The sequence below is a fragment of the Bifidobacterium colobi genome (assembly GCF_018555455.1).
Taxonomy (GTDB): Bacteria; Actinomycetota; Actinomycetes; order Actinomycetales; family Bifidobacteriaceae; genus Bifidobacterium; species Bifidobacterium colobi.
On sequence record NZ_JAFEJU010000004.1, the window covers coordinates 288,358 to 345,154 of the forward strand.

Consider the following 56,797-nt stretch of genomic DNA (forward strand, 5'->3'; position numbering starts at 1 on the left):
CCGATGAGCTGGGCTGTGCTCGGCCATGACCTTGATATTGATACCTTCGATGGCAAGCAGACGATCTCCATCCCCGCTGGATGCCAGCCGGAAGATACGGTGACGCTGAAGGGACTTGGCGTTACCAATATTCGCGACAACAGCCAGCGCGGCGATTTGATCGCGCATGTCAATGTGCTGATCCCCACCAAGCTGAACGATAGCGAACGCAGCCTTATCGAACAGTTCGCCGATTCGCATGATGCCAATGCCACTCATGTGGCTCAGGCGTCTCGCCCCCAGTCCAGCCAGAAGAAGAGCGGATTCTTCTCGAAGCTCAAGGATGCCTTGAGCTGAGCCATAGCTTCGAGGCGTTGAAAAGCAACCCTCATCTTATAACGAAGGTGCGGATGTCTTACTTCATCAAGACATCCGCACCTTCGTTATTGTCAGTCAATAATGGCTCAGGGCTGAAAGCAACCGGAAATAATCAGCCAAGCAGCGAACGGCACATCGAGCGGTATTCGCTCACGTATCCGCCGCCGAAGAACACGCAATGGCCGGCGATGGGGTAGAGCTGCCACAGCGTCAGGCGCTCCTGCCATCCGGCCTTCAACGGATGCACCGACTGGTAGCCTTCCATGATCTGTGTCAGATAACTCATGCCGAACAGATGCAGCATGGCAAGATCCTCCTCACGGTGGCCGCCGTGCGCGGCAGGATCGATCAGCACGGCTTCGCTGTGGCCACGGTCCGCGGTCCACATCACATTGCCGCTCCACAGGTCACCGTGCACGCGGGCGGGCTTGTCATTGGCCGCACGACCCATCAAATCAGGCAGCGCTTCAATCACCTTTTCGGTCAGGTCAACGTCGCGCTTATCCAATTCACCGCGCTTGACGCCAAGTTCCACCATCGGGCGCAAACGACCATCGGCGAAGTAGCTGATGGGGTCACTCCAGGTTCCGGTATCCATCTTCACCGGATCCTGCAACGGTCCGAAGTAGCAGGTTCCGGTGTAGCCGTCGGGTGCGGAACCGAAGTATTCGGCGCCGGCATCATGCATGTGTGCGAGCGCCGCACCGAAATCGTAAGCGGCTTTGGCAGTGGGGGAGGAGCTGTTTACTCGTTCGATGTCCAGGTAATCCTTGCCCCAACCGTACACGTCCACCACGCGTGGGCCGCCCTGCTCTTGGGCTGCGCCGAGCCATTCGAGTCCGCGGCCTTCGCATTCAAAGAATCCCTGTGGTGCGAAAGCGCGGCTTTTACGATATGTCGTCATTGTGATCTCTTCCTTCCCTCACCTTGTCCTGATGTTCCTTCCCGTATTGTAGACCGGTATTGTCTCTTTTCTTAGCGCTGTTCTACACCCCATTGGGTAGTGTGTTCTGCGTCATAATTACGAGAAACAACTACGAGAAACAAATACAAGAGGGGCTATGAATTTCTTCCAAGCCATTGTTCTCGGCATCATCCAAGCGCTGACCGAATATCTTCCGGTATCGTCCAGTGCGCATATCCGTATTTTCGGCGATCTGATGCTCGGCTCCGATCCTGGTGCCGCATTCACCGCCATCATCCAAATCGGCACCGAACTTGCCGTGGTGTTGTACTTCCGCCACGACATCATCAATATTCTTTCCCATTGGTTCTCCTGCCTGTTCGGCAAGAACGGCAAGGATATCAAGTCGCGCATGGGACGCGGCGACTATTACGCCACGATGGGATGGAATGTGATCATTGGCTCCATCCCGATCGTCATCATCGGCTTCACGTTGCAGGATATTGTGGAAACCGCGCTGCGTAATCTGTGGATCACGGTGACTGTACTGTTCCTGTTCGGCATTCTGCTGTGGGTGGTGGATGCTCGCGCCCGCCAGTCCAAGACCATGGCGGACATGACCTACCGCGATGCTTTCCTGTTTGGCCTCGGCCAGTCGCTGGCGTTGATTCCTGGCGTCTCCCGTTCCGGCGGCACTATTACCGTGGGACGTGCGCTGGGTTACGAGCGTGAGGCCGCGGTCCGTTTGAGCTTCCTCATGGCCATTCCCGCAGTGCTCGGTTCCGGTTTGCTCGAAGCCGTCAAGGCGGTGAAGAACTATAAGGCGGATGCGTTGTTCCCCGGCTGGGGGCCGACCATCATCGCGATGATTGTTTGCTTTATCCTGGGCTATATTGTGATCATCGGATTCCTGAAGTTCGTGTCGACCTTCTCCTACAAGGCGTTCGCCATCTATCGCATCGGACTGGCCGTTGTAGTGGCCATTCTGCTGCTGCTCGGCGTACTGCCGGCGATCGACCCCTCGGTTGCGGCAGCTGCATAAGCTGACTGCGGATGCCGGCAGGGAAAGCGACTATCGCATAGAAACGGTAATGGGCTTGCTTCTACTAAAGAAGCAAGCCCATTACTGTAGGTGCTGTAAGTGCGCACTGCATTACGGGACAATCACGGTTGCGAGGCAATCACTGGTCCATATTGCGGAGGAAGTCCTCGGCTTCCTTGACCAGCTGTTCAGCCTGCGGCGCGCCCAACGAAGCCTGTGCCGCCGCCTGCTGCTTGAGGTCATAATCATGTTCAAGGTGATTGACGTAGTCGGCAAGCTGATCATTGCACCTGACCAGCACCGAAGCCTGCGCCTTCCAATGGTCGGACTTCGCCGGCAGATCGCCCATATCAAAATCGAAGCCGATGCGTTTGCCCAGTGCTTCAAGTAGGCGCATGGTGCCGGCCGCACATTCGTCACTGCCAAGATACTGCGGAATGGATACCCACATGGACGCGTGGGCGAACCCCTGATCGGCGGCGGCCACGTCGAGCACCGTGGGGATGCCGACCGGCCCGTTGTATTCCTTGTCGCCCTCGCATTGGCAGGTGCCGTCACTCACCGAAAGCGGTAACGGTCGGGTGTGCGGACAGTCGGAGAACATGGAGCCCAAGGTCACGATCTGGTGCACGTCGAGCTCTTCGGCGATGGCGAGACTTTCACTGCAATAGCTGCGCCAGCGGTAATTGGGTTCAGGTGCTATTTGTGCGAACAGCTGATGCGTGTCATCCAAAACGATTTGGTAGAAGGTGGTTTGCGGCCAAATCAGATTGGCGTAACCCGCCGCATGGCAGATCATCGGGCGAGCCACCTGATAGTCGTAGTAGCCATCGCAGCTGATATGCCTGATTTCGCGGGACTCATACCGTCCAACAAGGTAGCGAACAACGTTGGTGGCGGCCTGACAGGCATCATTCCACCCTTCGAAAGCGGCGACCAGCACCGCCTGAGGCATACGCGCTTCTTCACTCATGCTTCTAGAGTAACGTGCGCGAGCCGACCATTTGATGCGCTTTAGCCATCAGCGAGCAGATGCCTGTGTGTAGGCAGTAGGCCGCGTATATATGAGAAGCCCCAGTGCCGAGTGGACTCACTTGTGCAATATGGCGGTATAACGTAGGGAAATACAGGCGACACGCCGCGGCTGGACGAACTACATGCTTGTGAGTATAGTAATCACTCGTGCTTCGGCAAGGCAACTTGCGGAGAGCATCGCGGACATAGCTTAGTTGGTAAAGCGCAACCTTGCCAAGGTTGAGACCGCGGGTTCGAGTCCCGTTGTCCGCTCTAGGTCCGATGAGTTGACAGACCTTACGGTGGGTTAGCCAAGCGGTTAGGCAGCGGCCTGCAAAGCCGTATAGACGAGTTCGACTCTCGTACCCACCTCGGACGGCAGCAAAGATGATTTGGTGCCAACACAGCAGGCCCGGGCGGTTGGCGCAGTGGTAGCGCACTTCCCTGACACGGAAGGGGTCACAAGTTCGAATCTTGTATCGCCCACGGATGAAGTAATTCATCGTGATAATTGAATACCGAATGATTTCGGGCGATTGGCGCAGCGGCTAGCGCACTTCGTTCACACCGAAGGGGTCGTAGGTTCGATTCCTACATCGCCCACTGAATCTTGCTTCTCACGGCAGGATTCTTTGCGGACATAGCTTAGTTGGTAAAGCGCAACCTTGCCAAGGTTGAGACCGCGGGTTCGAGTCCCGTTGTCCGCTCCAGTAAAGCCTCACCACAGCGGTGAGGCTTTTTCGTTACCGCACTTGTTGCATCACTTGTATCCGTCCCACAATGGCGAAGGGAACAGCGTCTTTTCGCATTCGCTCCACATCTCACGTAAGCTGGAGTTCGGTTCCCTCAGCCAGCGTAACTGCACGCCGTCCATGGCGCAATGGCATGCGTGAATGGTTGAGATAAGATCCACGCCGTCTGGCAGCAGCCATTCGACGCCAGCGTCGCCGGCGGTGGTTGTGGCTTCTCTGCGACTGAAGTAATCGTGCGCGGGATGGGCTGGGTTCAGGCTTTCCACAGACAACATCGCAAACATGCGCACATAATTGGGCCGTGACTCGTTGATCGCGGCATTGAGTCGGAAGTAGTCGGGGAGTAGGGGAGGATGTGCTCGCCGTTCCTCTTGGCTCATGGCGTTCAATCGATCCTGATAATCCAGAAGCTCCTGTGGGCGGTCATAACGCTGTTCGATGAGCATGCTCATCAGTGTCTGTTTGTTTTTGATGTAGTACAGCAGATTTTGTTTGCTCATGCCGGTGGCTTCGCCTATGCGCTCAAGCGAAGTGCCGTAATACCCGTATGCGCCGATGAGCTCTGTTGCCGCATTGAGTATGGAGTCGATTTTCTCGTTGCGTTTGGTCATGGTCAAGTCGTACTCCCGATTGTGCTGTATCGAATTCTGTAGTGCTTCTGCCTGCTCGGCACTGTTTCCCATCATACATTTTTGACCTTCTGGTAAACACGCCGATATTGCATTTTTTTACCGTTCGGTATATCTTTTACCTAACGGTAAGTTTTTACCGTACGGTAAAACCGATGGGCCGTGTTTCGCGTCGCAAAGGAGGGCGCATCATCATGACGAAAGCAACCGAGCCGCAAGAACCAAGAGATGTGGCACATGCCAGAGCGCACAACATTCAGGAGACAAGCGAGGCGATGCCGGAACCGGGCATGACAATGCTGCAGCGCATCCGTTTCCTTATAGGCTTCCTGTTGTGCGGGATACTCTGGTATGCACCATTCGCGGCCGTTATCGGCATTCTGTTACCACAGCGTTTCCTTGACGATGGGGTGGCGGATCCCACTGCATTGGTTGCGCAGCTCAACTCGATCGGTGCATTCGTGGCGTTGTTCGCCAACCTTCTGTGGGGCACTTTATCTGACCGCTCCCGTTCCCGCTTTGGCAGACGCACTCCCTTCATCGTAGTGGGCGCCGTCTTGGCCGGCCTGTTCCTGTGGCTGACTTCCGTAGTGAACGGCGCTCTGCTGATTATTCTCTGTTGGTGCGGGGCCCAGCTGTTCCTCAATATGCTGTTGGCGCCGTTCTTCGCAGTGCTGTCCGATCGCATACCGGAAAACAACCGTGCCAGTATGTCCGCCATCTACGGCCTTGGTGTCACCATCGGACAATCCATTGGCCAAATTCTCAGCGCCGCGCTGCTCACCAATGTGGCGTTCGGCATCCTGCTGGCCAGCGTCTGTCTGGCGATTTGCGGCTTGCTTACCGTAATCGTCTGGCCGAAGGAGCCGTCTGCCGCGAGTCTGCCGGCAGCTCAACGGGGGCAGGGTGTCGTCTCGGTGATCAGGGCGTTCACGCCGCCGACCAAGAATTGTCGTGATTTTTACCTTGCCTTGTTCGGCAGGCTGCTAATCACGATCTCGATCTACATGATCGTCAACTATCAGCTGTATATATTCCGCGAGTACATCGGATTGGATACCGCCCGGGCCAGCGCCTCTCTTTCGGTGGCCGCAATAATCATCATGGTCGCATCGCTGGTCGCATCGGCGATCGCCGGTCCGCTCTCCGACTTCCTGCACCGTCGCAAGCCTCTTGTGATCGCATGTGCGTTGATCATTGCGTTCGGATTCCTGATCCCCGCGATGATTCCCAGCGTATGGGGCATGTATGTGTGGGCCGCATTCCACGGGTTCGGCGTCGGCGTCTACAACGCATGCGACCAGGCATTGAACGTCGACGTGCTACCGAACAAGGAGGAAGCCGGCAAGGATCTCGGCATTCTGAATCTGTCCAACACCGTTGGGCAAATGATCGGACCGGTCGCCACGTCGATCATCGTCATCGCTTTCGGTAGTTATCGTCTGGCCTTCCTCATCGGCGCGATCGTCCTTGCGTGTTCGTGCGTGTTCATCGGACTTATTCGCAAGGCCAAGTAGCGCCGGCGGCACTTGCCGACTCTCGGGCTCCGCACTATCGACACATTATTCAATTTCAATTTCACAGGTTTCCGTTAGGAGAACGATTATGACCAACATCCACGACCTCACGCTCGAGGACAAAGCCGCACTCACTTCAGGTGCGGACGCCTGGCATCTTCAGGGGATTCCGGACAAAGACATTCCCGGATATATGATCACCGATGGGCCGCACGGCCTACGCAAGATGCGCGACGGCGGCCAATACTACGACACCGTGCCTGCCACCTGCTTCCCGCCGGCTGCCGGTCTGGCCAACGCATGGAACCCCGAATTGGCACGCCGGGTCGGCGTCGCTATGGGTGAGGAGTGCGTGCAGGAGAAGGTCGCCGTCATTCTGGGTCCGGGAATCAACATCAAACGCAACCCCCTCGGAGGCCGCTGTTTCGAATACTGGTCCGAAGACCCATGTCTGGCAGCTCATCAGGCCGCAGCGCTCGTCGAAGGCGTGCAATCACAGGGCGTAGGCACCTCATTGAAGCACTTCGCCGCTAATAATCAGGAAACCGACCGTATGCGCGTCTCGGTGCGTGTCAGCGAACGGGCGCTCCGGGAAATTTACCTTTCCGCATTCGAATACGTCGTCAAACATGCCGATCCCTGGACGATCATGTGCTCTTACAACCGTATCAACGATATGTACTCGTCGGAGAATACGTGGCTGCTCACCGACGTGTTGCGTAACGAATGGGGGTATCGGGGTCTGGTGATGAGTGATTGGGGAGCGGTGCACAACCGTGTTGCCTCGATCAAGGCCGGTCTAAACTTGGAAATGCCGCCATCCGACACCGATGAGGATGTGGCGATCGCCGTACGCGATGGACTGCTGAATGAGACGCAGCTCGACAATATGGCGAACGGCGTGCTGTCTTTGCTTGATAAAGTTCGTCCGGCGATGGAGCGTGAAGGATTCGTCTATGATGCCGCCGCGCATAATCGGCTCGCACGATGCGCGGCTCAGGAATCCATTGTGTTGTTGAAAAACGAGAACGGGATTCTGCCATTGTCCGCGGACGACCATATCGCGGTCATCGGCGAATTCGCGCGTACGCCACGCTACCAAGGTGGTGGCTCGTCGCATATCACGCCGACCCGGTTGACATCATTCCTTGACGCTCTGCATGGCCGTGACATCAATGCTGTTTTTGCTTCCGGGTTCACGCTCGATGACAGCCCTCAGTTGCCATCGATGACGCGGGAAGCGGTGGACGCCGCCCGTGGGGCCGACAAAGTCCTGTTGTTCCTGGGCCTGCCTGAGTTCGCGGAATCCGAGGGGTACGATCGCACCACACTTGATCTGCCTTCCAAGCAGATTGACGTATTGCATGCGGTACGCAAGGTGAATCCGAATATCGTGGTCGTGTTGTCCAATGGCTCGGTCGTATCCGTCGCCGATTGGCAAGACGAGACCAGTGGATTGTTGGAGTCCTGGCTTCTCGGTCAGGCAGGTGGCGAAGCGACAGCCGATGTGCTGTATGGAGACGTCGATGCCACGGGACGTTTGGCCCAGACCATTCCGATGAGTCTCGAAAACGACCCTTCGATGATGAACTTTCCAGGCAGCGAAGGCAATGTTGATTATGGTGAAGGCGTATTCGTGGGTTATCGGCATTATGATACCCAGCATGTGCCGGTGGCCTATCCGTTCGGATACGGGCTCAGCTACACCACATTCGCCGTCGAGGACATGCAGGTCGACGTCACTGGGAGAACCTCAGCGACGGTTCGCGCTTCAGTGACCAATACCGGCAAGCGTGGGGGATCGCAGACGATACAGCTGTATATAGCGCCACGGCACGAGTCCGCGGCTGCAAGACCCGTTCATGAGCTTAAAGCGTTCGCCAAGGTCGAATTGGATCCGGGGGAGAGCACGACCGTTCGTTTCGAGCTAGGCGAACGTGATTTTTCCTACTGGTCCGAACGCCATGCGGATTGGCATGCGGAAGCGGGAGCATACCGGATCGAACTGGGCTTTTCTTCGCGGGATGTCGTAGCATCGACGTCGATCTCCATCGAAGGCGACGGCAAATCAATGCCGTTGAGCGATATGTCGAACATGGGCGAATGGATGGAAGATCCCATCGGGCGTGATGTATTCATGCGTCAGGTCTCCCGATTCGAGGCTGCAGGTGTGACCGTGTTCCCGCAGGATGAGGTCAACAGGATCTTCTTCAGAGCGGCCCCGCTCAATAGCATCACTTCGTTCATGGGGCCGCAGGGTCGTCGGCTGCGCGAACGGGTGTTGGCTGAGTATGCGAACGTCTCGCAGGCATCGGCCGACTGAGCGCAGGGGCAATGATGGTTTCCGATATCGAGGTTGCAAGGAGTTGAGTTGAATGGGCGTTGGTGAGATGTTCGGTTCCGAATTCCTCGGAACCGTGATGATGATCGCCATCGGCGTCATGGTGTGCGGCAGCCGCTCGTTGCCCAAGACCGGCGCATACCGAAATGACTGGATTAATGTATCACTCGGCTGGGGATTGGCCGTGTTCGTTGGCGTGTATGTGGCTTGGCCTACCGGAGCCCATCTGAACCCGGCCGTCACCTTGGCGCGCGTAATCCAACATTGGTCCGATTCCTCCGTGACATTGAACGGCATATCGGTCCACGATGGCGGCATCGCAGTGACGATGGGGAATGTGGCCATTTACTTGACCGCGCAGTTTCTTGGCGCCTTCGTCGGAGCCTGTGTGGGATTCATGGCGATGCGCAGGCACTTCGCCGAGCCGGCGAATCCTGATGTCACGTTGACCGTGTTCTGCACCAAACCAGCGGTGGCGTCACCGCTCTGGAACGTCGTTACCGAATCGATCGGAACGGCGATACTGGTCATCTGGATAACAGTCAACGGCGGCACGCCCACACAAGTCGGGCCGCTCGCCATAGCGATGGTTGTCACGGTGCTGACCATGGCTCTGGGAGGCATATCTGGGGCGGCACTGAACCCAGCGCGAGATTTCTGCCCGAGACTCGCATATCAGTTGCTCCCTATTGCCGGGAAAGGCGATGCCGATTGGGGCTATGCTTGGGTGCCGTTCGTCGGTCCGTTAATCGGCTCCGCTTTGGGCGTGTGCATTCCCCTGGCTTTCGGGCTGATGCCCTGAACCGCCAGGCACATGGGTACACGGCTCATGGCGAATGTCGTGAGCCGTTCCTATCGTGTCCACTGTTGATTAACAGTCCAGGCCTGCACATTAGTACCGCGGACCCCGATAGCAAAGGACATATCATGGCGTCAAGCTCCATCTCCATAACGGTCAACGGCGAAGCGAAGGAGGTGGAACCAACCACCACTGGCGTAGAGCTGTTCGCGGAAGACAAGAACATCATCGCAGTGAAGATCAACGGCGAAAACCGTGACCTCTACACTCCGCTGAACGACGGCGACTCCGTAATGCCGATCGCACTCGATTCCGAAGACGGTCTTGCCATCATGCGCCACTCGGCCACCCACGTCATGGCCCAGGCCGTGCAGGAAATCTACCCGAACGCCAAGCTCGGCGTCGGCCCGGTCATCAAGGATGGCTTCTACTACGACTTCCAGGTCGACAAGCCCTTCACCCCGGAAGATCTCAAGGACATCGAAAAACGCATGCAGCGCATCATCAAGTCCTCCCAGTCCTTCCGCCGCCGCTCCGTGACCGAAGAAGAGGCGCTGAACGAAGAGGCCGACCAGCCGTTCAAGATCGAGCTCATCAAGGATAAGGAAGCTCATCTGGACCCGGCCGCAGCCACCGAGATTTCCGAGAAGGAACTGAGCTTCTACGACAACGTGGACCGTGACGGCAATGTGGTCTGGAAGGATCTGTGCCGCGGCCCGCACCTGCCGAACACCCGCTACATCAAGGCGTTCAAGATCGAACGTTCCGCAGCCGCCTACTGGCGTGGCTCCGAGAAGAACCCGACCATGCAGCGCATCTACGGCACCGCATGGGCTACCAAGGAAGACCTGAAGGCCTACCAGACCCGTCTGGAAGAGGCCGCCAAGCGCGATCACCGCAAGCTCGGTGCCGAGATGGATCTGTTCTCCTTCCCGGATGAGATCGGCCCGGGTCTGGCCGTGTTCCACCCGAAGGGTGCCGCCGTGATCAACGCGATGGAAGATTACTCCCGCGAGATGCACCGCAAGTACCACTACAGCTTCGTGCAGACCCCGCACATCACCAAGGGCGGCCTGTACGAGACCTCCGGCCACCTGCACTGGTACAAGGACGGCATGTACCCGCCGATGCACCTCGATGAGGAATATGACGCGGAAGGCAATGTGACCAAGCCGGGCGCCGACTACTACCTGAAGCCGATGAACTGCCCGATGCACAACCTGATCTTCAAGTCCCGCCAGCGCTCTTACCGTGAGCTGCCGCTGCGACTGTTCGAGTTCGGTACCGTGTACCGTTACGAGAAGTCCGGTGAGGTGCATGGCCTGACCCGCGTGCGCGGCTTGACTCAGGATGATTCCCACATCTACTGCACCCGCGAGCAGATGAAGGACGAGCTGACCAACCTCTTGACCTTCGTGCTCAAGGTGCTGCGCGACTTCGGCCTGTCCGACTTCTACCTGGAGCTCTCCACCAAGGATCCGGATAAGTACGTCGGCTCCGATGAAATCTGGGAGGAGGCCACCAACACCCTGCGTGAGGTCGCCGAGGCATCCCACCTCGACCTCGTGGCCGATCCGGGTGGCGCCGCCTTCTACGGCCCGAAGATCTCCGTGCAGGCCCGTGACGCCATCGGCCGCACCTGGCAGGTCTCGACCATTCAGCTTGACTTCAACCTGCCTGAGCGCTTCAAGCTGGAGTACATCGCCAAGGATGGCACCCACCAGCGTCCGGTGATGATTCACCGCGCACTGTTCGGCTCCATCGAGCGTTTCTTCGCCGTGCTGCTCGAGCACTACGCGGGCGCATTCCCGGCGTGGCTGGCTCCGGTGCAGGTGCTTGGCGTTCCGGTCGCCGACGAGTTCGCCCCTCATCTTGCCGAGTTCGTCAAGTCGCTGGAAGAGGACATGGTCCGCTGCGAGATCGACTACTCCGACGACCGCTTCGGCAAGAAGATTCGCAACGCATCCAAGTCCAAGGTGCCGTTCATCCTCATCGTTGGTGAGGAAGACATGAACAACAACGCCGTGAGCTTCCGCTTCCGTGACGGTAGCCAGCTCAATGGCGTGCCGGTCGATCAGGCTCGCGAGCAGATCTTCACCGTGATCAAGAAGCGCGTGCAGGTCAACTCCGCCGACGACTTCAAGGCAGCCGTCGAAGACTGATCTGCCCAAATTGCAGTCACTGCATAAGGCCGGTAATCGGCTATGTCTGATTACCGGCCTACAATCATTCCGTTTGACATCATTCGTTTAATCGCTAGGAGCACCAATGTCAGGTCATTCCAAGTGGGCGACCACCAAGCACAAGAAGGCCGCTATCGACGCTAAGCGCGGCAAGCTCTTCGCCAAGCTCATCAAGAACATCGAAATCGCCGCTCGTCTCGGCGGCGGTGACCCGGACGGCAACCCGTCCCTGTACGATGCCATCTACAAGGCCAAGAAGGCCTCCATGCCGGCCGACAACATCGCCCGCGCCGTCAAGCGTGGTTCCGGTGCTGAAGACGGTGCCGCAAACTACGAGGACATCGTGTACGAGGGCTACGCTCCTGCCGGCGTTGGTCTGATCATCGAATGCCTTACCGATAACCGTAACCGTGCCGCCGCTGAAGTCCGTTCCACCCTGACCAAGGGCAACGGCTCCTTGGCCACCTCCGGTTCCGTGTCCTTCAACTTCGAGCGTAAGGGCCAGATTGTGGTGCCGTCCGAGGGCGTGGACTACGACAAGCTCTTCGAGACCGCCGCTGAGGCTGGCGCCGAAGACGTGACCGACGACGGCGAGGTCTTCACCGTGATCACCGGTCCGTCCGATCTGTTCACCGTGCGTAAGGCCCTGCAGGATGCCGGCTTCGACTACGACTCCGCCGATCAGGTCATGCAGCCGAAGAACGAGGTCGAGCTGAGCCTTGAGGATGCCCGCAAGGTGTCCAAGCTCATCGACAACCTTGACGATCTGGACGATGTGCAGAACATCTACTCCAACTGGACCGCTTCCGATGAGGTCATGGCCCAGCTTGACGAGGAGTAATCCCCAGTGATCATTCTTGGCGTCGATCCCGGGCTTACACGCTGCGGGGTCGGCGTGATCGAAGCCGGCGAACATCGCCGGCTTTCGTTTATTCACGTCGACGTGGTGCGTTCTTCCCCGGATATCTCCCAGGACTTGCGTCTGCTCGCCATCTACAATGGCTTGGCGGAGAAAATGGATCGATTCGCGCCGGATAGCGTGTCCATCGAACGCGTGTTCGCCCAATCCAATCGCAATACCGTGCTTGGTACGGCACAGGCGGCGGGACTGGCCATGCTCGCCGCAGCGCAGCGCAATATTCCCGTGGCGCTTCATACGCCGACCGAGGCGAAGCTCGCCATCACCGGCAACGGACAGGCGCAGAAGATCCAAGTCGAACGTATGGTGACGCGTATTCTCAATCTGACGAAAATGCCCACGCCCGCCGACGCCGCCGATGCGTTGGCGTTGGCCATATGCCATGCGTTGAGGCCGGCCGGTGCCCTGCAAGGCGGGGAGAGGGAGCAGCATCTGACCCCCGCGCAACGCCAATGGGCCGAAGCGGCACAGCACATGGCGCGGCGACGCATGAACCACGACCGTGGCATGTAGTATACTTCGAACAGTTGTTCGATTACTGTGGTGTGCGGCGTTTACCCGTGCACACCACAGGCTGTGAAAGGGACGCAGATGATAGGTATGCTCACCGGGCGCGTTGAATCGGTGGAATCCGATTCCGTGCTCATCGATGTTGGGGGAGTGGGATACGAGGTCCGCATGTCCACTTCGGATCTCGGCCGACTGCACGCTGGGGAAGACACTCGCGTGTATACGTATATGAATATCTCCCAGGATGCCGTCACCTTGCATGGTTTTCTTGACCGTGACGCCAAGAAGACGTTCCTGCAACTCATCAAGGTTTCCGGTATCGGGCCGAAGGTGGCGCAATCGTTGCTGTCCACGTTGACGCCGATCCAGTTGGCTCATGCCATCGCGGACAATGATGCAACCGCTCTCGCCAAAGCTCCAGGGCTCGGCAAGAAAGGCGCGCAGAAAATCATCCTCGAACTGAAAGGCTCGATTGATCTGGGGCAGATCGAGCAGCCTGACGCAAAGGCGCAGACGACGGCGAAACAGCCCATCGATGCCGGTATGGAACAGGTCGTGGAAGGCCTGATTTCCTTGGGCTGGCGGCAGCAGGACGCCCAGCAGGCGGTGAAGGAAGCCATCGCCGAAAACGACATCAATACGCCGCTGGCCGCGGAAGACGTGCCACGCGTATTGCGTTTCGCCCTCGCACTCATGGATAGGGGACGCTAATGAACGAGTCACTTGATTTCGGCACCTCCAATACGGGGGCTAATGAGGAGTCCCTGCGCATGGTCTCCTCGCAGCCCATCGGCAATGAGCCGGTCAGCGACGAGGAGCTGCGCCCGCACGTATTGGATGGTTTCATCGGCCAGCCACGGCTCAAAGCCCAGCTGCAATTGTTCCTGGATGCGGCGCGCAAGCGCGACGTGCCGCCAGATCATATTCTGCTCGCCGGTCCTCCGGGACTTGGCAAGACGACGTTGGCCATGATTGTGGCCAACGAACTGGAAGTGCCGATTCGCGTCACCTCCGGCCCGGCCGTCCAGCACGCCGGTGATCTGGCTTCCATTTTGAGCTCGCTGGACACCGGCGAAGTGCTGTTCATTGATGAGATTCACCGTCTGCCTCGCGCCGCCGAAGAATTGCTCTACATTGCCATGGAGGATTTCCGTGTGGATGTGATGGTCGGCAAAGGCCCGGGTGCCAGCTCGATTCCGTTGACTCTGCCGCGATTCACGGTCATCGGCGCCACCACGCGTGAGGGCATGCTGCCCAGCCCGTTGCGAGCCCGTTTCGGTTTCACCGCGCATTTGGATTTCTATCCGCATGAGGAACTGGAGAAGCTGATCGAACGTTCCGCCAACGTTTTGGGCGTGAACCTTGATGAAGGGTCGGCGCATGAATTGGCGTTGCGTTCCCGTGGCACGCCGCGTATCGCCAACCGACTGTTGCGCCGCGTGCGCGATTGGGCGATCGTCCATGACCTGATTGTGGTACGCCCCGCGGATGTCAAGGAAGCGTTGGCGCTCTATCAAATCGATTCCGAAGGATTGGACCGTTTGGATATCGCCGTGCTCAACGCCATTGTGCGCAACTTCAATGGCGGGCCGGTAGGCCTGAACAATCTGGCGGCCATGGTGGGCGAGGAGTCCGAAACCGTGGAAACCGTGTGCGAGCCGTATCTGGTGCGCGAAGGCTTCCTGGTCCGCACGCCGAAAGGCCGTGTGGCCACCGAAAAGGCATGGCAGCATCTGGGGTTGACGCCTACGGATGATGTCAGCAAGCTCTTCTAAACTTTAGCCTGTTTGCATAATCCGGTTATGTGTCAATACGCGCCATAGCCGTTTCTCTAAAGGAGTTTTTGTGGATTCTTCATACGCAATGCTTATCGTGATGGTCGTGGTGATCGGCGGCATGATGTGGTGGCAGTCCAAGAAGGCCAAGCAGCAGCAGGCCGAGAAGCAGGATTTCCGGCGTAACCTGCAGCCGGGCACCGAGGTCATCACCATCGGTCAGATCATCGGCAAGGTCGTGGAAGTCGATGAGCAGTACGAGGAGATCGTTATCGACTCCGAGGGATCCAAGCTGCGTTTCTCGTTCAACGGCATCGCCCGCGAGTACACTCGTCCGGCCTACGTGTCCGATGATGAGGTGGATGAGAACGGCAACCCGCTGCCGGACACCGATCAGGCTCAGGATGCTCCCACCAACGACGAGCCCGGCCAGGAGCCCATCGAAACCACCGTGGTTGACGACGCGAACAACACGGACGAAACCAAGAACAGCGACGAAACGAAGTAATCTCGTAGTTGATTCCAAAGCCCACACGACCGTAAACGATCTTAGGATTCTGAAGACAACAGAGGCGATAAACTATGGCACAGTCGGACATCACCATCGAAGCACTGAGCACCGTCGGCCAAGAGGATGCCGAGTATCTGGTATCCCTGGTGCGTTCCGTACCCGGATTCCCGAAGGAAGGCATTATCTTCCGTGATTTCATGCCGGTTATCGCCGATCCGCGCGGCTTGAAGATTCTGTTGAAGGCCCTTGAACTGGCCCTGCCGGTCAAGCCTGAGGAATTCGATGCCATCGCCGGTCTGGAGTCCCGTGGATTCCTGTTCGGCCCGGCCCTCGCCGAGCATTTCGGAAAGGGCTTCATCGCCGTGCGCAAGGCCGGCAAGCTGCCTCCAGAAACCATCGGCGAGTCCTACGATCTGGAATACGGCACCGCAAGCGTGGAAATCGAAACCGAAGCCGTGTCCAAGGGCGAGCGTGTGCTCATCGTTGACGATCTGATCGCCACCGGCGGCACCGCCAAGGCAGCCGCCGATCTTATCGAGAAGGCGGGTGGCACAGTGGCTGGCTTCAGCTTCGTGATGAAGCTGAACGGTTTGCCCGGCATCGAAAAGCTTGGTGATGTTCCGGTCAGCTCGCTGATTTCCATGCCAGCCTGAGCGCCATCGGCATAGCCTGAGCGTCAAGCCGTCTCACTTAGTAATTCCACGTTTTATTATCCGGCATGTACCATGTACAGTTACATGCCGGATTATTCATTTCAGCAGGGAAGGATCCATGGACCTTTACGAATACCAAGCACGAGAGCTGCTTGAGGAACAGGACATCCCCACCCCGGGTGCCATTTTCGCCCAGAATTCCCACGAGGTCGCAGAAGCCGCCGATAAAATCGGCTACCCCTGCGTCATCAAGGCACAGGTGAAGATTGGCCACCGTGGTCAGGCGGGCGGCGTGAAGATCGCGCACAACCGCGACGAAGCCATCCTCGAATCGGAGAGCATTCTGCCGATGACCATCCACGGACACAAGGTGTCCGGTGTGCTGGTGGCCGAGGCCAAGAACATCATCCATGAATACTATGTGTCCATCTCCGTGGATCGCACTTCCCGAGACTTCGACGTGCTCGCAACTGCCAACGGTGGCACCGAAGTCGAAGAGATCGCCAAGGAGCATCCGGAATCGGTCAAGCGCCTGCACATCGAGGCATTGGGCGATTTCGATCTTGAAGCCGCCACCAAAATGGCCGAAAGCATCGGCTTCTACCACGCCGACGTGGATCAGGCCGCACAGATTCTGCTGAAGATGTGGCGCTGCTTCAAGGAGAACGACGCCACACTGGTGGAAATCAACCCGCTCGCCAAGATCGGTGACCCGGATGATGAGTCCAGCAAGCAACTGTGCGCATTGGACGCCAAGATTTCCTTGGACGACAACGCCGCATTCCGTCACGATGGCTGGACTCGTTTTGAAGATCCGATTATCCCCGACCCGTTCGAGCAGAAGGCCCGCGAGCACGGCCTGCACTATGTGCATCTGCACGGTGAAGTCGGCGTTATTGGCAACGGCGCAGGGCTCGTGATGAGCTCGCTCGATGCCGTCTCCGGCGCGGGCGAGGAGCAGGGCACCGGCATCAAGCCGGCCAACTTCCTGGACATCGGCGGCGGCGCTTCCGCAGCGGTTATGGCCCAGAGCCTTGAGATCGTGCTGTCCGATCCGCAGGTGGAGTCGGTGTTCATCAACGTGTACGGTGGCATCACCTCCTGCGTGGAGGTGGCCAACGGCATTCTCGAAGCCGTCAAGACCTTGGGCAGCTCCAAGCCCATCGTGGTGCGTTTCGACGGCAATGCCGCCGAAGAGGGTCTGCATATCCTCGCCGAGGCCGCTAATCCGATCATCCATGTGGCTGAAACCATGGAGGGCGCTGCCCAGAAGGCCGCACAGCTGGCGGCCGAAGCCACTTCGTCCAAGGAGGTTCGCTGATGCTGTTCATCGAAGACGGCGCTCCCGTTATCGTGCAGGGCATGACCGGTCATCAGGGCATGACTCACACCGCACGCATGCTGAAGGCCGGCACCAACATTGTTGGCGGCGTGAATCCACGCAAGGCCGGCACGTCGGTGACCTTCGCCGCATCCCGCAACGGTGAGGACGCGGACATTCCGGTGTTCGCCACCTGTGCGGAAGCACGTGAAGCCACTGGCGCCAAGGCCAGCGTGGTGTTCGTGCCGCCGCGCTTCGCCAAGAACGCCGTGGTCGAAGCCGTGGAAGCCGGCATCGAACTCATTGTGGTCATCACCGAAGGCATTCCGGTCGCCGATTCCGCATACTTCGTTGAGCTGGCGCTCGAAAAGGGCGTGCGCATCATCGGCCCGAACTGCCCTGGTCTGGTTACCTTGGGCGAACCGGGCGTGAACCTCGGCATCATTCCCGATGGCATTGTTGGCCGTGGCCCGCTGGGTCTGGTCTCCAAGTCCGGTACGCTCACCTACCAGCTGATGGGCGAGCTCTCCGACATCGGCTTCACCGCATGCCTGGGTGCCGGCGGCGACCCGATTGTGGGCACCACGCTGCTCGAAGCATTGGAGGCATTCGAAGCCGACCCCAACACCAAGGCCGTGATGATGATCGGTGAGATCGGTGGATTCGCCGAACAGGAGGCCGCCGCTTGGGCCAAGGAGCATATGACCAAGCCGGTTGTTGCGTATATCGCCGGTTTCACCGCTCCCGAGGGCAAGCAGATGGGTCACGCCGGCGCTATTGTGTCCGGCGGTAAGGGCACTGCTCAAGACAAGAAGAACGCGCTTGAAGCCGCTGGCATTCCGGTGGGCAAGACCCCGGGCCAGGCAGCGCAAATCATGCGCGGTATTCTCGCCGAACGCCATATCATCTGATCGCCTACAGAACGGTCTTTATGAAAACATTGATACGCCAATGGGTGCGGGGGATTGTTGTAGCCCTCGCATCCATGGCAGTATACGCCATCGCTCTCGGCTGCTTCATCTCACTGATGCTGCTGGTCATCTCCATGGAGGAGGGCGGCGACAATCTCACCGGCAGCACAGTGCCGCTGACTCAAGCGATAGTGTTGCTCAGCGAGGGATCCGGATTCGAAACTGATTCGATAACTCTTACGATTGTCCCGCTGCTGCTCACCTTCATGTTGGTTTGGCTGATCGATTCCATCGCGGTACGTCTGAAAGCGGTGGGCATTCAGGAATTCACAGCCGGACTGCTTGCATGGCTTATCATCAACCAGTTGTTCAGGCAATCGTTGAACGGCGGCCTTGTTGATGCGCAGTGGCTCACCCTGTGCAAAGCCGGTCTGATATATGCGCTCGGCTATGCGGTGGCCACGTTGTTCCATACCGATGTGTTATCAACGCTGAACAAACAGCTGCATCGCCTGCTCTCCGATCAATCCGTACGTTGCATCAAGCTCGGCGTTATGCTCGGAGCACTGATTCTTGGACTGTATCTGCTTGCCGGACTGATTACCGTCATCATATGGATCGTGCTCAACCATGATGCGGTAGTCTCCATCTACGAGATGTCCGGCATGGAAAACGGATCACGCGTACTCACCACGATTGCCATGATTATCTGGCTGCCGAATGTGATGATCTGGGCCATCTCCTGGCTGTTCGGCGCGGGCTTCGCCATCGGTGATCTTGCCAATTTCACACTGTGGGTCGGCCAGTCGAACTCGTTGCCAGCCGTTCCCGCGTTCGGTATTTTCCCCGAACCGGTTGCCAGCGATCTATGGCGTACGGTGGCCATGGTCACGCCATTTGCGATTGCCGTTGTCACTGGCCTGCTCGTGCTCTTCCTGCCGCAAGGATTCCGGTACCGGCCTATGAAGGCTCGCGATGCGCGCATTCGCAGTGCAATGATCTTCGATCTGCTGTATCCAGCAGTGGCATTCTCGATCAGCGCCGTACTGGTTTCACTCGGCTCCACATTGCTGTTCGCATTGTCCAATGGTTCGCTCGGCAAGCATCGCCTCGCACATGTAGGCGTTGATGTTATGGTTTCCACACGCACCGTGGGCCATCCCACCGCGCTTGGACTGGCCACGGCATGGCTCGTCGCGTTGATTGGCACAGCGCTTGTTTTTTCGATATTCTGGATAGTTGGAAAAACCAAGTCTTCCAACACCACTGTTCATACGGCTCGCAGCACCGCTTCCAAGCCGCAGTCAGACGTGTCACAATCCCAAGAACCCAAGGAGGAACAAGGATGACAAACACGAACAGGCCGATACGACGGGCACTGGTTTCCGTTTTCCATAAGGAGGGAATCGAAGTACTCGCCGACGCGTTCGTGAAGGCAGGTACCGAAGTCGTGTCCACCGGCTCGACCGCCAAGAAGCTCCAAGAACTCGGCGTCAAGGTCACTGAGGTGTCCGACGTCACCGGTTTCCCCGAATGCCTGGATGGACGCGTCAAGACGCTGCATCCGTACATTCATGCCGGCATTCTGGCTGATATGACCAACCCCGAGCATGCCAAGCAGCTTGAGGAATTCGGCATCAAGCCGTTCGATCTGGTTGTGGTCAACCTCTACCCGTTCGCCGACACCGTGCGCTCCGGCGCCAACGAGGCCGACACCATCGAGAAAATCGACATCGGCGGCCCGTCCATGGTGCGTGGCGCTGCCAAGAACCATGCCACTGTGGCGATCATCACCGATCCGGCCGATTACGCACTGGTGGCCTCCCGTGTGGCCGACGGCACTGGCTTCTCGCTGGAAGAACGCAAGTGGCTTGCTGCCAAGGCATTCGCCCACACTGCCGCCTACGATGCCACGATTAACGAGTGGACCGCCAAGCATTGGCCGAAGCCCGCATCCCTGGACACCGTGGAAGTGGATACGGACGATCAGGGCACTGAAGTCAACTCCCAGAAGTTCCCGGCCCAGTACACCCGCACCTGGGATCGCGCGCATACGCTGCGTTACGGCGAGAACTCCCACCAGCAGGCCGCCCTGTACATCGACCCGCTGAACCAGACCGGTTTCGCCCACGCCGAGCAGCTCGGCGGCAAGCCGATGAGCTACAACAACTACGTGGATGCCGATGCCGCATGGCGCACTGTGTGGGATATGGCTCCCTCCATTGCCGTAGCTGTGGTCAAGCACAACAATCCGTGCGGCCTGGCCATCGGCGCAACCGCTGCCGAAGCACACAAGAAGGCTCATGCCTGCGATCCGATGAGCGCCTACGGTGGCGTGATTGCCTGCAATTCGAAGGTCACTCTTGAAATGGCCGAAAGCGTGCGTCCGATCTTCACTGAGGTGATCGTCGCCCCGGATTATGACGCTGAGGCATTGGAACTGCTGAAGACCAAGAAGAAGAACCTGCGCATCCTGAAGGTCGCGGAACCGCCGAAGGGCCACGAGTCCATCCGTCAGATCGACGGTGGTCTTCTGGTGCAGGATACCGATCTGATCAACGCCACCGGTGATGATCCGGATGCGTGGAAGCTGGTCGCCGGCGAGGCCGCCGATGCGGACACACTCAAGAATCTGGTGTTCGCTTGGCGTGCGATTCGCTGCGTGAAGTCCAACGCTATTCTGCTGGCTCACGATCAGGCCACGGTGGGCATCGGCATGGGCCAGGTCAACCGTGTGGATTCCTGCCATCTTGCCGTTGAGCGTGCCAACACGCTGGCTGATGGTGCCGACCGCGCCACCGGTTCCGTTGCCGCATCCGACGCGTTCTTCCCGTTCGCCGATGGCGCTCAGGTGCTTATCGACGCTGGTGTGAAGGCCATTGTGCAGCCCGGTGGCTCCATCCGTGATGAGGAAGTCATCGAAGCTGCCAAGAAGGCCGGCGTGACCATGTATCTGACCGGTACCCGTCACTTCTTCCACTGATCGGTAGCTGATTCACGATCAGCCGATAATCAATAGGGCTCCTCTCGACTATGGTTGAGAGGAGCCCTAGCATTACATCCGAGTACCAAGCACACGAAAGAATACCCATGCACAATCATCCTTTTGTATCCGAAGCGCATGAAGGCAAGCCATGGTTCGAATGGATCATCCTCGCCATTGTGGCAATCATCACCGTTGTGGCTGGTCTTGGATACACGATGGCCGCCACGGTATTGCTTTCCGTGACGGCCATCGTTACCGGGCTTATTCGTTTAATCATGCGTGAGAAAAGCCCATGGAAAGTACGCTCAGTGGCGTTCGACTCCTTCATCGGCATTGCTCTGGGAATCGGACTGCTCGTCACGTACTTCAGCTTCTTCGGACTGTTCCCCGCTAACCTCATTCACTAGGTCCAGCTTCTCCTGAGCGGCGGAATCATCAGCGGAAAGACCAAGTCCTTCCAAACCATTCTCACCCTCAGCAGCCTTGTCGGCATCAGCCTTGACGGCCACCGGCTTGGGAGCCACGGCCATCTGCACCAGAATAATCGCCAAAGCCACAATGGCTGCGGCGAGCACCGGAGCAACCCAGAAGATCCAGAGCTGAGCTGCTGGATTCTGAGTCAGACCCTGGTTCATGGCAGCCAAAGCGATACCGGTCGAGCGAGCCGGGTTCAGACCAGCGCCGGTCACCGGATAGCTGATGGCCACGGCAAGCGCGTATGCGCCACCCATGGTCAGCGCATAACGGTCAGCGGAAGCATCGGTCTTGCCCATGGTGGACATGGCGGCGGCCACCACGATCAGCGTGGCCACAACCTCCACCACAATCGCCAGCACACTGGAGAACGTGATGCCGTACTGGGTCAGCAGGGAATAGGACACGGAACCCTGCTCAAAGCCATTGACAGCGGGGGAGAGCCACACCTTGGCGGCGACCTGCTCGGAGGTCGGCAGCAGCTTGACCACAACAAAAGCAGCGGCGATTGCACCAATCACCTGGGCGATCACATACAGCACACCATCCACAAGCTTGGTCTTGGAGGTGAGCACAGCGGCCACGGTAACGGCCGGGTTCAAATGAGCGCCGGACACGCGGGCGAACAGAGCGGTGATCACCGCGTAGGCGAGACCGGTCGCCAGCGGTGCAAAGACCACGTTAATGCCATAAACGGCGGAACCCCAAGTGGTGAACGCGTAGATAGCGAAGCACAACAGAAGGCTGCCGGCCAATTCGGCGCATACGCGCAAAGCCAGCGGCTGTTGCTTAGTTTCTTCCATAGGTACTAATCCTTTTCATCTGTTTCGAATGCGGGCGAACCCACACAAACGGTTGCCAGTCTAGCAGCAGTCCGCCTCTCTGGTATGATGAAGTGGTTGGAAATGGCTGAGAATTATTCAGCCAGCCAATTCTTGGAATAAATTTGTATGAAACGCAGACTGATTGTTGATTGCTGCAGTCTGCCCGGCCACGTTGGGAGAACGATGCCAAACGCATATTCTCGCGCCCAGAAGGCGCATGATGATTCCAATTCCATTCGTCTGCAGAAGCTGCTTGCCCAAGCCGGTTTCGGTTCCCGCCGTAAGTGCGAGGAAATGATCACCGATGGCCGCGTTGAGGTGGACGGCGAACTGGTCACCGAACTCGGTTCCCGTGTGAATCCCAAAACGCAGCAGGTTCGTGTGGACGGTTCCCGTGTACGCGTGAACCCGAACCATGTGACTCTTGCGCTGAACAAACCGCGCAAGGTGCTCTCCGCCATGGATGACCCGAAGGGCCGCTACACGCTGCGCGACATTGTGGGAGACAAGTACGAGCGCATCTTCCACATGGGCCGCTTGGATTACGATTCCGAGGGCCTGATTCTCATGACCAATGACGGCGAACTGTCCCAGCACGTCATGCATCCGAAGTATGAGGTCGAGAAGACCTATGTGGCCACTGTGGAGGGTCGCTTGTCCGGTACTGTGTGCCGCCGCTTGGTGAAGACCGGCGTGCAGCTGGATGACGGCTGGATCAAGCTCGATCACTGCGCCATCATCGACGCCAACCGTGATTACACGATGGTCAAGGTGGTGCTGCATTCCGGCAAGAACCGTATTGTGCGCCGCATCTTCGGTTCCATCGGTTTCCCGGTGAAGCGCCTGGTGCGCACGCAGATCGGCCCGATCAAGCTCGGCGACCTGAAGTCCGGTTCCTACCGCGTGCTTTCCCAGACTGAGGTTCGTTCACTGTCCAAGGAGGTTGGCCTGTGATTCGCGTTGCCATTGACGGCCCCGCCGGCGTGGGCAAATCGTCCACATCCAAGGCGCTGGCCAAGTATTTCGGATACGCTTACCTGGACACGGGTGCCATGTACCGCGCCTGCGCATGGTGGTGCCTGAAGCAGGGCATCGATCTGGATGCCGAAACCGTGGATGAGCGCGAAGTGACCGAAGCGGTGGGCGAATTCTTCACCGGCGATCACTTCGACATTTCCGTGGATCCGGATGATCCGCGCGTGTTCGCCAATGGCGAGGATATTTCCGAGGCGATTCGCTCCTCCGAAGTCTCCTCGCATGTGTCCAAGGTGTCCAATGTGATTCCGGTGCGCAATGTGCTGATTGCCGCGCAGCGTGCCTATATTGCCCGCGAGGCTTCCGTGGATTCCTTCTCCGGCGGACTGGGCATTGTGGCTGAAGGCCGCGATATCACCACCGTGGTGGCTCCGGATGCCGAAGTGCGTGTGCTGTTGACCGCCCGCGAGGAGGTGCGTCAGGCACGCCGTACCGGTCAGGCTGTCTCCGGCGTGGGTGCCGAAGATGTGGCCGCCCGCGATAAGGCTGATTCCAAGGTGACCAGCTTCCTCACCGCAGCCGATGGCGTGACCACCGTGGACAACTCGGATATGGACTTTGAGCATACGCTTGATGTGCTGATCGGCTTGGTGGAAGGCGCCATTGAGAATCAGGAATACGAGCAGTATGCCGCCAATTTGGAAGGCTACGACCTCGATGAGGCCGATGAGGCGTTGATTTCCGGCCGCGGCTTTGCTGAAGGCCCGCGCAAGGCCGGCCCGAAGCCGGTTGGCGTACTTGCTGTGGTGGGTCGCCCGAACGTGGGCAAGTCCTCACTGGTGAATCGTATTCTCGGCCGTCGTGCCGCCGTAGTGGAGGACACCCCGGGTGTGACTCGCGACCGTGTGAGCTACGACGCCGAATGGGCTGGCACTGATTTCAAGCTGGTGGACACCGGCGGTTGGGAAGCTGACGTGGAAGGCATTGATTCCGCAATCGCGTCCCAAGCTCAGGTGGCCGTGCAGTTGGCTGATGCCGTGGTGTTCGTGGTGGATGCTCAGGTGGGCATGACCGATACCGATGAACGCATCGTCAAGATGCTGCGTGCCGCAGGCAAGCCGGTCACGTTGGCTGTCAATAAGATCGATGACCATGCCAGCGAATACATGGCTGCTGAATTCTGGAAGCTTGGTTTGGGCGAACCGTACCCGGTTTCCGCCATGCACGGCAGGGGAGTGGGCGAACTGCTCGATGCCGCGCTCGACAAGCTGAAGAAGGCGGAGAAGACCTCTGGTTTCTTGACTCCTTCCAGCCTGCGCCGTGTGGCTTTGGTGGGTCGCCCGAACGTGGGTAAGTCTTCCCTGCTGAACCAGCTGGCTCGTGAGGAGCGTTCCGTGGTCAACGATCTGGCCGGCACCACGCGCGATCCGGTCGATGAGATCATCGACATTGACGGTGAGGACTGGCTGTTTATCGATACCGCTGGCATCAAGCGCCGCCAGCATAAGCTGACCGGTGCGGAATACTATTCCTCCCTGCGCACGCAGGCGGCAATCGAACGTTCCGAACTGGCGTTGATTCTGTTCGACGCCTCGCAGCCGATTTCCGATCAGGATCTGAAGGTTATGTCCACTGCGGTGGATGCCGGCCGTGCCATCGTGCTGGTGTTCAACAAGTGGGATGCCATGGACGAGTTCGACAAGCAGCGCTTGGAGCGCCTGTGGAACACGGAATTCGACCGTGTGACCTGGGCGCAGCGCGTGAACCTGTCTGCGAAGACCGGCTGGCATACGAACCGTTTGTCCAATGCGATGCACACGGCTTTGGAATCTTGGGATCAGCGTATTCCCACCGGTAAGCTCAATGCGTTCCTTGGTAAGATTCAGGCCGCGCACCCGCATCCGCTGCGTGGTGGCAAGCAGCCGCGCATTCTGTTCGCCACGCAGGCTTCCACGCGTCCACCGCGTTTCGTGATCTTCGCCACCGGCTTCCTGGAGCACGGCTACCGCCGCTACATCGAACGCCAGCTTCGTGAGGAGTTCGGCTTCGAAGGTACGCCGATTCAGATCTCGGTGAACATCCGCGAAAAGAAGAAGCGCAAGTAGTAGCGGGGTACGCGATTGCAATAATCCCTTCAACCACTGAATCGGTTGGAGGGATTATTGCAATCAGAAGCATGGTGTTCAACGACTAATCCGTTGAGGGTATTCCTCCGTTGACCACACACCACAGGCCGTAGCTCATGATTGTTTTGGCCAACAGTCCCAAACCGTCATGTTCATCCGAATCGTATGCCTTGTCGATTCGTGATTGAACCAACGAGAGAGCCACAGCCGCGTCATTAAACGCGCCCGTCTCCTCGTATGAAATCCATAGCGGACCTGATGTCATGGCAATGTCATGAAGGGTTATCATCGTCCGGTCAATTTGCTTTGCCGTGAATGATACGACATGGTAAAGCTCGTCAAGGGTCTCAGCTCCGTTACCGTTATCGCTCTGACGGCCACTCGCATTAGCGTCGGTCGGAATCATAACCCGCCACTGCGGTATGTCATCGTTGCTCATGAGTTCCCCGTGCTTCCCGTAAATACACGCTTAATAATTATGGATTGCATGCCACCGGTATCCTAAGTACATCCACGAAACGAATTAGTCATCAAGAATGGGTGCAAGGACGTATTGCGCATAATGCCGCCACTCGTGATTGGCTGTGTATCCAGTCAGCGGCCTTTGGATCGATGGCGCGGGCAATCCAGTCGAGATTAGCGCACTGCTCATCCAGATAGCGCTGTTCATCGGCAAGATTGTCAAGCACAATGTGCTCCTGATGAGACAGACGGTTGCGCAAGTCGCGCATCGTCTTGACATGGCTCTCGAACATGGCGCGTCTACGGAATGGATAGTTCGGCATGCCGCCATTCGCCGGGTCACGAAGCGCCTTCCACACGGTCTGCTCCAGTCTGGACGAGAGCAGGAAGCACCACGATCCGAGTGACATGTCGGCGATCACACGCCCCGCTGTGACCGATTTGCCCGAATACCGTATCTGGCGTTCGATCTCATCAATCGAGTTCTCGAACCGTCTTGTCCTCGATGAGTTGAACCGAAACCTCGCATCATCCTTGTACCAGTCATCGTGTCCGCATGCGTTGGCGAGGCGGACGGACATGAAGTTACGCAGCAGTACCTCCACATGTGCGACATCCTCAAGCAAAGCCTTGGAGATTCGTCCGTTCCACACGTACAGGTCGACCACGTCGCATCCAGTGACCTGCGCGGAACGCACGTAAGTGTCCATGCGTTCGACAGAGAACCATCGTCGCAAATCAGAGAGCGTGACGGATTAACTGTCGGGACTCATACCGGCTATACTACCGTTGAATGCCCCGGAACGTCACTCATGCGAAACATCATGAAACCCCGGGGTTTTTTCTTGTCTGAATCATGAACCTAGGCTTATAGGACGATGACCCGCTACAGATTAGAGAACAAAACGTGAGGTTATAGCCGAAATATGTCTAGCAGTCTAGCCGTTTGACCATCAGCGACGAGCCGTTCGGCTTTGTCGGTCTGCATGCCCCTTGATTCTCGACCGACTACCTTCAAATAGCAGACTGGTTCCGCCTGAAGTGCCTAAGCTGAAAGCATGGAACAGACAAAATTTCACGGCAAGGCTCGAGTCTACGCGGAAGGAAGGCCGGGCTATCCCACAACGGCAATCCGATACATCGATGAGTTGATACGGCATGGACTTGGCGAGGCTGCTCGCGATAATGCGACAATCGCGGATATAGGAGCCGGCACCGGTAAGTTCACCAGCGCCATTGCCGGTTTGGGGTTGCCTGTTCATGCCGTAGAGCCGGATGCCGATATGCGTACGGAGCTGGTTCAGCGTATGCGCGAGTTCTCCAATGTGACTGTTCACGATGGTACCGCCGATTACACTGGACTTCCGGCGCACAGTGTGGATGTCATTACCGTGGCCCAAGCGATGCACTGGTTCAACCCAGACCGATTCGCAGCCGAATGCCGGCGCATCGCGTGTAATGGACGGTATCTGCTGGTGTCGCTATACAACGTTACATCGTTCGACTCGGCAATGCGCACGGATCGACACGATGAGGATGGCGATATCATCACGGGCAGCATCCGGCACTTTGATGACACGACAGCCATGTTCTTCCACAATCCTGCGCTCCATGCATTTCCGAACCCGATTCGTTACACGCGCAGGTCTTGGCAAGCGTATATGGATTCGCATTCGCATAGCCCACTGCCGACTGATCCGGATTACGCCTCCTACCGGTCGTGGGTCAATACGCTGTTCGATCAGCGTGCGGTTGATGGAATAATGACCGACGATACCGTTTGCATGGTGGCCAGCGAGTTGGTGAGATTCGATATATAGCGAATTGCGGCTATAGGCTATTGGGCTATTGATTGGGTTGTAATGCCACGAGCCATCTTTCTTACGACACGCATCTGATTTTGAGCAATCGGTAATGCATGGTAAATTACCTGACTGTTGCTTTTGCAACATCGGACCATAGCGCAGTTTGGTAGCGCACTTGACTGGGGGTCAAGGGGTCGCGGGTTCAAATCCCGCTGGTCCGACCCAAAAGCCCGGAATTTCAACGATTCCGGGCTTTAGTTTTTTCGCGTTGAATCGTTCTGGACACGATGGGACACGATGGCATACAGACTAGGTGCCACGCGTGTACTGGAGTGCTGAATCCGGAAAACGTCTTTTACCAATAAGACGATTGCAAGAGGGATTCCTCCATGGTGGCATGCCTTCGCCTTCACATTGGTCAATTGCCGCAAAGCACATCAGAATCAGCTTCGATACAGCAAAAAGATTCTAGTGGTTATTGGACGCACCCAAACATATCCCATATCCTCGTTACAAGTCGCATAATTGGATTATGGATGTGCAAAGAAGCCCACTCAACGACGCTCAATTCGAAGTGCTCAGATGGATTAGCGAAGGATGTCCGTCCGGCAGATATGTTCCCGATGACTCGGCACATTTCGCCTCCGCCAGAGCTTTGCATAACCGAGGACTAATCAATGCCGCGGGGCATGGGCGGCATTGGTCCGCCTCTCTTACCGAAGAAGGTCGCCACTACCTTGAACACGGCGACTATACGATACCAACCTCAGCAGCTAACGGCAGCAAGAAACAGTCCGCTGAAAAGCAGAGTGCACAACGTGTCAAACAGAATGTGAGCCCGGAGCCTTCCGCTCAAACGTCAGCCGCCTCGATCAATACTGAATGCCGCGAAGAGAGCATCAGCGAGAAGAGCGATTCGCTGCATTCCACAGGCAGATCCGAGACAATCCCGATTCCAGCCAAGATTCTTCGACCGCATCCGGCCATACGCGATCTCATGAAACATAGGAAACGTCTAGATGTCCCCGCCGAACAACAGCAACGCGCTTTGATTATGCTGCATGCGCTGGTGCAGGAGGCGCTTCGTCGCGGATGGAAGGTGACTGCAAATCCTACGGTGTATGAAACAGATGAATGGACCGGACGCAGACGCAGCGTTTCATCAGGCCCTGATCTGTTCACGATCGATGCTGGCGACTGTCCAGCCATCATCCGTGTCAGCATGAAGAACAGGCGTGTGGAACATGTTCCCACCGACAAGGAGCGCGAGCACAGCAGTAAATTGGGATGGCGGAGCTATCCCAAATATGATTACGTGCCGACAGACACTATGAGAATAGAAATCCGTAAAACCAGCTATTCAACTGCCATGGTGGAGGATTCCAAATCCGTCAAACTGGAAAACAAACTGGACAAAGTGCTCGATATCATCAACCAGATGTCTGAGGAGGTCCGCCAAAGAGCCGAACGGAAGCGACAAGAGGAAATCGAACGACTCGAGCAGATGCGCCGGATGGAGGAGCTGCGGAGAAAAACCGAAGCATACGAGCGTTGGATGAAAACACTCGACCAGCTTCGTTCCGATATCGTACGCCACAAGGAATTCGAGGCGGCTGTGGAGCTGCTGCGAAAAGGTGTGGAGGATCGCGGCCCTAATTCACCGTATGCGCATGAGCTTGGACAATATCTGGCATGGGCCGAGACTTATCTTCGGGACTCCGACCCATTCCGCCGCATACCGTTGCCACCCGGAGGCATCCCCGAAATGACTTACGACGAGTGGATCCATCGAGATGATTGGCAATAACCAATGCGAGAACGTCATGTCATGATTCACATCAATCAAAATACCGGGCGCGGCCACGTATCCACTGAAGTTTTTCACTCGAATGAGGCTTCGCGTCGCGCATACGGAGTTCGCGCGATAGACTAGTGCACATTAGTTTCAGTGAAAGGGATTTGCATGACCGAGTCGACCGAGGGCACTCAGCTGAGCCGCGGGGGAGAGGAACCCGACGTGGACAACACTGCCAATAAGGCCAACGCCAGCGACACCGTCACCAGCACCGCCAATGCCGATGATGCGATCTTCGAGCATTCGGCGGCCAAGATGCGCGAGCATGGCATGACGGAGACGGCTATCAGCCAGTTCCATCATCTGTTCAACGTGTGGCGCAACGAAGAGGCCTCCAGCTGGATTCGCGAGGAAGACGTGGAGCCGCTGGAACGCGTGCCCAGCTTCCACGATGTGTACGAGACCATCAATCACGATAAGGCTGTGGATGCGTTCGCCAAAACCGCGTTCCTGAAGCTCAACGGTGGTCTCGGCACCTCCATGGGCCTCGAATGTGCGAAATCCCTGCTGCCGGTGCGCCGCCACAAGGCCAAGCAGATGCGCTTCATCGACATCATCATCGGCCAGGTGTTGACCGCCCGCACACGTCTGAACGTGGAACTGCCGTTGACCTTCATGAACTCCTTCCGCACCTCCGCAGACACGATGAAGGTCCTGAAGCACAACCGCAAGTTCGAACAGACCGAAATCCCGATGGAAATCATCCAGCATCAGGAGCCGAAGCTCGTGGCCGCCACCGGCGAGCCGGTGAGCTTCCCCGAGAACCCCGATCTGGAATGGTGCCCGCCGGGCCACGGCGACCTGTTCTCCACCATCTGGGAGTCCGGCCTGCTGGACGTGCTGGAGGAGAAGGGCTTCAAGTACCTGTTCATCTCCAATTCCGATAATCTCGGCGCACGCCCGTCGCGTACGCTGGCCCAGCACTTCGAGAACACCGGCGCCCCGTTCATGGCCGAAGTGGCCATCCGCACGCCCGCCGACCGCAAGGGCGGCCACATCGTGCGCGATAAGCAGACCGGCCGTCTGATGCTGCGCGAAATGAGCCAGGTGCATCCGGACGACAAGGCCGCGGCGCAGGACATCTCCAAGCACCCGTATTTCAACACGAACTCCATCTGGATTCGCATCGATTCGCTCAAAGCCAAGCTCGCCGAATACAACGGCGTGCTGCCGCTGCCGGTGATTCGCAACAAGAAGACCGTGGATCCCACCAATCCGGATTCCGAGCAGGTCATCCAGCTGGAAACCGCCATGGGCGCCGCCATCGGCCTGTTCAACGGTGCCATCTGCGTGCAGGTGGATCGTATGCGCTTCCTGCCGGTGAAGACCACGAATGATTTGTTCATCATGCGTTCCGATCGTTTCCATCTCACCGACACCTACGAGATGGAAGATGGCAACTATGTATTCCCGAACGTTGACCTTGACCCGCGCTTCTACAAGAACATCCATGATTTCGACGAGCGCTTCCCGTACACGGTGCCGTCGCTGGCCGCTGCCAATTCGGTGACCATCAGGGGAGACTGGACGTTCGGCCGCGATGTGAGCATGTTCGCAGACGCCAAACTCGAGGATCGCGAAGAGCCGAGCTACGTGCCAAACGGCGAATACGTTGGCCCGCAAGGCATCGAACCGGATGATTGGGTGTAGAAAAACCGCTGAATTTCGCGACTTTGACAAAAAGAGTCGTGAAATTTGGCGAAATGACACAAACTGAAGAAAAAACCCTCTAATATAGAGGAAGTGCAAGGTAAATCTTGCACACTTATAAAGAAACAATAACTACACGTGAGGACTAATGGCAGAAGGAACAAGCGGACGTCGGCGTTTTTCCGACAAATGGGGCAAGCACGAGCTAGATGTACTGGCCGTGTTGTCATCCGCGTTCCCGCAATGGCTTACTTCCCGCCAAATTGCGCAACGCGTCAAGGCGTATGCAGACTCGTATGGGGAGCTTGCCGATCAGGCGGCCAAGGCGGCATTCGCCAAGCAATTCCAGCGTGATCGCGCCAAGCTCGCGGCCATGGGCATTGCCATCGAATCCAGGCAGCCGGAGTACTCCTCGAAGTCCGAAGGCCAGGATTTCGCATCCTACCGTCTCCAGTTGGGCGATGAACCTCGTATCCGTCTGATGTTCGAGCCTGAGGATATGCCGGTGTTGGCTTCCGCCAATTATCTGGCGCGTTCGATGGCCATCTCCTCCGAGCCCGATCAGTCGCAGATCGCACAGCGCGCATCCCGCACCACGCCTCGCGTGCCGCAGACCCCTATTCCCGGCCTCGGCTTGGATTCCATTGCGCCGGGACTCGGCACCCAACATATTCCGGACTCCTTGGTCAAGGTGATTGATTCACGTCGCTTCGCCGCCACCATTGACGTGGACGGCGAGCATGTGAACGTTGCCTACACCGATTCCGACGATCTGGCCATGTACGTCCTCGAGCACCCGGGTGCCACCATCGTGAGCCCGCAGGAGGCCGTGGACGCCTATCATCGCCGTCTTCACGCAGCGAGCCAGTTCGTCTTGGCGGATGAATCCGCAGGTCCTGTCAGCGCCTCGGTGGTTTCCCCGTCAATCAGCCGTGACGTGAGCGAACCGGGCGATCCGGAATCGATCAAGGCACAGAACAAGAAAAACGGTTCGGCCTTCCAGACCGGTAGCGAAGTCGACCGTCGACTGCGTCTCATGCTGTTCCTGTCCGCCCACCTCGGCGAGGAGTTCTCACTGAGCGAGCTGGCCGTGCGCTTCATCGGCAAGCCGAAGAACGATGATGAGCTGAAGAAGTTCGTCAATATCATTCACAAGGACATCAACACGCTCACCACCGTTTCCGACGATGGCGAGATGGCCGGCAGCCAGTTCTTCGATATCGACTGGCCGCTGCTGGATGCCGAAGGCATCGTTTCCGCCACCAATTCACTGGGTCTGGAACGTCTTGCCGGCATCTCCCCGCAGTATTTGAGCATGCTGACCGCATCCGTGAGCTATCTGGCGCATTCGCCGTTGCTGCCGGACAAGCAGCGCGCGCAGGCGGAATCCCTGTATGAGCGTCTGCGTCGTCACGTGACGCCGGGTCAAACCCCGTGGCTGAGCCTTACCGGCTACGAATTAGAACCTCGCAGCTTCTCCGTGGTCAAGCGCGCCATCAATACGGATTCCCTGCTGGACATGGAGTACACCGACAGCACTGGCAGCACCCGCCGCAAGCTGGTGGCCCCCTCCAAGATCTTCATTGACGAGGGTGTCTACTATGCGGCCATGTATACGGATGTCGGCGCTGCGACCCCCAAGGATAAGAAGGCTTACGTCTCCAAAGACAAGACCATCGATAAGGCGAACGGCAAGCCGCGCACCTGGCAGGTGCTGCGCTTGGCCCGCATCGAAAAGGCTGAAATCGTCAAGCCTACCAAGACCATCGATGTACCGAACATGCCGGTGAGCGAACTGCGCAAGTGGAGCTTCGACAATGGCACCGACGCGGTGTTCATCACCGATCAGCATGATCTGCCGTTCATCAAGACGCTTTCGGGCGCCACGGTGGAACAGTGCGGCGCAGGGGAGAAGGTTCATCTGACCGTATCCTCTGACTCCTGGTATGTGGCGTTCTGCATTGCGCACGCGCGTCACATTACCGCGGTCGCACCGGAAACACTGCGTACGATGATTGTGGCCCGCGCGCAACGTGAGCTCAGTCTAAGCGAGAATAAGTAGGCGGACCGGTAACGCAAGTCGCGCGGAAACAGTAAGGAGATCCCCATGCCGTGGTGGATATGGCTGGTGCTGGCGTTGTTCATGCTGGCCATGATTATCGCAGGGATTGTATATGCGGGTGTGCATGGCATGCATGCGCTGAAGGACGTAGGTGGAATCGGCGAACAGATGGGGCAGAAGCTTGCCGCCATGGGGGAGCCTGATGATTCAGCGGATCGTACAGAACCGGTGACGTTCACGCAGCCATTAAGCGTGGCGCAGGAGCGTTACGCCAACGCGCATGCCGAAGTTCTTACTAGGAAAGCCGCCAAACGCGAACGTCACATGCAGACTTGGCAGCAGTGGAAGCGGTTCAATAACTAGCAGTGCTCCAAGCGAATTCTCTAGGCGAAAGACATCATGGCACGTCACCATCATCACAAGAATGAAACAGAACAATCAAACCGGATGTTGAGCCCGGCTGAACGGTACGCTTCATTCCAAAAAGTCAAGCAACGCAGAGCTTCGGTGGCGGCACGATTCGCAGCCACATTGCCATTCGATTTGGATGATTTCCAAAGCGAAGCCAACGAGGCCTTGGAAGCCGGCAGCAATGTGCTGGTCGCCGCCCCCACCGGTGCCGGCAAAACCGTAGTCGCGGATTTCGCTATTTACCTGGCACAGGAACGCAACGTCAAAGCGTTCTACACCACACCAATCAAAGCGCTGAGCAATCAGAAATACCATGATCTCGTTGAGGTCTACGGGGCGGATAAAGTTGGCCTGCTTACCGGAGACACCTCCATCAATTCCGAAGCGGACATCGTGGTGATGACCACCGAAGTGCTGCGCAATATGATTTACGAGCGCTCCACCACACTCACCGCGCTACGCTATGTGATTTTGGATGAGGTGCATTATCTTGCCGACCGATTCCGTGGCCCGGTCTGGGAAGAGGTCATCATCCATCTGCCGCAAACGGTGAAAATCGTGGGACTTTCCGCCACCGTATCCAACGTGGAGGATTTCTCCAACTGGATTTCCTCGGTTCGCGGCGACACCAAACTCGTGATCAGCGAACACCGGCCGGTGCCGTTGGAGCAGCATGTGATTGTGCAAGCGGATGATCACACCGAACCGGAAGTCATCGACTTGTACCGCAGGGATGCCAAAGGTGAGCAGACCACGAAACTCAACGCCGAGCTTGTCAATACGCTCGACCGGTTGGACAGGAAGGCCGCTCGCCGCCGCGGACAGGAGCGACCCGATAAGCGTAAAGGGTTCAAAGGCAAGGGCTCTCAAAACGCTAAAGGCCGTATGCCGAAGCCGCAACGGCATACGCCGCGCCGTTGGGCTGTGGTCGATGAATTGAACTTCCTCGGCATGTTGCCGGGCATCTATTTCATCTTCTCCCGCAACGGCTGCGATCAAGCCGTGGAGCAGTGCATCAACGCCGGACTTGAGCTCACCACCGACGAGGAAGCGGTGAAGATTCGCCGTATCGTGGATGAGATGGTGGAAGGGCAGTTGAGTCAGGATGATTTGAAGGCGCTGCACTTCTCGAAGTTCCGTTTTGCCCTGGAGGAAGGCTTCGCCTCGCACCATGCCGGTATGATCGCTTTGTTCAGGCAGATCGTCGAACGACTGTTTGAAGAGGGATTGGTCAAAATGGTGTTCGCCACCGAAACGCTGGCATTGGGTATCAATATGCCGGCGCGTTGCGTGGTGGTGGAGAAGCTCGAAAAATTCAACGGTACCGGCCATGTGGCGTTGACGCCGGGAGAGTTCACTCAGCTTACCGGTCGCGCGGGTCGTCGTGGCATTGATACCATCGGCCACGCGATTGTGGTCGACCATGCTGATTTTGTGCCCGCCACCGCCGCGGCATTGTCGTCCAAGCGTGTCTATCCACTGCATTCGAGCTTCCGGCCAACGTTCAACATGGCTGTGAATCTGTTGAACGCCAGTGATTATGAGACGGCTCGCATCACTTTGGATCAATCGTTCGCCCAATGGGAGGCCAACGAATCGGCTTGGCAGCTGGAATCGCAGATCACCACGCTCAAGAAGGCTCTGGAAGGCTACGAGCAGGCATTCCAATGCAGCCATGGTGATTTCAAGGAGTTCATGTCCATTCGCATGAAGCTCAGTGATGCCGAGAAGGAAGGCCGCAAGAAGCTCAAGCATGAGATATTCCTGACCGATCAGGATCGTGCTGATGCCTTCCGACAACTCGACGATCAGATCAAGGCGTTGCGTAAGGCCGAACGCGAGCATCCGTGCCGTGATTGCCCGGATCTGCAGCAACATCTGAAATGGGGGCATCGTTGGGCTCGTGAAACCCGTGAGCTTGAACGGGTGACGAACCGATACGAATCCCGCACCGGTTCGGTGGCGCGCCAGTTCGACCAGATCTGCGATATTCTGTGCCAGCTTGGTTATCTGGAACGGCAGGAGCACAGCGACGGCCGCGTGGACATGACGCTCACCGATAAAGGCCGTATTCTGCGCCGTATCTACAGCGAGCACGATCTTGAATTGTGCGAAGCCTTGCTGGCCGGTATATTCGACCGGCTGAACGCCGACGAATTCGCATCGGTGCTGTCTGCCTTGGTATACGAGGCGAGGCGAGGCTCGCAGGGTGAACCACGGCATTACCCCGGTGGCACATCCGGGCGCGTGGCCATTGCCGCTTCCAAGCTGAAAGGCGTATGCGCCACCATCGGCGCCTTGTGCGAGGACCATGGCCTGGAGGAGCCAGCCCAGCCTGACTTCGGCATTGTGGACATCATGTACGAGTGGGCGAACGGCGGCTCCTTGGCTTCCTGCCTATACGGTACGGATATGACCGGCGGTGACTTTGTGCGTACGGCCAAACGTTTGGCTGATGTGCTGCAGCAGATTGCAGTCGCTGGAACTATGCCAGCCAGCGACAGTGACAACGGCAGCAACGGAAGCGGCAACGGTAATAGCAGCAGGGGAGCAGACCTGCAGCACGTCGCTCATGAAGCCGCCGATCATGTGAACCGTGGCATCGTGTCCTATTCCGGAGTCGATTAACGCATGCGATTGTTGTGCGCTTGGCAAGCAACAATGGAATAGGATTCAAGTCCGAACTGTTGCGTACAGTAGTACGGTTACTGATATTGCAAGGAGGGTGCCGATATGGCAGAACGTAGCCTCAGGGGTATGAGCATCGGAGCGAAGTCTCTGGAATCCGACGATAACGTTGATTTCGCAGCAAGGAACGATGTCGCATACGTGTGCCCGAAGGGTCACCGAACCATCCTGCCGTTCGCTGAAGGTGCCGAAGTCCCTGATGAGTGGGAGTGCCGCTGCGGTGCCGTGGCGCATCGCGAAGGCGATGACGATCGCGAGGCTGATGAAATCAGCAAGCCGAGCCGTACCCACTGGGATATGCTGCTGGAGCGTCGTAGCGAAGAAGAACTGGCCAAGCTGCTGGAGAAGCGTCTGCAGATGCATCGCGACGGCTGGATTCCCGACTACGAGTGATAGCCCATCGCACACAACCTGCGCGCACGATGCTGCGTAAGTTGAACAACACGTGAACCAATGCCCAGTCAAAGCGACTGGGCATAATCATTGCTGGACATGTTGCCTCACAACGCTGCAGTACGTAGCTCATAATCACCGGGCAACAGCACAATTGATGACAAACACAGGGGAGTACCTTCAATGGCACAGCATCCGAGGAATGTAGTTCTGCTCGATCTGGACGGCACGCTGACCAAGTCCGATGGCGGCATTATTGCTTCCGTGGTCAAGACTTTCGAGGCTCTGGGCCGTCCGGTTCCGGATGATGCGGAGCTCAAGCGCTTCATCGGACCGGCCATCATCGAATCGTTGCAGCGCAACCATGTGCCGGCCGACGAACTCGATCATGCAGTAGACATCTACCGTAGCTACTACGCGGACAAGGCTGTGTTCGACGATCCGAACGAGCCTGGCAACAAGGTGCCCGGCCGCTTGGTGAACGTGGTGTTCCCTGGCATTCGCGAACAGCTCATCAAACTGCGTGAAGACGGCTACTACCTGGCATTGGCCAGCTGCAAGCCGGAATACCAGTGCATTCCGATCTGCGAGCATTTCCATCTGACCGAACTGCTTGATGGCATCTATGGCGCCTCCAAAGACAACACCCGTTTGGATAAGGATCAGGTGATTCGTTACTGCTTCGAGAAGATCGGTTTCGATGCAGCGCAAGGGGATAAGGCCGTGATGATCGGCGACCGTTACACCGACATCGATGGTGCACGCGCCTGTGGCCTCGATACCATCGGCTGCCGTTGGGGTTACGCGCCGGAAGGTGAAATGGAAGAACACGGCGTGTATGAGATTATCGAAACCACCGACCAGCTCGAAGACGCAGTCAACCGTTACTTCGCCACACACTGACGGCATTCACAGCTGAATGAATCATTCATAATGCAGTGAGCGCCCATCCCAGTAAGGAGAGGGCGCTCACTGCTATGCGCAGCATCAGATGGATAATACTGACATTCGGATTCCGTACCGTGTAATCAAATATCCCACTAATCTGACATAACGTACATTATCGGCTATTTTGTGTCATCGTCATTCTTATGGATGGCAATGCCGAGCTTGCGATCCATTTCGGTTTCCATCGCATGCCGAGCTTGCAGATACATGACCAGAATCTCAAGCATCACCAGCACGATGATGATGATCGCCGCACCGAATGCATTCATCTCATAGAAATCACGGACATCAACATCCATAGCATCAGCGGTAAGCGCATATACCGGGAACGGCACAATCGCCATTACGAATGATGCCACATGCAGCATCACCATGGTCCAGCTAACGGGGTTAACCGGCGGTCGCTTGCTCCGTGGCACAAAGATCTGCCCGCGCATAATGGTGATCACAATGATGTTGAACGCCATGACCGCAGCGATGATCCAAAGCAATGCAGGGAGTATTTCAATAAACATATGCAGTGTTCCTACGCCATTTCACGCTGCAGTTTCCGCGCTTCAAGCTTCTTGCGCATACGCATGGCAGTCAGCTCGTCGATGGGCCTGTTCGTGCTGATCTTCATCGGCTGCGCTTCAAGATCAACGTAATCCTCATGCTCCAGTGCCACTTCGATTTGATGCCAAAGCGACCCCACCGATACCGCGAACACAGCTTTGCCACTTTGCAATAACGTCAGCATTTCCTCACTGGTAGTGCATTCATGAACATGCTGACCATCGCACATGATGGTGACGTTCGCCAGCTGATCGGTACTGCGTTGCGTGAGAAAACCAATGGCCGCGGTCACGTTCTGCAGATTCACACCGGCATCAAGAAGACGTTTCGATACGGCGAGAATCACCACATCTTTGAATGAATACAATCGTCTGGAACCGGATCCATGCGACGGTGTGATCGATGGTTCTACAATCTGTTTGCGTGCCCAATAATCAAGCTGACGATAGGTGATACCCGCCACTTTGGATGCGACAGTCCCCCGGTAGCCTCGTTTGGCTTCCTGCTCGTCGGCATTGGAGAACAACTCCCCCTGTATCGCTTCTTCGCTCATATGCTCACGCTCCTTGAGCGGAATATGAAGATGCAGTCCGGTTGCTCCCATCGCACGCTCCTTCGCCGCCACTGGCCTTAAGTTTCACGAATGCGATCCGCTTAAAGCCAGTGTAAGCCTCTCACGCGATGATTCAGTGGGAGATGACAGCGGATTTGGTGAAGAACACCAAGCGGAACTTGCCGATCATGATTTCGTCGCCGTTCTTCAACACGGCCTGATCGACACGTTGACGATTGACATAGGTTCCGTTCAGACTGCCTGCATCAACCACAGTGAATTGGCCATTGACGCGGCGGAATACCGCGTGTTGGCGGGATACCGTGGAATCGTCAAGCAAAATATCAGCTCGGGGATCACGGCCAACGGTGATTTCATCCTCATCCAGAAGGTAGCGTGAACCGGACACCGCTCCCCTAGTGGAAATCAACAACGCCGTTCCTTCGGCCAGACGCGTAATCGTGTCCAAATCATCCTGGGTCAGCGGACGATCGCCAGTGGAGGTAACGGGCAATACATTAATAGCAGGCAAGCCGATAATGGTGGTTTCGCCTGCGCTTGGAATCGGATCAGTCATAACTCCTCATTCTACCGTCTTCGCGTACTTATTTTGCGTAGCTGTGCGGACTTCATCTATCACGATGTTATCCGAAGACTCTACATCAACGTTGGAACCATATTTCACCTGCAGTTGCGCTCCCACACCGCCGGCGATATCCACCGCGTTGGAGAGCTCCTGCGGATTGCCTATGGCTTTGACCACATATGGCGGATTAATGGCCCTTCCATCGCAAATCAGCCCGGTATCCGCATCCTGGATATACGTGGATGCGATCACACGGACACCATTGATAGCCATGACCTCAGCACCAGCGTTACGCAGTTCCTCAATCAGATTGAACATAATCGAGGCATCAACCTTGTCATCGGTTCCACGGCTCACCGTTACGGTCACGCCTTTGCCGTGAGCCGGAAGCCTGCCGGAGATCAGGCCGCTGGTTTCCTCGTTCTGCTTGGCGATCTTACGAGCCTGTTCCTGCTCGTTGGCGGCGGACTTCAACGATTCCAACTGATTGGACAACTGCGTTTTGCGCTGTTCGAGATTGCCGATCTGAGTATTCGACTCATTCAGCAGACGCACCAGCTCGTTCTCATCCAACGTCTCATACGTGGACTTGCTGTTATTGATCTGGCTCATATAGGCGAAGCCCAGCAACGCGCACATGAGCATCACGAGAATCGATGAAATGAGGCGTGAACGGTTGGAGTGCGCGTTCAAATCCCTACGGGGCTTTTTGCGTACCTTAGGGAACGAGCCGGTTTCCATCCGGTCGTTGACCTTGTCCTGTGCATGCTGGTCGCGCATCTTCTCCAGCATGTTATTGGATTGCGCTCTACGTGCCATGTCAGCCTCTGAAGATGAATCGTCTGATTGCGGACACATTCGAGAAGATACGAATGCCCAGCACCACGATTACAGCGGTTTGCAGCTGCGAACCGACTCCGAGCTGGTTGCCGAGGAATACGAGAAGCGTGGCCGTAATGACGTTGGCGATGAAGGAGATAACGAACACACGGTCCGAGAAGCTTCGTTCGAAATACGCTCGTGCGGCACCCAGCAGAGCATCAAGCGCGGCAACCACCATAATGGGCAAATAGGGCTGCACTACAACGGGAATGTCCGGTTTGACGAACACTCCGACCACAACGCCGATAATCAGACCGAGAACGGCTGCCATTACTATTTCCTCTCTGCATACTGGACATCTCCAGCTACCGCTGCTTCAAGTGTAATCGAGTTGGATTTACTGACCTGAGGGTAAATACCTGCTTTTTTGAATGAATCGTAAAGACTTTTGAGGTTCTTCTCCCCCATGCGCTCCGCCAACAGGTTTTTGTCGCCAATGGCTTCAATCGTGTAGGGGCTTTCGATGGCGGTCATGCCGATGAGAATATGCCCGCCCGCTTTACGAATGGATGTCTGTGCACCGATGCGATTGCCATTGATTGATATGGCTTCCGCACCATTGCTGAACATGAGTGACACCAACTGTTGCAAATCCAAATCGGTGACGACACGAATGTTGTTGGTCGTGCCCACGCGCGTGGATGTGGATTGGTCTGATTGGCTGGCTGCAATCGGATCGGCCAATGTCATGGTGATGCCCGGTCCCGTGACGCCTACCGTACCGTTCACCATCTCATCCTGCACCAACGTGCTGCTTTTCACATTGCCGGAGATCTTCTTCGACTGATTATCGACTTGGGTTTTGAGCCCGTTGACATCATCGGTCAACTGTCTGATTTGGTCGTTACGGTCTTCCAACTGACCAATCAGAGTCTGGCGTACCTGTTTGCGAGGGTCGGACTGCAATTGTTGCACGAAAAGACTGCCGGCGAATCCCACGCCGACGCAGATCACAAACACAATGATGCGCGTGAACCAGAAAGACCAACCGGATCGGCGATCATGGACGAGACGCGAGTCGGAAAACATGGGATCCATCGGGCGATTAACCAGATCGTCAATGAGCCGGAGTGAATCATCATCGGTTTTACGGCGTCGCCGAGTACGAATCGCGGCCGCATCATCCGGAGACAATGCGTGGTGCGCGTCTAATGCGCGAAAAGAAACGGAGAAAATGGCGCGACGATGCACCGGCATGTTTTCCTCTGGGACAGGAAACGATACCGGTGCAACGGAATCAAGCACCATACTTCTCCCCCAGTTCCTTGCGCAGGAGTTCAACGCCCTGACGCGTGTAGATGTAGCCGGCGAGCCAGTACATGGCCACGCCCCAGACGCCGGCCGCCAATGCGGCCAGATATAACGTATGGAAGAACGGGTTGGTGCCTAGATCAGCCACAATCAGTGCCACGATGGAAATCATGAGCAGCGCGGTACCTGCTTTGCCTACAAAGTGCACGGGCAGCGGACCGTAGTCATATTGCGCGAGCCAGACCACCTGAATGGCCATCCATAGATCACGCAAACCCACCACGATCAGCATCCACATGGGGATGATTCCCGCAATGCCGAGAGCGAGAATCGAGCAGATGATCAACAGGCGGTCGGCCAATGGGTCGAGAATCTGCCCGATTTTACTGACCTGATTGAATTTGCGCGCAATAATACCGTCGACGCCATCAGAGGCCGAGGAAATGGCAATGAGTGCCAGAGCCGCCGCCATCTCGTGACGGGAAATCATCGCAGTGATGAACGGAATCGAAATGATTCGACATGCACTGATGAGATTCGGCACGGTGAAATAGATATCGCGCGCCTCTGGACTGTACTGCGTATCGGTATGCTGATGGGTCATAACAACGGTTCAGTTTAGATGCGGGAAGCCTGCAGCGCGGTAACGATGATGCCGCGTGCACCGACTTCGTACAAATCATCCATAAGCTGGTTGACTTTTGCCTTGGGTACCATGACGCGCACTGCGTTCCACTGCTTGTCGTGCAGCGGCGAGATGGTCGGGCTTTCAAAGCCCGGGGTCACGGCCACTGCTGCGGCGACCTTGCTCACCGGAATATCGTAATCCATGAGCACATACTGGTGTGCGGTCAGCACGCCCTGGAGTCGGCGGGACAGCACGGCGAGACGCGGATCGTTCTCGTCGAGTCGAGGAGAACGAATCAGGCAGGCTTCGGAGTGCATCAACGGTTCGGAGAACACGCGCAGTCCTGCGTTGCGCAGCGTAGTGCCGGTGGATACCACATCGGCGATGAGATCGGCGACGCCGAGCTGGACGGAGGATTCCACGGCGCCATCCAAGTGGATGGTTTCGGCTTCCACACCGTGCTCGACCAGATAATCGTGCACGAGCTTGTCGAACGTGGTGCCGACGCGCTTGCCCTGAATATCTTCCAGCGTGGTGATCGGAGAATCGTTCGGCGCGGCGAAGCGGAAGGTGGAGGCGCCGAAGCCCAACGGCATATGTTCCAGAGCGGATGTGCCGGAGTTCTTCAGCAAATCTTCGCCGGTGATGCCCACGTCGATGGCACCGCGGCCAACGTATACGGCGATGTCCAACGGACGCAGGTAGAACAGTTCGATATCGTTATCGGGATCCTGCACTACGAGCTGGCGTGAATTGGTGCGCAGACGGTAGCCGGCCTCGGCAAGCATGTTCCATGCCGGTTCGGACAGCATTCCCTTATTGGGTACGGCGATTCTCAGCATGATTTCTCCTCTCCCCTGCTGGGAGTTCGTGTTCTAGTGAGTTCTGGCGGTATTGGATGTGATGGAATCCGGTATGTCTGTGTTTGGGTTGCGCCGTATCGCCTTAGGCTGATGCAGCGCAACCCAAACACTTAAAGGCAATCACAGGTGCTTGTACACGTCTTCGAGGGTGAGGCCGTGCTTGATCATCATGACCTGAACATGGTAGATCAACTGGCTCATTTCCTCGGCGGTGCGGTCAGCACCCTCATATTCGGCGGCCATCCAAGTCTCGCCGGCCTCTTCGATGATCTTCTTGCCGATGAAGTGAGTGCCCTTGTCGAGCTCCTCAACGGTCAGGGAGCCTTCCGGACGGGTCTTGGCCTTTTCGGAGAGTTCGGCGAACAGGGATTCAAACGTCTTCATAATCGTAATGTCCTTGATAAGGGGCTGAACTGCAGCCTCTGGATGATTGTTTTTCAGTCCTGGTATGCGGCTTCGGCCTTGGCGCGAATGTCGTCAATGGCCTGTGCCGGGTTCTCGGCGCCGTATACGGCGGAACCAGCCACGAGCACATCGGCACCGGCTTCTGCCACAATGTGTGCGGTCTTGGGGCTCACGCCACCGTCGACCTGGATGCGGGTCTTCAAACCACGGCGGGTGATCTCATCGCGCAGGCGACGGACCTTGGCCATCTGGTTGTCGAGGAACTTCTGGCCGCCGAAACCGGGCTCGACGGTCATGACGAGAATCATGTCGAACTCGTCGAGAATGTCGAAGATCGGTTCGACCGGTTCGGCCGGACGGACGGCGAAGCAGGCCTTGCAGCCCATATCACGCAGCTGGCGAGCCAGACGCACCGGTGCATGGGTGGCACCCATGTGGAAGGACACGGAGGCGGCGCCGAGCTTGGCGTATTCCGGAGCCCAACGATCAGGGTCCTCAATCATCAGGTGCACGTCAACCGGCAGGTCGGTGACCTGGCAGATACGGCCGACGATCGGCTCACCGAGGGTGAGGTTCGGCACGAAATGATGATCCATCACGTCAACGTGAACCAGGTCGGCGTTGGCGATGGCCTTGAGGTCACGCTCAAGGTTGCAGAAATCGGCGGACAGAATGCTGGGTGCGATTGCGATCTTGCTCATGGTTTCCTACCTTATCTTTGCAATGGGACTTGCTCAGTCTTATTTTCCCACGTATTGCGGGTTATTTGCGCTTCTTTTCCGCGTCTTGCTCCTCTTGAAGGCGCTGGCGTTCCAGTTCATCCGCGGTGACTTCGGTGAGACGCTGTGCCTGCACCTTGGAATCCGGTCCATGCTGGTACAGCACTACGAACAGCGCGCAGCCGATAATGAACACGAGGATTGCGGTCCACACGTTGGTTCGCAACCCCAGAATGACGGTCGAATAGTTGATACGCACATTCTCGATCCACGTACGGCCGAGACCATACCACATCAGGTACATGGCGAACTGCTGGCCGGCCTTGAGTCGGTCGGCGAGTTTGGCACCAAGGTAGATGATGAGGGCGGCACCGATCAGGTTCCAGATCATCTCGTACAGGAATGTGGGGTGGAACAGTGTGGTTTTGTAATCCGGGCATTGCGAGCCGTTGTAGCAGATCTCGGACTTGCCGATGGCATCGGCATCATTGAGCTTCAGGCCCCACGGCAGGTTCGTGGGCCAACCGTACAGCTCCTGGTTGAACCAGTTACCGAGTCGGCCGATGGCCTGTGCCACGGGCAAAGCCGGAGCAATGGCATCAGCGAAAATAGCGAACGGATAATGCTTATGACGGCACCACAGGAACGCCGCAAGCGCACCCACGGAGATACCGCCGAAGATGGCCATGCCGCCTTCCCATACCTTGACGATGTTGATGAGCTCACCGGTCGGCGGGAAGTAGGCGGATGGCGTGGTGATGCAGTGGTAAAGACGCGCGCCTACCAAAGCGCTCGGCACGGTGACCAATGTGGTGTCGAGAATCTGGTCGAAGGTTCCACCGTAGCGTTTCCAACGCTTGGTCAGTATCCATACCGCTACGCATACGCCAATCAGAATGCAGATGGCGTACATATGAATGGTGACCGGACCGATCTTGAATTGCGAAAAGGTCGGTGAAGGGATATAAGCCAGATTCATGGTGCCTCGTGTCGTGCCGTATTCAATGCTTGTTGCTCATGATCGCATGCCTGTGTAATGGCATGCGTGCCGAGTCACTACCCTACTGCCTGAGACGCGTAACAGGGTAGTGACTCGCCAAAAAGTTCATCGAGCGTTATGAATACCTTCGGCAAGCTCCTCGCTCTTGGCGGCGAGAAGCTTCAGACCTTCGGCGGTATCGCGAGCGGTCTTATTATCGTCAGCGAGCAGGGTGTGCACCAATGCGGAGCCGACGATCACGCCATCGGCGTAGGAGCCGACCTGAGCGCCTTGTTCGGCGGTAGACACACCGATACCCACACACACGTTCTTGGCACCGGCCTTACGGGTACGTTCCACGAGCACTTCCGGAGAGGCGTCGATGGTGGAACGCTCGCCGGTAACACCCATGCGGGCGGCTGCGTACACGAATCCGCGCGCATTGCGGGCCACGGTTTGAAGACGATTGTCGGCGGAATCCGGAGAAACCAGGAAGATACGGTCGAGACCGTGATGGTCGGAGGCTTCAATCCACTCGCCGGCTTCGTCCGGAATCAAATCCGGGGTGATGAGGCCAGCGCCACCGGCGTTCTCGAAATCGGTGGCAAAACGCTCCACACCATAGTGGTAAATCAGGTTCCAGTAGCTCATGATGAGCGGCACACCACCGGCATTGGCTACGGTTTCCACGGCTTCGAAGACACGCTTGATGGTTTCGCCGTTCTTCAAGGCGATGGAGGATGCCGCCTGAATCACGGGACCGTCCATCACCGGATCGGAGTATGGCAAGCCGATTTCCACGGCGTCAACACCGTGTTCAACCATGGTTTTGAGCGCGTCGAGCGAGACTTCCGGGTTCGGGAATCCGTACGGCAGGTAGCCGATGAATGCCGGCTTGTTCTGCGCCTTGAACTTGGTGAACATTGCCTCGGTCTGGCTGGGCTTGTGGCTGATGCCCAGCGGCTGGCCTGATGGCGTGGTTGCTGTATTGGTCATAATGTCGTTCTCCTACTTACGCATTCTTCGGAATCATGCCACGGTGTTGCCGTGTGCTCCGGTGACTTCCAATGCCTTGGCCTGATCGTCGGTCAGGTAGCCGAACCACTTGCCGGCGGTGGCCATGTCCTTATCGCCTCGGCCGGAAATGTTGATGATCATCACGGCCTTGTCATAGCCCTTGGCCTTGAGGTCTGCGGCGGCTTTGTAGGCACCGGCCACGGCATGGGAGCTTTCGATGGCGGGGATGATGCCTTCGGTTTGGCTCAGGTCGCGGAAGGCGTTCATGGCCTCCTCGTCGGTGGCCCAGGAGTAGTTCACACGACCGATGTCCTTGAGCCATGCGTGCTCAGGGCCAACGGATGCGTAGTCGAGGCCAGCGGAAATGGAGTAGGTGTCAAGGGTCTGGCCTTCGTCGGTTTCCAGCAGGTAGCTCTTGGCGCCCTGGAACATGCCGAGCTGACCGGTACCGGGAGCGAAGCGAATGGCGTGCTTGCCGGATTCAGGGCCATTGCCGCCGGCCTCATAGCCGTACAGGTTCACACGATCGTCATCGAGGAAGGCGTTCATCACGCCGATGGCGTTGGAGCCACCGCCCACGCAGGCGCAAATCGCATCCGGGTGGTCGATGCCGTACCAATCCTGCAGCTGCTGCTTGGCTTCCTCGCCGATGATCTTCTGGAAGTCACGCACCATGGCCGGGAATGGGTGCGGACCCGCAACCGTGCCGAGCAGGTAATGCGTGTCCTTGACGTTGGTCACCCAGTCACGCAGTGCCTCGTTGATGGCATCCTTCAAAATACGGTCACCGAGGGTCACTTCCACCACTTCGGCGCCGAGCATGCGCATGCGGGCCACATTCAAGGCCTGACGGCGAGCATCGATCTGACCCATGTAGATACGGCATTTGAGACCGAGCATGGCGCAGACGGTGGCGGTGGCCACACCATGCTGTCCGGCACCGGTTTCTGCGATGACGCGGGTCTTGCCCATGCGCTTGACGAGCAGGGCCTGGCCGAGCGCGTTGTTGATCTTATGGGCACCGGTGTGGTTCAGGTCCTCACGCTTCAGGAAGATACGTGCATCAAGACCGGTCTTGTCTTTGATGAGCTTGGCGAAGCGCGGCGCTTCGGTCAGCGGGCTCGGACGGCCCACATAACGCTGCTGTAAGGTCATGAATTCCTTATGGAATTCCGGATCTGCCTTGGCCTCGTTGTAGACGCGTTCCAATTCGTCAAGCGCGGTGATCAGCGCTTCAGGCACGTAGCGGCCGCCGAACTGTCCCCAGTACGGTCCCTGATGTTCGCTTAATGGGGTGCTTTCGGATGCTTTCACTTGTGCTCCTGCCTTTACTAGTCGTTCCACTGCAAGTTCATGATTGTCGGCGGTGGCCACGCCTTCGCCGACCAGGACCGCGTCCGCTCCCGCACGGGCGTAGTCCTCTACTTCCACGGCGCCGAACACACCGGATTCCGCCACTTTGATGACGTCATCGGGCAGATCGGCAGCCAGTTCGTTGTATTTGTTGACATCCACGCGCAGATTCTTGAGGTTACGCGCGTTGATGCCGATGACTCGTGCGCCGGCCTTGCGTGCGCGATCGATCTCCTCACGCGTGTGCGTCTCCACCAGCACGGTCATGTTGAGTTCATGCGCCAAATCCAACAAATGCTTGAGTTTGGCATCATCCAACGCCGCCACGATCAGCAGTACCAGATCGGCGCCGTGTGCACGGGCCTCATAGATCTGGTAATCGGTGACGATGAAATCCTTGCGCAGCACCGGAATGTGCACGGCGGCACGGACCTTATCCAAATCGTCAAGGGAACCGAGGAAACGACGGCCTTCGGTCAGCACGGAAATCGCGCTGGCTCCACCCTTCTCGTATTCCTGGGCCAAGCCGGCGGGATCCGGAATATCGGACAAATGGCCTTTGGATGGGGATGCGCGCTTGATTTCGGCAATCACCGGAATGCCGTCAGCGCGCTTAAGCCATCGCATCGCGTCAATCGGAGCAGGGGCGGCAAGCGCGGCCTTCTTCACATCCTCCAGCGACACGGTACGTTCGCGGGTTTGCTGGTCTTCCAGCGCGCCCGCCACCAATTCGTCCAGAACCGACATGATCCTCCCTTTGTTGGTAGTCGATCATGCGTCACTCTAGGTCACTGTGAGGGTAAAGGCCGCGCCTGTCCTACATTTTGGGCTATTGCGCGTGCAATCAATAATTATGTCAATGACATGATGTCAATGATCATGCTTGCACCAGCGAACGCAACAAAGCAATCTCCTCGCGGTGCGTATCCGGTGTTTGTTCCTTGGTTTCCAGAATCATCGGCAGCTTCGCCATAACCGGATCGTTCACGAGTCGAGTGAAGAACGGGATGCCGAGTTGTCCTTCGCCGATGTTGGCATGGCGATCCTTATGCGAGCCGAGACCGAACTGGGAATCGTTTACGTGAATGGCTTTGACCAGATCCAGTCCAATGATGTCATCCAACTGATGCATCACACCCTCATAGTCGTTCACCAAATCATATCCGGCATCCAGCACGTGGCAGGTATCGAAGGTGATGCCGACATTCGCCTTGTTATCCACACCGTTCATGATGGTGGCGAGTTCTTCGAAGCTGCGTCCGCATTCGGTGCCTTTGCCGGCCATGGTTTCCAGCAGCACCGGAATGCCATCCGCTCGTTCGAACACCTGATTCAGCCCCTCGCTGATCAGCTGACATCCGGTCTCGGAACCTTGCCCCACGTGGGAGCCGGGATGAATGTTGATGTAGGTTTCCTGCCCTGCCTCGCGAATCGGGGTCAAAAGCTCAATATCCTCGGCCAATGCCTCAATGGCGAACTGGCGTTTGGCTTCGTCCTTGCCGGCGAGATTGTACACGTAGGGCGCATGTACCACCAGCGGACCATAGCCTTGCGCCTTAAGCTGCGCGCCGAACTCCCCCGCCCGAGCTGGATCCAATGCCTTCGATCGTTTGCCGTACGGAGACCGTGGGAAGAATGCGAATGCCGTGCCGCCTTCGTCATGCGAACGCTTGACCAGAGCATTCCATCCGCCGCTCGTTGATAGGTGCGATCCGATAAACAATGCCATCATTCCCTCTCGTTGTTCAGCCGCCATAGTGCTACCGATATCTTATATACGGCATCTGGCATGGCTCGCCTTATCTGCGAGGCGCTCGGCGTCCCTATGGTCAGCAAGTTGTCAATGTCTCAATCCGGTCTTTCCGGCAGTACTATGGATTCATGTCTATCAATTGGTGGCGTGTGGCGCGGATTGCCTGTTACGTATTGCTTCTTATTACTTCAGTAGGTAAGAGTCTGCTGCTTGCCGCAATAGCCGCGGTCGCTCTTGCATTGGATATCATTGAGTATTTCTGGGATCGTCATCAGCGCAATCGCAACAGCCAGCAGTGAAAGGGAGGTCCATGCGACTCATCGGCAATATTCTGTGGATTATTCTGGGTGGTATTGAAATCGCCATCGGCTGGGCTCTTATAGGACTTGTGCTGTGCATTTCGATTGTCGGCATTCCGTTGGGACTACAGGCTTTTAAGATGGCGGGACTCACATTGACGCCGTTTGGCAAAACCGTACGGTATGGCGGTGGCGTTGGCTCCACTATCGCCAATATCATCTGGGTGGTGCTGGTCGGCGTATGGATGGCGTTGAGCTATGTGGCGGCAGGCGTGCTCAATTGCATCACCATCATCGGCATTCCATTCGGTTTGCAGTCGTTCAAGATGGCGAAGCTGGCGCTCTGGCCGTTCGGCGCGCAGATCGAAAACCTATAATCAGCGGCTTATATATGGTAGCTGTTACTGCTGCCATGCTTTCAACACGTTTGCAGGCACTTTGGACGCATCGAAGCGGTAATGCCCGGTGACCGGCATATGGGTTTTAAACGCCAGATAGTCGTTCTCACGCTGCCGTTGGCCCATATTATGCAGCACATACGGCAGTCCACCCGTATCACGCTTGTCCGAAATCACGCCAATGTGTTTGGCGTTGCCGAACACCACGATATCTGCCGCCTGCCATGTGCTGATGTCATTGATATCAGTTGGCAGCGTTTGCGCATACTTGGCGAAGAATACCTGCTGTACACCGACGCGACGAAAATCGATATTCGGATCCGGTGCAGGTGCCACGGAGGCGTAGCTCGCGGGGTCGGCCGCAATATCCGCGTCAATCATCGCCTTCAAATCGTATCCGGCTTCCCGGAACGCGCGCCACACCAGATCAGTGCAGGCACCGCGATCATCCGGCGGGTACCCGCCTTGATAGTAGCCGGCATCATATTGCGGTGCGGCTTCGGCATCCTTTCGTGCGCCTGCGATGATATCGGTGTAATCATCGTTGCCATTACCGTTATAGTCAACCGAACTGCGCTCATATGTTGCCGTGGTCTGCCGTTGCTGGGGCACTAGTGCCGGCTGTATTTCCGTATCCTTCCATTGCGCCACCCAGTGCCGTCCGGATATGACGCCGGCAGCAACCGCAATCATGACCATAATCGCGGCAATCACTGCGCGATAGTGTTTGCGCACATGATTCGATCCGCGCTGCGATAGATGCTGTGCCATGACGCTCGCCTCTCGTTATGCATTCGCCTTACGTATGCGATCTCAACTACCATCGCCATAGTCATTCGCTGAACACTGTAGACGTACTCAGCTTGGGGAACGGCTGTGAGAATACAACTTCGCCATACGCGCACATAATCGGTGCCCATGTCAACCGGTATGATGTGATATTCGTCAGTATTTTCGAGCGCATCGGACACACGCGCATGATGCAAAAGGAGTCCTCAGCATGGCGAATGCCAGTACCGGCAAGACCGGCAATGAGACCGGTCTGGAACGGAAAATGGAGTCCCGTCATCTGACGATGATCTCCCTCGGTGGCGTTATTGGCACCGGTCTGTTCGTCAGCTCCGGCTACACGATTCATCAGGCGGGTCCGCTTGGTGCAATCCTGGCCTATGCGGTCGGCTCGCTGTTGGTGTATTGCGTGATGGTGTCGCTGGGCGAGCTGTCCGTAGCCATGCCGTATGCCGGCAGTTTCCATATGTATGCCAAACGTTTCATTGGGCCCGGTACCGCATTCACCATCGCCATCCTGTACTGGCTCAACTGGGCGGTGGCGTTGGCCAGTGAATTCACTGCGGCGGGACTGTTGATGCAACGTTGGTTCCCGCATTCGCCGGCATGGGTTTGGTCGGCCGTGTTCATTGCCGTGGTGTTCGTGCTCAATATTCTGTCCGTGCGCCTTTACGGCGAGGCGGAATTCTGGTTTGCCTCCATCAAGGTGTTCGCCATTGTGGCGTTTATTATCATCGGTCTGCTGGCCATGTTCGGCGCGATTCCGATCGCCGGGCAGGCCAAGGCGCCGCTGTTCACCAACTTTGTGGCCGATGGCTGGTTCCCGAACGGCATTGCGCCCGTGTTCGCCACGTTGCTGACCGTGGTGTTCGCATTTTCCGGCACCGAAGTGGTGGGTGTTGCCGCCGGCGAGACCAAGGATCCCGGCAAGGCGATTCCGAAGGCCGTGCACACCACCGTGTTTCGTTTGGCGATGTTCTTCATCGGTTCGATTCTGGTGATGGCCGCGTTGATCCCTTGGCATCAGGCGGGTGTGGAAACCAGTCCGTTCGTCTTGGTGTTCCAATCCATCGGTATGCCGTTCGCCGGTGATGTGATGAACTTTGTGGTGCTGACCGCCGTGCTCTCCGCCGCGAACTCCGGACTGTACGTGTGTTCGCGCATGGTGTGGTCATTGGCCAAAGAGCATTTGATTCCCGCACGATTCGCCAAAACGAATTTCCATGGCGTGCCGGTCTGGGCCGTGTTGTTCAGCATGGCCGGCTCGCTTCTGGCGTTGCTGTCTTCGGTCATCGCGGCCTCCACCGTGTATCTGGTGTTGGTGGCCGTGTCCGGTTTGGCAACGCTTGTGGTGTGGTTCTCCGTATGTGTATGCCATATCCGATTCCGCCGCGAATGGAAGGCATCCGGCCATACCGTTGATGAGCTGGGCTATACGGCTCCCGGATATCCGGTGCTCCCCTGGCTGGCCATTGTCATGTGCATCGGCGCACTCGTGCTGGTGGTGCTGGATGATACACAGCGCAGCACGCTCTACTGCATGATTCCGTTCGTCGCCTGCTGCTATGGCGGCTATTATCTCCTCGAACGGCGGCGTGCGCATACCAACGAGCAGGCGTAACCGAATCATTCGGGTACGCCTGCTCGTGCCATTATTGTTCGGCTATTCTTTCGGCTAATCTCCGAAAACAGCGCCGACGATGCTGGAGACGATGGACATGATGATCGATCCGATAACCGACCACCAGAATCCATCGATGATCACGCCTACGTTAAACAGCGAGAACGCCAGCCATGAGGCAAGTTCCATGAACAGCCAGTTGAGAATCAGCGCGAACAGTCCAAAGCTCAGGATGGTGAACGGCAGCGCCAGCACATGAATAACCGGCTTGATTGACGCATTAATCAATGCCATGAACAGTGAGAATGCGGCGATGCCCAGAATCGGCGGTTCACCTACCGCTTCCATACCGGGAAGCACGGCGACCATAACGGCTGCGGCCACGGTCAGTACCAACCAACGGGAAATAAATGCTTTCATATTCCCCGATTATCCCAGCGCAATTGCGAACGGACTGTAATGAACGCTATGAGCTGAGTCGGCTCATAGCAATGCAGGCAGTGCACAATGGGGGCTGCCCTTCCCATAGAAGGACAGCCCCCATATGACCATATGACTGGTCACAGTTCGCGCAGTTGAGCCGCGATCTGCACGGCTTCGACGCTGGCTTCAGCCTTGTTGCGGGTTTCCTGCCACTCGTTTGCGGGCACGGAATCAAGCACAATACCGGCACCGGCCTGCACGCTTGCCTCGTGATCACGCAGGAACGCGGTACGAATGGCGATGGCCATATCCATGTTGCCGGAGAAGTCGAAGTAGCCGACCGTACCGCCGTAGATACCACGGTCCGCAGGTTCCAGTTCGTCGATGATCTCCACTGCACGCGGCTTGGGCGCGCCGGAAAGCGTGCCCGCGGGGAACGCGGATTTGAACACGTCGAAGGCGGTCAGCGACGGATCGACCTTGCCGGTAACCGTCGAGCAGATGTGCATGATATGGCTGAATCGCTTGATGTCCATGAGCTGTACAACATCCACGGATTGCGGTATGCACACCTTGCTCAGATCGTTGCGGGACAAGTCCACGAGCATGATGTGTTCGCTGCGTTCCTTGGGGTCGGCAAGCAATTCCTTGGCGAGTTTCTCATCCTCTTCCGGCGTGGCGCCACGCGGGCGGGAACCGGCAATCGGGAAGGTCATGGCGTGGCCGTTGTCCACCTTGATCAAGGTTTCCGGGCTGGAGCCGATCACGTTGAAATCACGCCCTTCGGCATCGGTCAACGCCATGAAATACATGTACGGGCTCGGGTTCAACGTGCGCAGCACACGGTAGACGTCAAACGGATCGGCAGGCGAATCGATGTCGAGACGCTGGGAGATGACCACCTGGAACACGTCACCATCAATAATGTGCTGCTTGGCTTCCTCGACCGCATGCTCATAGTGGCTTTTCTCCGTGCGGAAACGTAGCTCCGGCTGGGGCACAGACTCGTCCAGTACGTTGACGCGGGCTTCGCCCGGCGTCGGTGTTGCCGCGTCACGCTGCATCTGGTCGAGGCGAGCCACAGCCTCGTTGTAGGCGTTGTCCGCACGCGTCGGCTTGTTGTCCACGTTCACCGCGTTGGCGATGAGCCATACCGAGCCGGAGACGTGATCGACCACGGCAATATCGGTGGCCAACGCCAATACGGTTTCAGGCTGACCCGTCTCATCCGGCGCTTCAGCGCGCAACGTGGGCTCCCAATGACGAATGGCATCCCAACCCACTGTGCCGACAAGACCGGAGGTCAGGTTCGGCAGACCCTCTACGTGTGGAGCTTTCAACGTTTTGAGCGTGGCATGAGCCACCTCAACCACATCACCCTTGGTGGGAACGCCAACCGGCACTTTGCCCAACCAATCGGCCTGACCATGATTGGAGCGCAGCTGTGCCATCGAATTGACGCCAATGAAGCTGTACCGACTCCAGCTGCCGCCGAATTCCGCGGATTCAAGAATGAACGTACCGCTGCGACCTCCGGCAAGACGTTCATAGAAACCCACCGGTGTCAATGAATCGGCAAGCAGACGGCGCACGATGGGAATCACGCGATACCCCTGATCAGCCAGTTCGTGGAATTGCTCACGGCTTGGCCAGGTGGCACCCCATTTGAGATGCTTGACGCTGCATTCACTCATGTTCACTCCTCCTTTGACTGCTCAGCGCTGCTCAGCAGGACGATGCCCTTCCACGACCGGCAGCGGACCGCCTTCGAGGAAGCAGCTGCGCTTGCCGGTATGGCATGCGGCGCCAACCTGATCGACTTCGACCAGCAGCGCATCGCCATCACAGTCCAGTGACATACCCTTCACGTACTGCACATGGCCGGAAGTGTCACCCTTACGCCAGTATTCCTGGCGGGAACGCGACCAGAACGTCACACGACCGGTGGTGAGCGTTCTGCGCAACGCCTCATCATTCATATAGCCGACCATCAGCACTTCGCGGGTATCGTACTGCTGAATGACGGCGGCGACCAGTCCCTTGGCATCGCGCTTCAGTCGTGCCGCAATGCGCGGGTCAAGCTCAGTGGAATTATCGTATGGAGTATCTGTCATGGTTCCCTACCTACCTATGGACAATCGTAAACAAGCAATCATATGCGTGCAGCGGCTGCGATCCTGATGGGCAATCGGCTACAGCCGCGCAAGGCTATCGCACGGTGTAGCCGTGCTTCTTCAACTCGGCTTTGACATCCGCGATGGTCATAATGCCGTAGTGGAATACCGAAGCCGCCAGTACCGCGTTGGCACCTGCTTCAATGGCCGGCGGGAAGTCTTCGACCTTACCGGCACCACCGGAAGCGATAATCGGAATCTTGACTTCCTTGCGGACCTCGCGAATCATTTCCAGATCGAAGCCCTGCTGCGTGCCGTCCGCATCCATGGAATTCAGCAGAATCTCACCGGCACCGAGTTCTTCGGCACGCTTGACCCACCAGATGGCATCGATGCCGGTGGATTTACGGCCGCCCATCGTGGTGACCTCGAATCCGGACTGCGTATGCTGCTCGCCCTTCTCACGGCGCGCATCCACGGAGAGCACCAGCACCTGATTGCCGAAGCGATCCGCCACACGGCTGATCAACGAGGGGTCATTGATGGCAGCGGTATTGACGCCGACCTTATCGGCACCGCAACGCAGCAGTGAATCCACATCCTCCGGCGTACGCACGCCACCGCCAACGGTCATCGGGATGAACACCTGTTCGGCGGTACGGGATACCACATCAACCATGGTGTTGCGGTGGGAGCTGGATGCGGTGACGTCCAAGAAGGTGAGCTCGTCGGCACCTTGGCGGTAGTATTCGGCCGCCAATTCCACCGGATCGCCTGCATCCTTGAGATTCTCGAAATGCACGCCTTTCACCACGCGACCATTATCGACATCCAGGCACGGGATGACTCGTACCGCCAGCGACATGCTTCACTCCCCTGTTCGGTTTCGCTTATTACAGTCCTTCAGCCTACATACTTCCCATGTCATGGGTGCTACGAATATCTGCAATATGAGAATACAGGAACGCGGCTTGATCTATCGCTCTTTGGCTGCCAACTGTCCGCAGGCGCCATCGATGTCCTGACCGCGGGTATCGCGCAAGGTGGCAGTAATGCCGGCATCGTGCAGGATTTCCAGGAAACGCCGCTCGTCTTCAGGCTTGGAGGCGGTCCACTTGGAGCCTTCGATTGGGTTGAGCGGAATGGGGTTCACATGTGCCCAATTGTCGCCGTAATGGTTGAGACGCTTGGCCAGCAGACGTGCATGTTCCGCCTGATCGTTGATGCCGCGCATCAATGCGTATTCGATGCTGACGCGGCGCTTTGAGGCAAGCCAGTAATCGTGTGCGGCATCCAGCACCTGGGTGGTGTTGAAACGCTTGTTCATCGGTACGAGTTCGTCACGCAGCTCGTCACTCGGGGCGTGCAGGGAGACCGCAAGACGTACCGGAATGCCTTCGGCCGTAAGCTTCTTGATACCGGGGACCACGCCCACCGTGGAAACAGTGATATTGCGGGCGGAAATGCCGAAACCTTCCGGCGGCATGGCGGAGATCTGCCGTACCGCGGAGAGCACGGACTTGTAGTTGCCCATGGGCTCGCCCATGCCCATGAACACAATATTGCTCAAACGGCCTTCGCCGCCGGCCACTTCACCGTCACACATCATTTTGGCGGCGACTCGCACCTGTTCCACAATCTCTCCGGCAGACATGTTGCGGGTAAGGCCGAGTTTGCCGGTGGCGCAGAAGGGGCATCCCATGCCGCAGCCGACCTGCGAGGAGATGCACAGCGTGGTGCGCGTGGGGTATCGCATCAACACGGATTCAATCAATGACCCATCGAACAGCTTCCACAGCGTTTTGATGGTGG

The 56,797-nt window shown here is 57.2% G+C and carries 56 protein-coding genes and 6 tRNA genes (2 of these 62 running past the window's edge); 36 read left to right on the plus strand and 26 right to left on the minus strand.

The features are described 5' to 3' along the window. Nucleotides 1–336, plus strand: partial view of a molecular chaperone DnaJ gene (gene dnaJ / locus JS530_RS07540; RefSeq protein ID WP_214376569.1) — the end only. Its footprint begins 810 nt before the window's first position; 336 of the gene's 1,146 nt are visible here — the last part of the coding sequence; its start codon lies beyond the left edge, outside the window; its stop codon occupies nt 334–336. Between the two features lie 133 nt (nt 337–469). Here the strand turns inward: dnaJ and JS530_RS07545 are convergent, their stop codons facing one another. Further along, nucleotides 470–1,261: a fructosamine kinase family protein gene (locus tag JS530_RS07545; RefSeq protein WP_214376570.1), complete on the minus strand. Its 792-nt coding sequence runs from the start codon at nt 1,259–1,261 to the stop codon at nt 470–472. Between the two features lie 157 nt (nt 1,262–1,418). Between JS530_RS07545 and uppP the strand changes: the two genes are divergently transcribed. Further along, nucleotides 1,419–2,303 (plus strand): undecaprenyl-diphosphatase UppP, encoded by an 885-nt coding sequence (uppP, locus tag JS530_RS07550; RefSeq protein ID WP_214376571.1) that lies wholly within the window; start codon nt 1,419–1,421, stop codon nt 2,301–2,303. A 139-nt stretch (nt 2,304–2,442) separates the two neighbouring features. On the opposite strand, the gene JS530_RS07555 is transcribed toward uppP, so the two are convergent. Further along, complete coding sequence (locus JS530_RS07555) at nt 2,443–3,276, minus strand: PAC2 family protein (RefSeq protein ID WP_214376572.1); 834 nt, start codon at nt 3,274–3,276, stop codon at nt 2,443–2,445. A gap of 241 nt (nt 3,277–3,517) precedes the next feature. Here JS530_RS07555 and JS530_RS07560 point away from each other — a divergent pair. The 5 genes from JS530_RS07560 to JS530_RS07580 all read left to right on the plus strand — a co-directional run bounded on the left by JS530_RS07560 (nt 3,518) and on the right by JS530_RS07580 (nt 4,027). Beyond that, nucleotides 3,518–3,590 (plus strand) — tRNA-Gly (locus tag JS530_RS07560). Between the two features lie 28 nt (nt 3,591–3,618). Beyond that, nucleotides 3,619–3,689: transfer RNA gene (locus tag JS530_RS07565), tRNA-Cys, on the plus strand. A gap of 42 nt (nt 3,690–3,731) precedes the next feature. After that, nucleotides 3,732–3,803, plus strand: a tRNA-Val gene (locus JS530_RS07570). Nucleotides 3,804–3,847: 44 nt separating this feature from the next. Next, nucleotides 3,848–3,920: transfer RNA gene (locus JS530_RS07575), tRNA-Val, on the plus strand. Nucleotides 3,921–3,951: 31 nt separating this feature from the next. Continuing rightward, a tRNA-Gly gene (locus JS530_RS07580) sits at nt 3,952–4,027 on the plus strand. Nucleotides 4,028–4,077: 50 nt separating this feature from the next. Here JS530_RS07580 and JS530_RS07585 read toward each other — a convergent pair. Next, nucleotides 4,078–4,680, minus strand: coding sequence for a TetR/AcrR family transcriptional regulator (locus JS530_RS07585; protein WP_214376573.1), 603 nt, complete (start codon nt 4,678–4,680; stop codon nt 4,078–4,080). Between the two features lie 212 nt (nt 4,681–4,892). On the opposite strand from JS530_RS07585, the gene JS530_RS07590 reads away from it, so the two are divergent. From JS530_RS07590 to JS530_RS07660, 15 genes are all read left to right on the plus strand, one after another. Further along, entirely contained in the window at nt 4,893–6,215 is a 1,323-nt protein-coding gene (locus JS530_RS07590; RefSeq protein ID WP_214376574.1) for an MFS transporter, read from the plus strand. Nucleotides 6,216–6,303: 88 nt separating this feature from the next. Then, nucleotides 6,304–8,538 (plus strand): glycoside hydrolase family 3 C-terminal domain-containing protein, encoded by a 2,235-nt coding sequence (locus JS530_RS07595; RefSeq protein WP_214376575.1) that lies wholly within the window; start codon nt 6,304–6,306, stop codon nt 8,536–8,538. Nucleotides 8,539–8,590: 52 nt separating this feature from the next. Then, a complete protein-coding gene (locus JS530_RS07600) occupies nt 8,591–9,358 on the plus strand; it encodes an MIP/aquaporin family protein (protein WP_214376576.1) in 768 nt (255 codons plus the stop codon). Nucleotides 9,359–9,483: 125 nt separating this feature from the next. Further along, complete coding sequence (thrS, locus tag JS530_RS07605) at nt 9,484–11,517, plus strand: threonine--tRNA ligase (protein WP_214376577.1); 2,034 nt, start codon at nt 9,484–9,486, stop codon at nt 11,515–11,517. Between the two features lie 106 nt (nt 11,518–11,623). Then, nucleotides 11,624–12,379, plus strand: coding sequence for a YebC/PmpR family DNA-binding transcriptional regulator (locus JS530_RS07610; RefSeq protein ID WP_214376578.1), 756 nt, complete (start codon nt 11,624–11,626; stop codon nt 12,377–12,379). Nucleotides 12,380–12,385: 6 nt separating this feature from the next. Continuing rightward, entirely contained in the window at nt 12,386–12,970 is a 585-nt protein-coding gene (gene ruvC / locus JS530_RS07615) for a crossover junction endodeoxyribonuclease RuvC (protein WP_214376579.1), read from the plus strand. A 78-nt stretch (nt 12,971–13,048) separates the two neighbouring features. Beyond that, on the plus strand, nt 13,049–13,678 hold the full coding sequence (gene ruvA, locus JS530_RS07620) for a Holliday junction branch migration protein RuvA (RefSeq protein WP_214376580.1): 630 nt from the start codon (nt 13,049–13,051) through the stop codon (nt 13,676–13,678). Further along, nucleotides 13,678–14,742 (plus strand): Holliday junction branch migration DNA helicase RuvB, encoded by a 1,065-nt coding sequence (ruvB, locus tag JS530_RS07625; RefSeq protein ID WP_214376581.1) that lies wholly within the window; start codon nt 13,678–13,680, stop codon nt 14,740–14,742. Before ruvA ends, ruvB begins: the two co-directional genes overlap by 1 nt. A gap of 88 nt (nt 14,743–14,830) precedes the next feature. After that, nucleotides 14,831–15,250 (plus strand): preprotein translocase subunit YajC, encoded by a 420-nt coding sequence (locus JS530_RS07630; protein WP_214376644.1) that lies wholly within the window; start codon nt 14,831–14,833, stop codon nt 15,248–15,250. 74 nt (nt 15,251–15,324) lie between these two features. Then, a complete protein-coding gene (locus JS530_RS07635) occupies nt 15,325–15,906 on the plus strand; it encodes an adenine phosphoribosyltransferase (RefSeq protein WP_214376582.1) in 582 nt (193 codons plus the stop codon). Between the two features lie 118 nt (nt 15,907–16,024). Further along, nucleotides 16,025–17,227, plus strand: a complete 1,203-nt coding sequence (gene sucC, locus JS530_RS07640) for an ADP-forming succinate--CoA ligase subunit beta (RefSeq protein ID WP_214376583.1) — start codon at nt 16,025–16,027, stop codon at nt 17,225–17,227. Next, the gene (sucD, locus tag JS530_RS07645; protein WP_214376584.1) at nt 17,227–18,138 is read left to right on the plus strand and encodes a succinate--CoA ligase subunit alpha; all 912 of its coding nucleotides are present in this window, start codon (nt 17,227–17,229) and stop codon (nt 18,136–18,138) included. Before sucC ends, sucD begins: the two co-directional genes overlap by 1 nt. 74 nt (nt 18,139–18,212) lie before the next feature. Beyond that, nucleotides 18,213–19,487 carry a cell division protein PerM gene (locus tag JS530_RS07650; RefSeq protein WP_240541134.1) on the plus strand — a complete coding sequence of 425 codons (1,275 nt, stop codon included), beginning with the start codon at nt 18,213–18,215 and terminating at the stop codon, nt 19,485–19,487. Beyond that, a complete protein-coding gene (purH, locus tag JS530_RS07655) occupies nt 19,484–21,121 on the plus strand; it encodes a bifunctional phosphoribosylaminoimidazolecarboxamide formyltransferase/IMP cyclohydrolase (RefSeq protein ID WP_240541135.1) in 1,638 nt (545 codons plus the stop codon). Before JS530_RS07650 ends, purH begins: the two co-directional genes overlap by 4 nt. A gap of 107 nt (nt 21,122–21,228) precedes the next feature. Continuing rightward, on the plus strand, nt 21,229–21,531 hold the full coding sequence (locus tag JS530_RS07660; RefSeq protein ID WP_214376585.1) for a DUF3017 domain-containing protein: 303 nt from the start codon (nt 21,229–21,231) through the stop codon (nt 21,529–21,531). Here JS530_RS07660 and JS530_RS07665 read toward each other — a convergent pair. After that, complete coding sequence (locus tag JS530_RS07665) at nt 21,430–22,401, minus strand: MIP/aquaporin family protein (RefSeq protein WP_214376586.1); 972 nt, start codon at nt 22,399–22,401, stop codon at nt 21,430–21,432. The genes JS530_RS07660 and JS530_RS07665 overlap by 102 nt on opposite strands. Before the next feature lie 204 nt (nt 22,402–22,605). On the opposite strand from JS530_RS07665, the gene JS530_RS07670 reads away from it, so the two are divergent. Further along, on the plus strand, nt 22,606–23,376 hold the full coding sequence (locus tag JS530_RS07670; protein ID WP_214376587.1) for a pseudouridine synthase: 771 nt from the start codon (nt 22,606–22,608) through the stop codon (nt 23,374–23,376). Continuing rightward, nucleotides 23,373–25,502: a bifunctional cytidylate kinase/GTPase Der gene (der, locus tag JS530_RS07675; RefSeq protein ID WP_214376588.1), complete on the plus strand. Its 2,130-nt coding sequence runs from the start codon at nt 23,373–23,375 to the stop codon at nt 25,500–25,502. The genes JS530_RS07670 and der overlap by 4 nt, the downstream gene beginning before the upstream one ends. An 85-nt stretch (nt 25,503–25,587) precedes the next feature. Here the strand turns inward: der and JS530_RS07680 are convergent, their stop codons facing one another. Both JS530_RS07680 and JS530_RS07685 read right to left on the minus strand, forming a co-directional pair. Next, entirely contained in the window at nt 25,588–25,962 is a 375-nt protein-coding gene (locus JS530_RS07680; protein WP_214376589.1) for a hypothetical protein, read from the minus strand. Nucleotides 25,963–26,053: 91 nt separating this feature from the next. Then, entirely contained in the window at nt 26,054–26,695 is a 642-nt protein-coding gene (locus tag JS530_RS07685; protein ID WP_214376590.1) for an Abi family protein, read from the minus strand. Nucleotides 26,696–27,043: 348 nt separating this feature from the next. Here JS530_RS07685 and JS530_RS07690 point away from each other — a divergent pair, with 348 nt between their 5' ends. The 9 genes from JS530_RS07690 to JS530_RS07730 all read left to right on the plus strand — a co-directional run bounded on the left by JS530_RS07690 (nt 27,044) and on the right by JS530_RS07730 (nt 37,752). After that, nucleotides 27,044–27,805: a class I SAM-dependent methyltransferase gene (locus JS530_RS07690; protein ID WP_214376591.1), complete on the plus strand. Its 762-nt coding sequence runs from the start codon at nt 27,044–27,046 to the stop codon at nt 27,803–27,805. Nucleotides 27,806–27,937: 132 nt separating this feature from the next. Continuing rightward, nucleotides 27,938–28,011: transfer RNA gene (locus JS530_RS07695), tRNA-Pro, on the plus strand. 311 nt (nt 28,012–28,322) lie between these two features. After that, nucleotides 28,323–29,597: a hypothetical protein gene (locus JS530_RS07700; protein WP_214376592.1), complete on the plus strand. Its 1,275-nt coding sequence runs from the start codon at nt 28,323–28,325 to the stop codon at nt 29,595–29,597. A gap of 156 nt (nt 29,598–29,753) precedes the next feature. Continuing rightward, the gene (locus JS530_RS07705) at nt 29,754–31,295 is read left to right on the plus strand and encodes a UTP--glucose-1-phosphate uridylyltransferase (protein WP_425350862.1); all 1,542 of its coding nucleotides are present in this window, start codon (nt 29,754–29,756) and stop codon (nt 31,293–31,295) included. 148 nt (nt 31,296–31,443) lie between these two features. Further along, nucleotides 31,444–33,357 carry a helix-turn-helix transcriptional regulator gene (locus tag JS530_RS07710; RefSeq protein WP_214376593.1) on the plus strand — a complete coding sequence of 638 codons (1,914 nt, stop codon included), beginning with the start codon at nt 31,444–31,446 and terminating at the stop codon, nt 33,355–33,357. A gap of 45 nt (nt 33,358–33,402) precedes the next feature. Continuing rightward, complete coding sequence (locus tag JS530_RS07715) at nt 33,403–33,720, plus strand: hypothetical protein (protein WP_214376594.1); 318 nt, start codon at nt 33,403–33,405, stop codon at nt 33,718–33,720. A 36-nt stretch (nt 33,721–33,756) separates the two neighbouring features. Beyond that, complete coding sequence (locus JS530_RS07720) at nt 33,757–36,396, plus strand: DEAD/DEAH box helicase (RefSeq protein ID WP_214376595.1); 2,640 nt, start codon at nt 33,757–33,759, stop codon at nt 36,394–36,396. A gap of 105 nt (nt 36,397–36,501) precedes the next feature. After that, on the plus strand, nt 36,502–36,849 hold the full coding sequence (locus tag JS530_RS07725; protein WP_044090254.1) for an RNA polymerase-binding protein RbpA: 348 nt from the start codon (nt 36,502–36,504) through the stop codon (nt 36,847–36,849). A 183-nt stretch (nt 36,850–37,032) separates the two neighbouring features. Further along, on the plus strand, nt 37,033–37,752 hold the full coding sequence (locus tag JS530_RS07730) for an HAD hydrolase-like protein (RefSeq protein WP_214376596.1): 720 nt from the start codon (nt 37,033–37,035) through the stop codon (nt 37,750–37,752). A 164-nt stretch (nt 37,753–37,916) separates the two neighbouring features. Here the strand turns inward: JS530_RS07730 and JS530_RS07735 are convergent, their stop codons facing one another. The 14 genes from JS530_RS07735 to JS530_RS07800 form a co-directional block, all read right to left on the minus strand. After that, nucleotides 37,917–38,312, minus strand: coding sequence for a hypothetical protein (locus tag JS530_RS07735; RefSeq protein WP_214376597.1), 396 nt, complete (start codon nt 38,310–38,312; stop codon nt 37,917–37,919). 11 nt (nt 38,313–38,323) lie between these two features. Further along, on the minus strand, nt 38,324–38,956 hold the full coding sequence (locus JS530_RS07740; RefSeq protein WP_214376598.1) for a MerR family transcriptional regulator: 633 nt from the start codon (nt 38,954–38,956) through the stop codon (nt 38,324–38,326). Between the two features lie 82 nt (nt 38,957–39,038). Next, nucleotides 39,039–39,482, minus strand: coding sequence for an FHA domain-containing protein (locus tag JS530_RS07745; protein WP_214376599.1), 444 nt, complete (start codon nt 39,480–39,482; stop codon nt 39,039–39,041). 6 nt (nt 39,483–39,488) lie between these two features. Continuing rightward, nucleotides 39,489–40,310, minus strand: coding sequence for a DUF881 domain-containing protein (locus tag JS530_RS07750; RefSeq protein ID WP_214376600.1), 822 nt, complete (start codon nt 40,308–40,310; stop codon nt 39,489–39,491). Between the two features lies 1 nt (nt 40,311). Further along, a complete protein-coding gene (locus JS530_RS07755; protein ID WP_214376601.1) occupies nt 40,312–40,644 on the minus strand; it encodes a small basic family protein in 333 nt (110 codons plus the stop codon). Between the two features lie 2 nt (nt 40,645–40,646). Next, nucleotides 40,647–41,621 carry a DUF881 domain-containing protein gene (locus JS530_RS07760; RefSeq protein ID WP_214376602.1) on the minus strand — a complete coding sequence of 325 codons (975 nt, stop codon included), beginning with the start codon at nt 41,619–41,621 and terminating at the stop codon, nt 40,647–40,649. Beyond that, complete coding sequence (locus JS530_RS07765; protein ID WP_214376603.1) at nt 41,611–42,228, minus strand: CDP-alcohol phosphatidyltransferase family protein; 618 nt, start codon at nt 42,226–42,228, stop codon at nt 41,611–41,613. Before JS530_RS07765 ends, JS530_RS07760 begins: the two co-directional genes overlap by 11 nt. Nucleotides 42,229–42,242: 14 nt before the next feature. After that, on the minus strand, nt 42,243–43,094 hold the full coding sequence (hisG, locus tag JS530_RS07770) for an ATP phosphoribosyltransferase (protein ID WP_214376604.1): 852 nt from the start codon (nt 43,092–43,094) through the stop codon (nt 42,243–42,245). A 141-nt stretch (nt 43,095–43,235) separates the two neighbouring features. Further along, nucleotides 43,236–43,499, minus strand: coding sequence for a phosphoribosyl-ATP diphosphatase (locus tag JS530_RS07775; protein WP_214376605.1), 264 nt, complete (start codon nt 43,497–43,499; stop codon nt 43,236–43,238). A gap of 53 nt (nt 43,500–43,552) precedes the next feature. Beyond that, on the minus strand, nt 43,553–44,221 hold the full coding sequence (gene rpe, locus JS530_RS07780) for a ribulose-phosphate 3-epimerase (RefSeq protein ID WP_214376606.1): 669 nt from the start codon (nt 44,219–44,221) through the stop codon (nt 43,553–43,555). 61 nt (nt 44,222–44,282) lie between these two features. Then, the gene (lgt, locus tag JS530_RS07785) at nt 44,283–45,218 is read right to left on the minus strand and encodes a prolipoprotein diacylglyceryl transferase (RefSeq protein WP_214376607.1); all 936 of its coding nucleotides are present in this window, start codon (nt 45,216–45,218) and stop codon (nt 44,283–44,285) included. Between the two features lie 126 nt (nt 45,219–45,344). After that, the gene (gene trpA / locus JS530_RS07790) at nt 45,345–46,214 is read right to left on the minus strand and encodes a tryptophan synthase subunit alpha (RefSeq protein ID WP_214376608.1); all 870 of its coding nucleotides are present in this window, start codon (nt 46,212–46,214) and stop codon (nt 45,345–45,347) included. Nucleotides 46,215–46,247: 33 nt separating this feature from the next. Beyond that, entirely contained in the window at nt 46,248–48,335 is a 2,088-nt protein-coding gene (locus JS530_RS07795) for a bifunctional indole-3-glycerol phosphate synthase/tryptophan synthase subunit beta (RefSeq protein WP_214376609.1), read from the minus strand. Between the two features lie 130 nt (nt 48,336–48,465). After that, entirely contained in the window at nt 48,466–49,320 is an 855-nt protein-coding gene (locus JS530_RS07800; protein WP_214376610.1) for a deoxyribonuclease IV, read from the minus strand. A 149-nt stretch (nt 49,321–49,469) separates the two neighbouring features. Between JS530_RS07800 and JS530_RS07805 the strand changes: the two genes are divergently transcribed. Beyond that, entirely contained in the window at nt 49,470–49,640 is a 171-nt protein-coding gene (locus tag JS530_RS07805; protein WP_214376611.1) for a hypothetical protein, read from the plus strand. An 11-nt stretch (nt 49,641–49,651) separates the two neighbouring features. Then, a complete protein-coding gene (locus tag JS530_RS07810) occupies nt 49,652–50,017 on the plus strand; it encodes a YccF domain-containing protein (protein WP_214376612.1) in 366 nt (121 codons plus the stop codon). 24 nt (nt 50,018–50,041) lie between these two features. Here JS530_RS07810 and JS530_RS07815 read toward each other — a convergent pair whose 3' ends face one another. Then, nucleotides 50,042–50,809: a DUF1287 domain-containing protein gene (locus JS530_RS07815; protein WP_240541136.1), complete on the minus strand. Its 768-nt coding sequence runs from the start codon at nt 50,807–50,809 to the stop codon at nt 50,042–50,044. Nucleotides 50,810–51,038: 229 nt separating this feature from the next. Here JS530_RS07815 and JS530_RS07820 point away from each other — a divergent pair, with 229 nt between their 5' ends. Then, nucleotides 51,039–52,448 (plus strand): amino acid permease, encoded by a 1,410-nt coding sequence (locus tag JS530_RS07820; RefSeq protein ID WP_214376613.1) that lies wholly within the window; start codon nt 51,039–51,041, stop codon nt 52,446–52,448. Nucleotides 52,449–52,502: 54 nt separating this feature from the next. Here JS530_RS07820 and JS530_RS07825 read toward each other — a convergent pair whose 3' ends face one another. The 5 genes from JS530_RS07825 to rlmN form a co-directional block, all read right to left on the minus strand. Beyond that, the gene (locus tag JS530_RS07825) at nt 52,503–52,868 is read right to left on the minus strand and encodes a phage holin family protein (protein WP_214376614.1); all 366 of its coding nucleotides are present in this window, start codon (nt 52,866–52,868) and stop codon (nt 52,503–52,505) included. A gap of 140 nt (nt 52,869–53,008) precedes the next feature. Then, nucleotides 53,009–54,565, minus strand: a complete 1,557-nt coding sequence (locus JS530_RS07830) for an anthranilate synthase component I (RefSeq protein ID WP_214376615.1) — start codon at nt 54,563–54,565, stop codon at nt 53,009–53,011. 21 nt (nt 54,566–54,586) lie between these two features. Next, a complete protein-coding gene (gene hisI / locus JS530_RS07835; RefSeq protein ID WP_214376616.1) occupies nt 54,587–54,985 on the minus strand; it encodes a phosphoribosyl-AMP cyclohydrolase in 399 nt (132 codons plus the stop codon). 94 nt (nt 54,986–55,079) lie between these two features. Continuing rightward, entirely contained in the window at nt 55,080–55,850 is a 771-nt protein-coding gene (gene hisF / locus JS530_RS07840; protein ID WP_214376617.1) for an imidazole glycerol phosphate synthase subunit HisF, read from the minus strand. A 111-nt stretch (nt 55,851–55,961) separates the two neighbouring features. Beyond that, on the minus strand, nt 55,962–56,797 hold the 3' portion of the coding sequence (gene rlmN / locus JS530_RS07845) for a dual-specificity RNA methyltransferase RlmN (protein ID WP_214376618.1). The gene runs 334 nt beyond the window's last position; 836 of the gene's 1,170 nt are visible here — the last part of the coding sequence; its start codon lies off the right edge, out of view; the stop codon is at nt 55,962–55,964.

What these genes read in the sequence shown, in the direction of transcription:
- JS530_RS07545 (WP_214376570.1), bottom strand. Translation starts at nt 1,261, where the DNA reads ATGACGACATATCGTAAAAGCCGCGCTTTCGCACCACAGGGATTCTTT.
- JS530_RS07795 (WP_214376609.1), bottom strand. Translation starts at nt 48,335, where the DNA reads ATGTCGGTTCTGGACGAATTGGTGGCGGGCGCGCTGGAAGACCAGCAA.
- JS530_RS07815 (WP_240541136.1), bottom strand. Translation starts at nt 50,809, where the DNA reads ATGGCACAGCATCTATCGCAGCGCGGATCGAATCATGTGCGCAAACAC.
- ruvA (WP_214376580.1), top strand. Translation starts at nt 13,049, where the DNA reads ATGATAGGTATGCTCACCGGGCGCGTTGAATCGGTGGAATCCGATTCC.
- JS530_RS07610 (WP_214376578.1), top strand. Translation starts at nt 11,624, where the DNA reads ATGTCAGGTCATTCCAAGTGGGCGACCACCAAGCACAAGAAGGCCGCT.
- JS530_RS07740 (WP_214376598.1), bottom strand. Translation starts at nt 38,956, where the DNA reads ATGGGAGCAACCGGACTGCATCTTCATATTCCGCTCAAGGAGCGTGAG.
- JS530_RS07595 (WP_214376575.1), top strand. Translation starts at nt 6,304, where the DNA reads ATGACCAACATCCACGACCTCACGCTCGAGGACAAAGCCGCACTCACT.
- JS530_RS07705 (WP_425350862.1), top strand. Translation starts at nt 29,754, where the DNA reads ATGACCGAGTCGACCGAGGGCACTCAGCTGAGCCGCGGGGGAGAGGAA.
- JS530_RS07830 (WP_214376615.1), bottom strand. Translation starts at nt 54,565, where the DNA reads ATGAGTGAATGCAGCGTCAAGCATCTCAAATGGGGTGCCACCTGGCCA.
- JS530_RS07730 (WP_214376596.1), top strand. Translation starts at nt 37,033, where the DNA reads ATGGCACAGCATCCGAGGAATGTAGTTCTGCTCGATCTGGACGGCACG.
- ruvB (WP_214376581.1), top strand. Translation starts at nt 13,678, where the DNA reads ATGAACGAGTCACTTGATTTCGGCACCTCCAATACGGGGGCTAATGAG.
- sucC (WP_214376583.1), top strand. Translation starts at nt 16,025, where the DNA reads ATGGACCTTTACGAATACCAAGCACGAGAGCTGCTTGAGGAACAGGAC.
- JS530_RS07805 (WP_214376611.1), top strand. Translation starts at nt 49,470, where the DNA reads ATGTCTATCAATTGGTGGCGTGTGGCGCGGATTGCCTGTTACGTATTG.
- JS530_RS07750 (WP_214376600.1), bottom strand. Translation starts at nt 40,310, where the DNA reads ATGGCACGTAGAGCGCAATCCAATAACATGCTGGAGAAGATGCGCGAC.
- JS530_RS07745 (WP_214376599.1), bottom strand. Translation starts at nt 39,482, where the DNA reads ATGACTGATCCGATTCCAAGCGCAGGCGAAACCACCATTATCGGCTTG.
- thrS (WP_214376577.1), top strand. Translation starts at nt 9,484, where the DNA reads ATGGCGTCAAGCTCCATCTCCATAACGGTCAACGGCGAAGCGAAGGAG.
- JS530_RS07765 (WP_214376603.1), bottom strand. Translation starts at nt 42,228, where the DNA reads ATGACCCATCAGCATACCGATACGCAGTACAGTCCAGAGGCGCGCGAT.
- JS530_RS07685 (WP_214376590.1), bottom strand. Translation starts at nt 26,695, where the DNA reads ATGGACACTTACGTGCGTTCCGCGCAGGTCACTGGATGCGACGTGGTC.
- hisF (WP_214376617.1), bottom strand. Translation starts at nt 55,850, where the DNA reads ATGTCGCTGGCGGTACGAGTCATCCCGTGCCTGGATGTCGATAATGGT.
- lgt (WP_214376607.1), bottom strand. Translation starts at nt 45,218, where the DNA reads ATGAATCTGGCTTATATCCCTTCACCGACCTTTTCGCAATTCAAGATC.
- JS530_RS07775 (WP_214376605.1), bottom strand. Translation starts at nt 43,499, where the DNA reads ATGAAGACGTTTGAATCCCTGTTCGCCGAACTCTCCGAAAAGGCCAAG.
- JS530_RS07735 (WP_214376597.1), bottom strand. Translation starts at nt 38,312, where the DNA reads ATGTTTATTGAAATACTCCCTGCATTGCTTTGGATCATCGCTGCGGTC.
- JS530_RS07665 (WP_214376586.1), bottom strand. Translation starts at nt 22,401, where the DNA reads ATGGAAGAAACTAAGCAACAGCCGCTGGCTTTGCGCGTATGCGCCGAA.
- JS530_RS07755 (WP_214376601.1), bottom strand. Translation starts at nt 40,644, where the DNA reads ATGGCAGCCGTTCTCGGTCTGATTATCGGCGTTGTGGTCGGAGTGTTC.
- JS530_RS07715 (WP_214376594.1), top strand. Translation starts at nt 33,403, where the DNA reads ATGCCGTGGTGGATATGGCTGGTGCTGGCGTTGTTCATGCTGGCCATG.
- uppP (WP_214376571.1), top strand. Translation starts at nt 1,419, where the DNA reads ATGAATTTCTTCCAAGCCATTGTTCTCGGCATCATCCAAGCGCTGACC.
- JS530_RS07585 (WP_214376573.1), bottom strand. Translation starts at nt 4,680, where the DNA reads ATGACCAAACGCAACGAGAAAATCGACTCCATACTCAATGCGGCAACA.
- JS530_RS07660 (WP_214376585.1), top strand. Translation starts at nt 21,229, where the DNA reads ATGCACAATCATCCTTTTGTATCCGAAGCGCATGAAGGCAAGCCATGG.
- JS530_RS07555 (WP_214376572.1), bottom strand. Translation starts at nt 3,276, where the DNA reads ATGAGTGAAGAAGCGCGTATGCCTCAGGCGGTGCTGGTCGCCGCTTTC.
- JS530_RS07690 (WP_214376591.1), top strand. Translation starts at nt 27,044, where the DNA reads ATGGAACAGACAAAATTTCACGGCAAGGCTCGAGTCTACGCGGAAGGA.
- JS530_RS07760 (WP_214376602.1), bottom strand. Translation starts at nt 41,621, where the DNA reads ATGGTGCTTGATTCCGTTGCACCGGTATCGTTTCCTGTCCCAGAGGAA.
- JS530_RS07800 (WP_214376610.1), bottom strand. Translation starts at nt 49,320, where the DNA reads ATGATGGCATTGTTTATCGGATCGCACCTATCAACGAGCGGCGGATGG.
- sucD (WP_214376584.1), top strand. Translation starts at nt 17,227, where the DNA reads ATGCTGTTCATCGAAGACGGCGCTCCCGTTATCGTGCAGGGCATGACC.
- JS530_RS07630 (WP_214376644.1), top strand. Translation starts at nt 14,831, where the DNA reads ATGCTTATCGTGATGGTCGTGGTGATCGGCGGCATGATGTGGTGGCAG.
- hisI (WP_214376616.1), bottom strand. Translation starts at nt 54,985, where the DNA reads ATGACAGATACTCCATACGATAATTCCACTGAGCTTGACCCGCGCATT.
- JS530_RS07590 (WP_214376574.1), top strand. Translation starts at nt 4,893, where the DNA reads ATGACGAAAGCAACCGAGCCGCAAGAACCAAGAGATGTGGCACATGCC.
- rpe (WP_214376606.1), bottom strand. Translation starts at nt 44,221, where the DNA reads ATGAGCAAGATCGCAATCGCACCCAGCATTCTGTCCGCCGATTTCTGC.
- JS530_RS07670 (WP_214376587.1), top strand. Translation starts at nt 22,606, where the DNA reads ATGCCAAACGCATATTCTCGCGCCCAGAAGGCGCATGATGATTCCAAT.
- JS530_RS07635 (WP_214376582.1), top strand. Translation starts at nt 15,325, where the DNA reads ATGGCACAGTCGGACATCACCATCGAAGCACTGAGCACCGTCGGCCAA.
- JS530_RS07725 (WP_044090254.1), top strand. Translation starts at nt 36,502, where the DNA reads ATGGCAGAACGTAGCCTCAGGGGTATGAGCATCGGAGCGAAGTCTCTG.
- JS530_RS07825 (WP_214376614.1), bottom strand. Translation starts at nt 52,868, where the DNA reads ATGAAAGCATTTATTTCCCGTTGGTTGGTACTGACCGTGGCCGCAGCC.
- JS530_RS07710 (WP_214376593.1), top strand. Translation starts at nt 31,444, where the DNA reads ATGGCAGAAGGAACAAGCGGACGTCGGCGTTTTTCCGACAAATGGGGC.
- JS530_RS07650 (WP_240541134.1), top strand. Translation starts at nt 18,213, where the DNA reads ATGGCAGTATACGCCATCGCTCTCGGCTGCTTCATCTCACTGATGCTG.
- JS530_RS07810 (WP_214376612.1), top strand. Translation starts at nt 49,652, where the DNA reads ATGCGACTCATCGGCAATATTCTGTGGATTATTCTGGGTGGTATTGAA.
- JS530_RS07700 (WP_214376592.1), top strand. Translation starts at nt 28,323, where the DNA reads ATGGATGTGCAAAGAAGCCCACTCAACGACGCTCAATTCGAAGTGCTC.
- hisG (WP_214376604.1), bottom strand. Translation starts at nt 43,094, where the DNA reads ATGCTGAGAATCGCCGTACCCAATAAGGGAATGCTGTCCGAACCGGCA.
- JS530_RS07820 (WP_214376613.1), top strand. Translation starts at nt 51,039, where the DNA reads ATGGCGAATGCCAGTACCGGCAAGACCGGCAATGAGACCGGTCTGGAA.
- purH (WP_240541135.1), top strand. Translation starts at nt 19,484, where the DNA reads ATGACAAACACGAACAGGCCGATACGACGGGCACTGGTTTCCGTTTTC.
- trpA (WP_214376608.1), bottom strand. Translation starts at nt 46,214, where the DNA reads ATGACCAATACAGCAACCACGCCATCAGGCCAGCCGCTGGGCATCAGC.
- JS530_RS07680 (WP_214376589.1), bottom strand. Translation starts at nt 25,962, where the DNA reads ATGAGCAACGATGACATACCGCAGTGGCGGGTTATGATTCCGACCGAC.
- JS530_RS07720 (WP_214376595.1), top strand. Translation starts at nt 33,757, where the DNA reads ATGGCACGTCACCATCATCACAAGAATGAAACAGAACAATCAAACCGG.
- JS530_RS07600 (WP_214376576.1), top strand. Translation starts at nt 8,591, where the DNA reads ATGGGCGTTGGTGAGATGTTCGGTTCCGAATTCCTCGGAACCGTGATG.